The 57,671-nt window shown below is 61.9% G+C and carries 50 protein-coding genes (1 of these 50 running past the window's edge); 30 read left to right on the top strand and 20 right to left on the bottom strand.

Annotated elements, in window-relative coordinates; translation table 11 throughout:
* From H0Z09_RS10260 to H0Z09_RS10250, 3 genes are all read left to right on the top strand, one after another.
* Positions 1–220 carry the 3' end of a hypothetical protein gene (locus H0Z09_RS10260; protein ID WP_186690196.1) on the top strand. Its footprint begins 953 nt before the window's first position, so 220 of the gene's 1,173 nt are visible here — the last part of the coding sequence; its start codon lies off the left edge, out of view; the stop codon is at positions 218–220.
* A 197-nt stretch (positions 221–417) separates the two neighbouring features.
* Positions 418–1,914, top strand: coding sequence for a helix-turn-helix transcriptional regulator (locus H0Z09_RS10255; protein ID WP_186690194.1), 1,497 nt, complete (start codon positions 418–420; stop codon positions 1,912–1,914).
* 103 nt (positions 1,915–2,017) lie between these two features.
* Positions 2,018–2,290, top strand: a complete 273-nt coding sequence (locus H0Z09_RS10250; protein ID WP_186690192.1) for a DUF1652 domain-containing protein — start codon at positions 2,018–2,020, stop codon at positions 2,288–2,290.
* Here the strand turns inward: H0Z09_RS10250 and H0Z09_RS10245 are convergent.
* On the bottom strand, positions 2,253–3,446 hold the full coding sequence (locus tag H0Z09_RS10245; RefSeq protein ID WP_186690190.1) for an MFS transporter: 1,194 nt from the start codon (positions 3,444–3,446) through the stop codon (positions 2,253–2,255). The two genes, H0Z09_RS10250 and H0Z09_RS10245, sit on opposite strands and share 38 nt — an antisense overlap.
* A gap of 78 nt (positions 3,447–3,524) precedes the next feature.
* Positions 3,525–3,833, bottom strand: coding sequence for an RcnB family protein (locus H0Z09_RS10240; RefSeq protein ID WP_076954439.1), 309 nt, complete (start codon positions 3,831–3,833; stop codon positions 3,525–3,527).
* A gap of 132 nt (positions 3,834–3,965) precedes the next feature.
* Between H0Z09_RS10240 and H0Z09_RS10235 the strand changes: the two genes are divergently transcribed.
* The 4 genes from H0Z09_RS10235 to H0Z09_RS10220 all read left to right on the top strand — a co-directional run bounded on the left by H0Z09_RS10235 (position 3,966) and on the right by H0Z09_RS10220 (position 11,417).
* Positions 3,966–8,288, top strand: a complete 4,323-nt coding sequence (locus tag H0Z09_RS10235; RefSeq protein ID WP_186690188.1) for a DUF6543 domain-containing protein — start codon at positions 3,966–3,968, stop codon at positions 8,286–8,288.
* Between the two features lie 96 nt (positions 8,289–8,384).
* Positions 8,385–8,942, top strand: coding sequence for a cupin domain-containing protein (locus tag H0Z09_RS10230; protein WP_186690187.1), 558 nt, complete (start codon positions 8,385–8,387; stop codon positions 8,940–8,942).
* Between the two features lie 11 nt (positions 8,943–8,953).
* Positions 8,954–10,300, top strand: coding sequence for a glutamine synthetase (locus H0Z09_RS10225; protein WP_186690185.1), 1,347 nt, complete (start codon positions 8,954–8,956; stop codon positions 10,298–10,300).
* A gap of 19 nt (positions 10,301–10,319) precedes the next feature.
* Entirely contained in the window at positions 10,320–11,417 is a 1,098-nt protein-coding gene (locus tag H0Z09_RS10220) for a DNA alkylation repair protein (protein ID WP_186690183.1), read from the top strand.
* A gap of 355 nt (positions 11,418–11,772) precedes the next feature.
* Here the strand turns inward: H0Z09_RS10220 and H0Z09_RS10215 are convergent, their stop codons facing one another.
* Complete coding sequence (locus H0Z09_RS10215) at positions 11,773–12,666, bottom strand: LysR family transcriptional regulator (protein ID WP_186690181.1); 894 nt, start codon at positions 12,664–12,666, stop codon at positions 11,773–11,775.
* A 129-nt stretch (positions 12,667–12,795) separates the two neighbouring features.
* Here H0Z09_RS10215 and H0Z09_RS10210 point away from each other — a divergent pair, with 129 nt between their 5' ends.
* The 6 genes from H0Z09_RS10210 (at position 12,796) to H0Z09_RS10185 (ending at position 20,658) form a co-directional block, all read left to right on the top strand.
* Complete coding sequence (locus H0Z09_RS10210) at positions 12,796–14,463, top strand: GMC family oxidoreductase N-terminal domain-containing protein (RefSeq protein ID WP_186690179.1); 1,668 nt, start codon at positions 12,796–12,798, stop codon at positions 14,461–14,463.
* A 116-nt stretch (positions 14,464–14,579) separates the two neighbouring features.
* The gene (locus H0Z09_RS10205) at positions 14,580–16,205 is read left to right on the top strand and encodes an MFS transporter (RefSeq protein ID WP_238340220.1); all 1,626 of its coding nucleotides are present in this window, start codon (positions 14,580–14,582) and stop codon (positions 16,203–16,205) included.
* Between the two features lie 229 nt (positions 16,206–16,434).
* Positions 16,435–18,384: a DNA topoisomerase III gene (locus H0Z09_RS10200; protein WP_186690177.1), complete on the top strand. Its 1,950-nt coding sequence runs from the start codon at positions 16,435–16,437 to the stop codon at positions 18,382–18,384.
* A 131-nt stretch (positions 18,385–18,515) separates the two neighbouring features.
* Complete coding sequence (locus tag H0Z09_RS10195) at positions 18,516–18,956, top strand: CBS domain-containing protein (RefSeq protein ID WP_076955121.1); 441 nt, start codon at positions 18,516–18,518, stop codon at positions 18,954–18,956.
* 8 nt (positions 18,957–18,964) lie between these two features.
* The gene (locus H0Z09_RS10190) at positions 18,965–19,810 is read left to right on the top strand and encodes an NAD-dependent protein deacetylase (RefSeq protein ID WP_186690175.1); all 846 of its coding nucleotides are present in this window, start codon (positions 18,965–18,967) and stop codon (positions 19,808–19,810) included.
* A gap of 518 nt (positions 19,811–20,328) precedes the next feature.
* Positions 20,329–20,658, top strand: coding sequence for a hypothetical protein (locus tag H0Z09_RS10185; protein WP_186690173.1), 330 nt, complete (start codon positions 20,329–20,331; stop codon positions 20,656–20,658).
* Positions 20,659–20,717: 59 nt separating this feature from the next.
* Here the strand turns inward: H0Z09_RS10185 and H0Z09_RS10180 are convergent, their stop codons facing one another.
* Positions 20,718–21,620, bottom strand: coding sequence for a LysR family transcriptional regulator (locus H0Z09_RS10180; protein WP_076955118.1), 903 nt, complete (start codon positions 21,618–21,620; stop codon positions 20,718–20,720).
* A gap of 131 nt (positions 21,621–21,751) precedes the next feature.
* Between H0Z09_RS10180 and H0Z09_RS10175 the strand changes: the two genes are divergently transcribed.
* Genes H0Z09_RS10175 through H0Z09_RS10165 form a run of 3 tightly spaced genes read left to right on the top strand, consistent with a single transcriptional unit; the run spans position 21,752 to position 24,333 of the window.
* Complete coding sequence (locus H0Z09_RS10175; RefSeq protein ID WP_076955117.1) at positions 21,752–22,450, top strand: CoA transferase subunit A; 699 nt, start codon at positions 21,752–21,754, stop codon at positions 22,448–22,450.
* 30 nt (positions 22,451–22,480) lie between these two features.
* On the top strand, positions 22,481–23,140 hold the full coding sequence (locus H0Z09_RS10170) for a CoA transferase subunit B (RefSeq protein WP_186690171.1): 660 nt from the start codon (positions 22,481–22,483) through the stop codon (positions 23,138–23,140).
* An 11-nt stretch (positions 23,141–23,151) separates the two neighbouring features.
* Complete coding sequence (locus tag H0Z09_RS10165) at positions 23,152–24,333, top strand: acetyl-CoA C-acetyltransferase (RefSeq protein ID WP_186690169.1); 1,182 nt, start codon at positions 23,152–23,154, stop codon at positions 24,331–24,333.
* A 182-nt stretch (positions 24,334–24,515) separates the two neighbouring features.
* Here H0Z09_RS10165 and H0Z09_RS10160 read toward each other — a convergent pair whose 3' ends face one another.
* The 5 genes from H0Z09_RS10160 to H0Z09_RS10140 form a co-directional block, all read right to left on the bottom strand.
* Positions 24,516–24,932: a PaaI family thioesterase gene (locus tag H0Z09_RS10160; protein ID WP_186690167.1), complete on the bottom strand. Its 417-nt coding sequence runs from the start codon at positions 24,930–24,932 to the stop codon at positions 24,516–24,518.
* Positions 24,933–25,055: 123 nt separating this feature from the next.
* A complete protein-coding gene (locus tag H0Z09_RS10155; RefSeq protein WP_186690165.1) occupies positions 25,056–26,141 on the bottom strand; it encodes a DUF1615 domain-containing protein in 1,086 nt (361 codons plus the stop codon).
* A gap of 162 nt (positions 26,142–26,303) precedes the next feature.
* Positions 26,304–27,278 (bottom strand): porphobilinogen synthase, encoded by a 975-nt coding sequence (gene hemB / locus H0Z09_RS10150; RefSeq protein ID WP_076955112.1) that lies wholly within the window; start codon positions 27,276–27,278, stop codon positions 26,304–26,306.
* Positions 27,279–27,392: 114 nt separating this feature from the next.
* Positions 27,393–28,235: a PhzF family phenazine biosynthesis protein gene (locus tag H0Z09_RS10145; RefSeq protein ID WP_186690164.1), complete on the bottom strand. Its 843-nt coding sequence runs from the start codon at positions 28,233–28,235 to the stop codon at positions 27,393–27,395.
* Positions 28,236–28,238: 3 nt separating this feature from the next.
* On the bottom strand, positions 28,239–28,937 hold the full coding sequence (locus tag H0Z09_RS10140; protein ID WP_186690162.1) for a glutathione S-transferase N-terminal domain-containing protein: 699 nt from the start codon (positions 28,935–28,937) through the stop codon (positions 28,239–28,241).
* 249 nt (positions 28,938–29,186) lie between these two features.
* On the opposite strand from H0Z09_RS10140, the gene H0Z09_RS10135 reads away from it, so the two are divergent.
* Complete coding sequence (locus H0Z09_RS10135) at positions 29,187–29,888, top strand: histidine phosphatase family protein (RefSeq protein WP_076955109.1); 702 nt, start codon at positions 29,187–29,189, stop codon at positions 29,886–29,888.
* A 44-nt stretch (positions 29,889–29,932) separates the two neighbouring features.
* A complete protein-coding gene (locus H0Z09_RS10130) occupies positions 29,933–30,988 on the top strand; it encodes a permease (RefSeq protein ID WP_186690160.1) in 1,056 nt (351 codons plus the stop codon).
* A 122-nt stretch (positions 30,989–31,110) separates the two neighbouring features.
* Here the strand turns inward: H0Z09_RS10130 and mnmH are convergent, their stop codons facing one another.
* The 4 genes from mnmH to H0Z09_RS10110 form a co-directional block, all read right to left on the bottom strand.
* Positions 31,111–32,208, bottom strand: a complete 1,098-nt coding sequence (gene mnmH, locus H0Z09_RS10125) for a tRNA 2-selenouridine(34) synthase MnmH (protein ID WP_186690158.1) — start codon at positions 32,206–32,208, stop codon at positions 31,111–31,113.
* Positions 32,208–33,242 carry a selenide, water dikinase SelD gene (gene selD, locus H0Z09_RS10120; protein WP_186690156.1) on the bottom strand — a complete coding sequence of 345 codons (1,035 nt, stop codon included), beginning with the start codon at positions 33,240–33,242 and terminating at the stop codon, positions 32,208–32,210. The genes mnmH and selD overlap by 1 nt, the downstream gene beginning before the upstream one ends.
* A 94-nt stretch (positions 33,243–33,336) precedes the next feature.
* A complete protein-coding gene (locus H0Z09_RS10115) occupies positions 33,337–34,086 on the bottom strand; it encodes a TerC family protein (protein WP_064055477.1) in 750 nt (249 codons plus the stop codon).
* A gap of 27 nt (positions 34,087–34,113) precedes the next feature.
* On the bottom strand, positions 34,114–34,365 hold the full coding sequence (locus tag H0Z09_RS10110; RefSeq protein ID WP_186690154.1) for a hypothetical protein: 252 nt from the start codon (positions 34,363–34,365) through the stop codon (positions 34,114–34,116).
* A 135-nt stretch (positions 34,366–34,500) separates the two neighbouring features.
* On the opposite strand from H0Z09_RS10110, the gene nhaR reads away from it, so the two are divergent.
* The gene (gene nhaR, locus H0Z09_RS10105) at positions 34,501–35,403 is read left to right on the top strand and encodes a transcriptional activator NhaR (RefSeq protein WP_186690152.1); all 903 of its coding nucleotides are present in this window, start codon (positions 34,501–34,503) and stop codon (positions 35,401–35,403) included.
* Between the two features lie 157 nt (positions 35,404–35,560).
* On the top strand, positions 35,561–36,781 hold the full coding sequence (gene sstT, locus H0Z09_RS10100) for a serine/threonine transporter SstT (RefSeq protein ID WP_186690150.1): 1,221 nt from the start codon (positions 35,561–35,563) through the stop codon (positions 36,779–36,781).
* Between the two features lie 62 nt (positions 36,782–36,843).
* Here sstT and H0Z09_RS10095 read toward each other — a convergent pair whose 3' ends face one another.
* A complete protein-coding gene (locus H0Z09_RS10095; RefSeq protein ID WP_186690148.1) occupies positions 36,844–37,353 on the bottom strand; it encodes a DUF1993 domain-containing protein in 510 nt (169 codons plus the stop codon).
* A 116-nt stretch (positions 37,354–37,469) separates the two neighbouring features.
* Between H0Z09_RS10095 and H0Z09_RS10090 the strand changes: the two genes are divergently transcribed.
* Positions 37,470–38,117 carry a DUF480 domain-containing protein gene (locus H0Z09_RS10090; RefSeq protein ID WP_186690146.1) on the top strand — a complete coding sequence of 216 codons (648 nt, stop codon included), beginning with the start codon at positions 37,470–37,472 and terminating at the stop codon, positions 38,115–38,117.
* A gap of 99 nt (positions 38,118–38,216) precedes the next feature.
* On the opposite strand, the gene H0Z09_RS10085 is transcribed toward H0Z09_RS10090, so the two are convergent.
* Positions 38,217–39,023 carry a sulfite exporter TauE/SafE family protein gene (locus H0Z09_RS10085; RefSeq protein WP_186690144.1) on the bottom strand — a complete coding sequence of 269 codons (807 nt, stop codon included), beginning with the start codon at positions 39,021–39,023 and terminating at the stop codon, positions 38,217–38,219.
* Complete coding sequence (locus H0Z09_RS10080) at positions 39,024–40,268, bottom strand: FAD/NAD(P)-binding oxidoreductase (protein ID WP_186690142.1); 1,245 nt, start codon at positions 40,266–40,268, stop codon at positions 39,024–39,026.
* Positions 40,269–40,436: 168 nt separating this feature from the next.
* On the opposite strand from H0Z09_RS10080, the gene H0Z09_RS10075 reads away from it, so the two are divergent.
* Positions 40,437–41,300, top strand: coding sequence for an MBL fold metallo-hydrolase (locus H0Z09_RS10075; RefSeq protein ID WP_186690140.1), 864 nt, complete (start codon positions 40,437–40,439; stop codon positions 41,298–41,300).
* A 342-nt stretch (positions 41,301–41,642) separates the two neighbouring features.
* On the opposite strand, the gene bkdR is transcribed toward H0Z09_RS10075, so the two are convergent.
* Positions 41,643–42,131, bottom strand: coding sequence for a Bkd operon transcriptional regulator BkdR (gene bkdR / locus H0Z09_RS10070; RefSeq protein WP_076955126.1), 489 nt, complete (start codon positions 42,129–42,131; stop codon positions 41,643–41,645).
* A gap of 195 nt (positions 42,132–42,326) precedes the next feature.
* On the opposite strand from bkdR, the gene H0Z09_RS10065 reads away from it, so the two are divergent.
* The 5 genes from H0Z09_RS10065 to H0Z09_RS10045 all read left to right on the top strand — a co-directional run bounded on the left by H0Z09_RS10065 (position 42,327) and on the right by H0Z09_RS10045 (position 48,482).
* A complete protein-coding gene (locus H0Z09_RS10065) occupies positions 42,327–43,562 on the top strand; it encodes a 3-methyl-2-oxobutanoate dehydrogenase (2-methylpropanoyl-transferring) subunit alpha (RefSeq protein WP_186690138.1) in 1,236 nt (411 codons plus the stop codon).
* Between the two features lies 1 nt (position 43,563).
* Complete coding sequence (locus H0Z09_RS10060) at positions 43,564–44,622, top strand: alpha-ketoacid dehydrogenase subunit beta (RefSeq protein WP_135292363.1); 1,059 nt, start codon at positions 43,564–43,566, stop codon at positions 44,620–44,622.
* Positions 44,623–45,876: a dihydrolipoamide acetyltransferase family protein gene (locus tag H0Z09_RS10055; RefSeq protein WP_186690136.1), complete on the top strand. Its 1,254-nt coding sequence runs from the start codon at positions 44,623–44,625 to the stop codon at positions 45,874–45,876.
* Between the two features lie 4 nt (positions 45,877–45,880).
* Positions 45,881–47,260, top strand: a complete 1,380-nt coding sequence (gene lpdA / locus H0Z09_RS10050; RefSeq protein ID WP_186690135.1) for a dihydrolipoyl dehydrogenase — start codon at positions 45,881–45,883, stop codon at positions 47,258–47,260.
* A 202-nt stretch (positions 47,261–47,462) separates the two neighbouring features.
* Positions 47,463–48,482 (top strand): branched-chain amino acid aminotransferase, encoded by a 1,020-nt coding sequence (locus H0Z09_RS10045; RefSeq protein WP_186690133.1) that lies wholly within the window; start codon positions 47,463–47,465, stop codon positions 48,480–48,482.
* A gap of 72 nt (positions 48,483–48,554) precedes the next feature.
* Here H0Z09_RS10045 and H0Z09_RS10040 read toward each other — a convergent pair whose 3' ends face one another.
* The 3 genes from H0Z09_RS10040 to H0Z09_RS10030 form a co-directional block, all read right to left on the bottom strand.
* Positions 48,555–49,448, bottom strand: a complete 894-nt coding sequence (locus H0Z09_RS10040; RefSeq protein ID WP_186690131.1) for a GNAT family acetyltransferase — start codon at positions 49,446–49,448, stop codon at positions 48,555–48,557.
* Between the two features lie 74 nt (positions 49,449–49,522).
* On the bottom strand, positions 49,523–50,806 hold the full coding sequence (locus H0Z09_RS10035) for a Zn-dependent hydrolase (protein WP_186690129.1): 1,284 nt from the start codon (positions 50,804–50,806) through the stop codon (positions 49,523–49,525).
* A gap of 176 nt (positions 50,807–50,982) precedes the next feature.
* Positions 50,983–52,470, bottom strand: coding sequence for an NCS1 family nucleobase:cation symporter-1 (locus H0Z09_RS10030; RefSeq protein WP_186690127.1), 1,488 nt, complete (start codon positions 52,468–52,470; stop codon positions 50,983–50,985).
* A 590-nt stretch (positions 52,471–53,060) separates the two neighbouring features.
* Here H0Z09_RS10030 and hydA point away from each other — a divergent pair.
* From hydA to preA, 3 genes are all read left to right on the top strand, one after another.
* On the top strand, positions 53,061–54,500 hold the full coding sequence (gene hydA / locus H0Z09_RS10025; protein WP_186690126.1) for a dihydropyrimidinase: 1,440 nt from the start codon (positions 53,061–53,063) through the stop codon (positions 54,498–54,500).
* A 157-nt stretch (positions 54,501–54,657) separates the two neighbouring features.
* Entirely contained in the window at positions 54,658–56,025 is a 1,368-nt protein-coding gene (locus H0Z09_RS10020) for an FAD-dependent oxidoreductase (protein ID WP_186690431.1), read from the top strand.
* Entirely contained in the window at positions 56,025–57,299 is a 1,275-nt protein-coding gene (gene preA / locus H0Z09_RS10015; protein ID WP_186690124.1) for an NAD-dependent dihydropyrimidine dehydrogenase subunit PreA, read from the top strand. The genes H0Z09_RS10020 and preA overlap by 1 nt, the downstream gene beginning before the upstream one ends.
* Positions 57,300–57,671: the final 372 nt, after the last annotated feature.

The raw sequence follows: 57,671 nt of genomic DNA, 5'->3' as shown, positions 1-57,671 counted from the left end.
GCTGGTGTCTGTAGTGCCTGCTACGGTATTAACGCACGGCGGTAGTTGGACGGTAATTGCCACAAGTGCACTGCTCGGCGCGCTAATCGCACCTCCACTGGCTTGTGGGATTGCGGGGCGCCTGCCTACACATTTTCATCCGTACATTGGCAATGTCACCTCAATGGCCCTGAGTACGCTCATGATAGTGCCGCTGGTGGGCTGGTTGGCGCAGTTGTAGGGCCCGTCCCACGCTGCGTTCAAGCAGCGTGGGAACCGCTTTCGGTCTCTTACAGGCGCTGGCTCTTGGCACCCCTCTCAAAATGCACCCCCCCACCCAGTGCATTCGCACCCCCACCCCGCGCAATTTCTCTGCACTATCCTGAAGCACAAATGTCGTAGCTTTCATGCGTATGCGCCCAACCCCCAGGAGAACTTATGACCCAGGATGTCCTCGCCAAGGAAACCAACCGCCGCCAACTGCAGCAGATCATCTCCGGGCTGTCCGACGGCGTGATTCTGGCCGAGGTCGATCAAACCATCCTGTGGGCCAACGAGGCCGCACTGGCCATGCACGGAGTGGGCGATGTGATGGGGCTGGGCGCCGATGGGCAGCAGTATGCCGAGCGTTTCACCCTGCGCTACCGTAACAATCACCCTCTACAGCCGGACAGTTACCCCCTTGCCCGGGCGGCGGCGGGGGATGAATTCAGCGATGTGGTGGTGGAAGTCACCCCCACTGCCGACGAAGAGAGAACCTGGGTGCACCGCCTGCGCAGCCTGGTCATCACCGACGCCAAGGGCGAGCCGGAGTTGCTGGTACTGATCCTTAGCGACGCCACCGAGTGGGCCAGTGCCGAGCAGCGTTTCGAAAAAACCTTCAACGCCAACCCGGCGCCCGCGGTGATCTGCCGCTTGAGCGACTTGCGCTACATCAAGGTCAACCAGGGCTTCCTGGAAATGACCGGCTACAACCGCGACCAAGTCATCGGTAAATCCGTCTATGAACTGGATGTGCTGGAGCAAGCCGAACGCAAGGACCTGGCCATCCAGCGCCTGAGCGAAGGCGCGACCATCCCCCAGATGCAGGCCGAGCTGCGGCTTCCCAGGGGCGGCACCAAGCTGGTGATTGTCGCCGGCCAGCCGTTGGACATGAACGAAGAGGACTGCATGCTGTTTTCCTTCATGGACCTGGAGCCACGGCGCAAAGCGGAAATTGCCCTGCGCCAGAGTGAGGAACGCTTTGCCAAGGCGTTCCGCCTGACGCCGGTGCCGACCCTGGTGTGCAGCGCCGGTAACCGGCAGGTGGTGGACGTCAACGAGGCCTTCATGAGCATCACCGGCTATATCAGCGAAGAGCTGATCGGCAAATCCATCGAAGACATCGACTTTATCGACAGCAAGTCTGCCTGCGACCAATTGTTCGCCACCCTGGAAAAGTCCGGCAACCTCGACGGCCAGGACCTCAAGGTGCGCAAGAAAGGTAACGAGGTGATCGATTGCGTGGTGTCCGCCGACACCGTGATCATCCAGGACGCGCCGTGCTACTTGCTGGTGATGATGAACATCACCGAACGCAAACGCTCGGAGCTGGAACTGGTGGCCGCCATTGAGGAAGTGATGCAGGACGCCTCGTGGTTCAGCCAGACACTCATCGAAAAACTGGCCAACGCCAAAAGCGTCAACAGCCCTAACCAGCCGAATATTGCCTTCACCGACCTCACGGCCCGCGAACGCGATGTGTTGGGTCTGATCTGTGAAGGCCTGGCCGACAAGGAAATCGCCTCGCGCCTGAAACTGGCGCCCAACACCGTGCGTAACCATGTGGCCACGGTCTACTCCAAGCTGGGGGTGCACAGCCGTAGCGCCGCCATGGTCTGGGCCCGGGAACGCGGACTGTTTGCCGGTGAAGTGCGCCTCAAAAAGCGCTCATGAAAAGTGCAAATGCACTAGTGCGGCTAGTGCGAATTCGCCTTATTGGCGCCAGAGGCAAGCAATAACCTTCAAGGGTCGAACATTCGTCCCCGAAGGAACCCACATGTTTACCCTCGCCCAACTGCGAAATTGCATCGAAGAAGGCCTGTCGCCGCTGACGTGTGAATTTACCCTGTGCCGGGACGCGTCCCTCACCCTAAAGGTCTACGATGCCGAAACCGGCCGTGTCGACCTGGTGGTGACCGGGATCAGCACCAACCGGCTGCAGACCCCGCAAGAAGTCGAAAAAATGGTGGAAGAGCTGCGTTACGAATTGCAAAGCAACACCGTGGGCAAGCTCACGCTGGATGACTGGCCTTCAGCGACGCCCCGATGAAATAGAACACCCCGCCCCCAATGATGAACGCCCCCAGCATGTAGAACATGGCCTGCGCCGGCAGGCTGGCCAGTACCAGCCCGCACAGCACCGGCCCCAGGGCGGCGCCCAGGTTGGACAGGTTCTGCGCGCCGTAGTACATGCCGCGCAGGTGGTCCGGGGCGATACGGTCGATAAACATGTACTCGGCGGGAAACACAATGATCTCCCCCACCGTGAACACCGCCATTGCCAGCACCCACCACAGCACGCTGTCGGCCAGCGCGAAACCGATGATCCCCAACATGAACATGCCCAGGCCGGCGATCAGCCACTGGCCCAGGTAGCGGTGCGAAATGCGCCGGCCAATCACGTATTGCAAGGCAATCACCAGCACCGCGTTGGTGGTAAGCACGGTGCTGATCACGGTGTAGGTGTATTCAGCCGTAGTTGTAATCACCAGGTACTGCGACAGCCAGGCGACGAACTGGCCGAACACCACGGCGCTGAGCACGCCGCCGAGGGTGAAGCAGACCAGGCGGCGGTCGCGCAGCAACACGCGGCCGACGGCGAGGAAAGGCACCGGCTTTTGCGCCGCATCGACAGTCGCCAGCATGCGGTCGCCCCACCGCCAATACAGCAGGAAAAACCCTCCCCCCAACAGCGCCGAAAGAATAAACGGCAAGCTGATATCCAGCTTGGCAATCATCGCTCCGAAAAAGGGCCCTACGGCATACCCAATGTTGGTCAGGGTGTATTTGATGGAGAACACTTCGCTGCGCGCCTCGAGGGGCAACAGGCTGGCAAACCCGGCCTTGACCGCGATGTCGATCACCGCGTAAGCCAGGTTGATCATGATCAGGCAGCCGTAGAACGCCCAGATATTCTGCGCGAGCACCGTGCCGATAAAGCCCAGCATAAACAGCACACTCAGGCCGAGCAGCAGGCGATAGCTGTTGATGCGGTCGACCAGGAATCCGCCGTACACGCTCAGTAGCGAGCCGACGATCAGCGAGCTGCCGATCACCAGGCCGACCTGGGTGATGTCGAGGGCGAAGTGGCTGGTGAGGTAGATCACCAGGTACGGAAACGTGATTGCCTTGGCCAGCGTGAGCATCAACGTGGCGCACAGCAACAGGTTAACGGTGCGGGGGTAATTTCTTATTGTGGCAAGCATCCTGCTCTCTTTTCTTTGAAGGTAACGCGGCGTTTATAAGCCGGTTACCTTACCCCAGAGCAGGCGCAACGGGCACCGTCATTTTTTGACGGGTGTGATCTCGAGAATGGTGCCGTTGGTGGTCTTGAGCAGCACGTACTTATCGCCTACCCGCGTCCATTGGCTCTCTTCCTCAGGCTGTTTGAGCCCGCGCTTTTTCCAGTCGCCGAGTGCCGATTCCTTGCGCATCAGCATGTCCGGCGCGCGGTCGCCTTCTTTCAAATCACGGGCATTGATATTCGAAGGCTGCACGGTTTCTTGAGGGGTATCGCCAGCGTGCACGATAAAGCTTGCGGTGGACAGGCCGGTGGCGACCAGCAGGCAGGCAACTAGGGATCTGGATTTCATGGGTGCTCCTTGAATGAATGGCGCGTACCCAGGTTCGGACCGCTGCCGCGCGAAATCATTCAGCCCAAGCAACAGGCGCAGTAAACGACGCACTACCTGTGTAGTGCATGGCTTGATCAAACGCGCGGCAACATGGCCATTCACTTCGCTTTCCAGGCCATCTTCATGCGCTACAGCACCTTGCTCCCCCCTGACCCCCTGATCACTGCGCTGAACGCTCGCGACACCTCGCTGGCGAGCCGCCTGACAGAAAAAATCCACAGGCTGAACACCCAGATACTGGAGGTTCTGGAACAACAACCGACCTTTACTCAGTGCGTACAGGACGCCTTCAATCAAACCTTCGCGGCGTTACCCACGCCGCTAACCATGACCAAGACCTACCTGCGTATCGACGCGGCGAGCCCGGTCGATCCGTCGGACAAACCTGCCCAGGCTTCATCGGACGACACCGAGGATACGGTCCTGGATGTACAGCCTTTGCTGCCGACCCTGATGGATGCTGTGGTTAGACGCATTGTCACCCAGACGCCGGCCAACTATGCCGGCCGCACCACCACGTTTCACCTCAGTTCCAGCGGCGAAGACAGCGCCCCTGACCTGGGCTTGACCCCAGCGGCGCTCGACGCCTTTCTCAATACTCTGGCCGGCGACCTGGCGACCCGCTTCAAGGCACACCAGGCCGCGTTCTGGAACGGCCCCGCCGAGGATGCCGATATCCGCACGTGCCAGCAGTGGCTGGGCGAAAAACGTCTTGAGCTGATGAAGGCCGAGATTGAACTGCTCAAGGTCGACGGCGTCGTCGAGGGCGCAGGCGAGCTGTTGCTGATGCAGGTCGCGCGCACGCCGGATGCGCTTTCCCGCCAGGCACTCAAAGGCGACAAGCCCTGCGCCTACGCAATCGCGGTCAGGGACAATTTGTCCAGTGATATCCCGCTGTACGGCGCCTTCGTGATCACGTCCCGCGATCACGAAACGCCACAGGTGCGCCCACAAGGCGAGGTACAAGCCCCAGCGGCCCGAGACGTGACACCCCAGGCCAATGTCGGCCCGGTGCTTTTATTCCTGCCGGCCAGCGGGTTTGAAGGGTTTGACTCGATGGCCAGCCTGGACCTGGAACTGCACCGACGCTTGAACAGCCCCCTCGAATTTTCAGACCTCCTGGCGCTGATGAACGAGAACGACCGTGCCTCCGGCTTGGCGTTTCACCAGCAGCAGAACCTCAGCGGGCAATTTCGCTATACCGAACGGCTGACGTCGATTTTCAGCGACGCCATCGATTCGCTACGCACCCGGGTCGATGAGAACTTCAGCTGGACGGTCGCCCATTACCAGCGGCACGCGAGTGACGTGGACATCACTCAATTGCCCGAGAGCCTTGACCGAACCACCACTATCACGCCCGCGTTCGACGCCGCCGGCTGGCTGGCCGCCCGGCAACGGAAAAAGGCCCGCCGGCAGCTCCAGCACTTTCTCAAGGCCGCGACCCCGGACGACAAACTGCAATGGGAGCAGGCTGTACAGGCTTACGCCGAGCACTTGCTGAGGCTGTCCGGACCAGAGGCCCTGCCATCGCTGTCGCAGTACAGCGACCCGGCGACCTTATTGGCGTACAGCAATGAACAACTGCGCCGGGTGCTTGAGGCCGAGCACGGCCTGACGGTTGACCCGGATGACATCCTCATCCACACCAAAACCTATGCCCCCCGGCTGATCGGCGGCTACGTGGCCGGTGGCAAACCTCACCCTTCGACCCCGGGCACGCCGCTGTTCACTACCCGCCAACTGACGCTGACTGAACTGGCCCTGGAAAATATCGAGTGGCTGGACCTTAACTTCACTAACTTTTCACGGTTGACCGATAAAGCACAGGCGCCCTTTACCGCGTTGACGGTCGCGCAAGTCAAAGACCTGGTGCGCACCCTCAATATCGGCGACAGCTACGAGCAATTCCTCAAGGCACGCCTGATCACCTCGCCATCGGCCCAGGCTGAGCAGCAACGCTACATGGAGGTCATGGCGCTGCAACTGCGGGTTGATGCCGTGGAGGCGAAAATCGCCGGCGACTTCCTGGCGGACCGACTGGACCGCGGGTTCAATTGGGTGATGAGTGTGCTCGCCGGGCCGACGGATGATGACAAACGTGCTCGCGTCGAAGGGCACCGGGTCGTGGTCAGTGCATTGAAGCTGCGCGGTGAACGCGTGCGCGGCGTGCTGGTGTTTTCAACCGCATCGCAGGCGGTCGCCTCGCGGGTGGTCTACACCCCCAAAAGCCCGAACGGGCGCCTGTTCCACGAGTATCCCGACGCCTCGGCCATGCACCGCAACTTCATCAACCACAGCGCCTGGCAGGACTATCTGGCAGGCCGCGTGACATTGACTGCGCAACGCAGAATTCGCGGTCTGCTCAAAGACGGCGCCAACGATCCGGTCATCGCCCTGACCCGCATCGCCGACAACATCCTTGAAGAGGCCTACCAGACCGAAGCGTCGGCGGTAATCAACGATGCGAATGCGCAGTCAACCAGCACCCATGAAGCGGACTACGAAAGCGCCACCACGCTGATAACCGCAGGCCTGGACCTTGCCACGGCGTTTTTCCCGGTGAAGGTCATGCTGCCCATCGGCCTGGCCAGGAGCAGCCTGTCGGTGATCAATGCGGTGGAAGCGGCCCAGCTCGGCGACCGTGCAAGCGCGGCGCACTACATCGTGCGCGCGTTGGGCGAGTTGGTGGGGGCGGTGCTGGATGGCGCCGTGGCCGGCGCAGGGTCGGCTCGCCCGCGTACCCCGATAAGCGCGCGCCCACGCCTTGACCCCAAGATGGCACTGAAAAAACCGCCCACAGACGTCAAGCGCCTGCAAGGTTGGGAGGCGCAGGACATTTACGTGCGGGACGTGGTGGACGCGGGCATCTACCAGGCGCCCCAGCACTTTCTCGAGGAACACGGCCGCTGGTATTCAATCGCCCGCGACAGCGACGTCCAGGTGTGGCGACTCAAGGACCCCAGGCGTGCACCCAGCGCCTATAAAGGCCAGCCACTCTATCGCAACCCGCAAGGCCTGTGGGAGATCCGCTCCCCGCACCTGGGCTTGCGCGGCGGCGCGCCCTTTGCGACCGAGCCGCAAAGAGCGCTGATGGACCTCTACCCTTACCTGGATGTGGAGCAGGCCAGGCGGGTATTGGATTCGTTCGTGTTTCCCCGGCACCGTGAGCTGGAACTGCAAACGGCGCTGGTCCAGCATCTGCGGAGGTCGCCAACCCGGCTCGATGAATTTTCACAGTACCTCATGGTGACACCGCAGCGTTTCAGGTTACGGCTGGAGGGGCGGGACCTGCCCGGTTCGCAGCCATCGGCCATAGAGCCTGTTCCGGGGCCCAGCCGCGCGCCGACCGAACCCGACCTATTGCCTGCCCCGCGACCTCCACGCCCGCCCGAGGAGCGTTTTGTCGATTGGGGGCAAAGCTTCGACGCCGCTGTGATGGAAGCCGTGGCGGGACGCCCGGGAATCTGGCGCAGGCGTGACGCGCCGCCGGGCCAGGCGTCGGTCGAATACATCCAGATGGAGGGCCGCTATTATGCGACGCTGCCGGGGAGCGAGTCCTCGGCCGTAGCCGGAGCCAGAGCCGTTATCGTACCGAACGACCGCCCCTGCTCGACGTTTGTGCAGTTCGAAGACCTCCTGCACCGCTATTTCCACGATCAACCCAGGATCGTGGAATACAACGTTTCATTGGAACGCTGGCTCATCGGCGCGCAGCTGCCGTTCCGCGCCCCCGTTGCACGCCAGCTGAGTCACATATTCCCCAGCTTTACCCCACACTCGCTGACTCGCCTCGCCGCCGTGCTGTTCAACCGCAGCAACCCCACAGGGCTCAATGCGGGCGGCTATGCCAGGCTGCTTCGCACGCTGCACGACTGGACAAGTTGGTCGGGCCGCGCAGCCGCGGCACCGGGAGGCTCGCCCTTGACCTTGGCGGCCGATCCGCTGGCGCTGCTCTCCCGCCTGCCGCAAACGCCAGACCAACGTGCCTGGCCACTGGAGCCATCGGCACAGTTCAACCTCTTAAGGTTCCGTACGGACCGTATGCCCATAACCTTGACGGCCAACGCCGCGGTGATGCCCAACGCCGCGACTGCCCGAAACCTGATGCGAGCATTGCTGGGCGACAGCCACTATCACGTGGTGGACACACGTTACCCCAGCGAGCTGCTGGTTCGACGCGAAGGGCGCCCAACCGTGTATTGGCTGACAATCATCCGAACGAATTCCGACCATGTGCTTACCCGTCACTACAACCCGCACTCCCCGACAGCTTTCAATCTGCAGCGACAGTCGGCTAACGTGCGGGCGCTGGCCCATCACGCCCGCCGGGACGGCCAATTGGTACCCTTGATAGGCGGTCTGCAACACGGCGAAGGCGCGACGGTCATCCCGTTTATCTTCCGCCCTTGACGTGCCGGTGAGCGGCGAGCGGCCTTCGTGGCCCGATTGATTGCAGGCGTGAAATTAATGCTGTATTTTTTCATGAAATTTTTAGATATTAATTTCATGACACCTACAGAAGAACTCGCCGCCCTCGCCACGCTGATCCACGACCTGCGCAAACACAAGAAACTCACCCTCGCTCAACTCGCGCAAAAAATCGAGCGTTCGGTGGGTTTTTTGTCCCAGGTGGAGCGCGGCCTGTCGCAGCCAACCGTGGCCGACCTGACCGCCATCAGCCACGCCCTCGACGTGCCCACCACTTATTTCTACAGTTTGCCCAAACCCAAGGCAGTGGACTGGGTCACCCGCCCCGACGAGCGACGCACGGTGTATTACGCCAATGGCATCACCGACATTCTCGTCTCGCCGAGCATGAACGGTGCCTTTTCGATGCTCGACAGCCTGTTGGCCCCCGGAGCCAACAGCGGCGAGCACACCATGAGCGACCGCGCCGAGCAGGCGGGTTTCGTGCTGGAGGGCGAGTTGACGCTGTGGGTGGAGGGTGAAACCGACGCCGTCACCCTCGGCCCTGGCGACAGCTTCCACCTGGCCAGCTTCGCCCATTGCCGCTACGCCAACCTGACTGACCTGCCCACCCGCGTGCTGTGGGTCTACAACTAGGAGCAACCCCCGTGAAAAACCCTTGTGCCTCGCTACTGGCCGAAGTCCGCACCTTCCGCCAGCTCCATCCCGAGGTGCGCTATGTCGACCTGATCGCCCTGGACATTCCCGGGCATTTCTACGGCAAGCGCTATCCGATCGACATGCTGGAAAAGGTCGCCGCCGGCAGCCCGTTGAAACTGCCGCAAAACGCCGTGCTACTGGGCGCCCAGGGTGGTTTGTTCAAGATTGGCGACTATTGCTTCAACGACGGTGACCCGGACGCCAACCGTCGGCTGGTGCCGGGCACGCTCAAGCCGGTGAGCTGGGAATCCCAGCCATTGGGGCAGATGCTGATCACCTCGGATGGAACCGAAACCCCCATCGAATTCGAGCCCCGCGAAGTGCTGGCCAAGGTGCTGGAACGCTTGCAGCACAAGGGCATCCACCCGGTGGTGGCGTTCGAGCTGGAGTTCTATCTGTTCGACAAAAAACTCGATAACGGCCAGCCGCAATTCGCCCGCGACCCACTGAGCGGTGATGCGGACGATCAACCCAACCTGCATATCGAACGGCTGTCACGCTTCAGCGAAGTGCTCGATGACATGGCCCGTACCGCCAAGGACCAAGGCATCGATATCACGGTGATCACCGCCGAAATCGGCCCCGGCCAGTTCGAGATCAACTTCGGCCACGACAGCGATGGCCTGCGCGCCGCCGACTGGGCAGCGCTGTTCTGTCGCAGCACTCGCGGCGTGGCGCTCAAACATGGCTACCGCGCCAGTTTCATGGCCAAGCCCTACCTGCAACACCCCGGCAGCGGCATGCATGTGCATGTGAGCCTGTACGACGGCGCGGGCAACAACCTGCTGGCGGCCCACCAGCAACAGGCGCTGCGCCATGCGGTGGCCGGTTGCCTGGAATTGCTGCCCCATTGCATGCCGATCTTCTCGCCCAACCACAACGCTTTCCGCCGCCTGGGCGCTACAGTGAATGCGGCGACCCGCGCCAGCTGGGGCTTTGAAGACCGCGACGCCTGCGTGCGCATCCCCGAGTCCGACCCGCGCAACCTGCGCATCGAACACCGCCTGGCCAGTGCCGACGCCAATCCGTACCTGGTGCTGGCCGCCATCCTGGTTGGCCTGGAACATGGCCTGCAAGCCAAGCGCGACCCCATCGCGCCGCTGAATGAAGACAGCACCAGCGGCACCGACTTCCCCTTGGAAATGCTCGACGCCGTACGCGCCATGCAGCATCAGCCGGTGTTGCGCGATAAGCTGGGCGCTGAATTTGTCGACGTGTACTGCGAGAACAAACGCCAGGACCACCTGGCCTTCCAGCAAGAGATCCATGCGCGGGAATATCGCTGGTTTCTCTGACACCCCCTATGGAATCACGATGACTGACCAAAGCGCTCCGGCCCTCAAGGAAATCTTCAACGTCGAACGCCTGCACCATATCGCCGACGAGATGACGGCGGTGTACCCGGCGTTCGACGCCAAGGGTTTCCTGCAGCACGCCAAGGCCGGGCTGGCCGAGCTGTCGGTAATGCAGCGCATGGCACGGGTCAGCGAGAGCCTGCATGCGGTGATACCGCTGGATTACGCGCAAACCCTCAAGCTGCTTTATGCGCTGGCACCCCGCCTGAACAGCGCGTTTGTCAGCCTGTTCCTGCCGCACTTCGTCGCGAGTTACGGGCGCGACGATTTCGAGCGATCCATGGCCGCGCTCAAATACTTCACCCCTTTCGGCTCCGCCGAATTTGCCATCCGCCCGTTTTTGCTGCTGGACTTGCAGCGCACCCTGGCGGTGATGCAGGCATGGTCGCTGGACGCTAACGAACACGTGCGCCGCCTCGCCAGCGAAGGCTCGCGACCGCGCTTGCCCTGGTCGTTCCGCCTGGCTCAGGTGCAGGCCAACCCTGAGCTGTGCGCCGCGATCCTGGACAATCTCAAGGCCGACCACAGCCTGTATGTGCGCAAGTCCGTGGCCAACCACCTCAACGACATCACCAAGGACCACCCGGACTGGGTGCTCAGCCTGATCGAGAGCTGGAACCTGGAGCACCCTCACACGGCCTGGATCGCCCGCCATGCACTGCGTAGCCTGATCAAGCAAGGCAACAGCCGCGCGCTGACGATCATGGGCGCCGGGGCCAGGGCCGAGGTGACGCTTCATCAGCTAAGCGTGACACCGGCGGTGATCAGCCTGGGGGAACGGATAAACCTGTCGTTCTCGCTCGAGTCCACCGCCGCCGCCCCACAGAAACTGGTGGTGGATTATGCGATCCACTATGTAAAAAGCGCCGGCCATAGCGCCGCCAAAGTCTTCAAGCTCAAGGCGTTCACGCTCGGCGCGGGCGAGCATCACAGCCTCCGGCGCGAGCAGCATATCCGCGAATTGACGACGCGCCGGCATTATCCGGGCAGGCATGTGGTAGAGGTGTTGGTGAACGGGGAGTGTTTGGGCAGCGCCGAATTCGAACTGCGAGCCTGACTCGATGCAAGCAACGCCACAATCCCAATGTGGGAGCTGGCTTGCCTGCGATAGGCATAGGTATCTACACAATTTTCGTAGGCTGGCGAATCTCCCTGTAGTGAGCGGGCTTGCCCCGCGCTGGGCTGCGAAGCGGCCCCAATGATGACACCGCCGAGTTCCAGAGGGAACCGAGCCGCCTGGTTTGGGGCCGCTTCGCAGCCCAGCGCGGGCGGTGCGACGATTCGCCAAGCCCGCTCACTACAAAGATGTGTAGATACCTATGCTGCGATAGGGGTGGGTCAGCTTTCCTGTTCGGTTCTGACCCACCGCTATCGCAGGCAAGCCAGCTCCCACAATTTTGATTCGGTTTCAGTCAGCTCGATTCGCCTAGCAACAACCCCTGCTCCCGCGCACACAGTTCCACCACGTAATCCCACAACACCCGCAACCGCACCGACTTGTGCAGCTCCCGGCGCGAGCTGATCCAGTAGCTGCGCTCAATCCCTTCCTCCGGCAACAACGGCACCAGGGCGGGATCGCCTGCCGCCATAAAGCATGGCAGCACCGCAATGCCCAACCCGGAGCGTGCCGCCTGGTGCTGGGCGATCACGCTGGTGCTGTGGAACACCACCTTGGGGTTGCGGCAAAAGCTGCTGAGGAATTTGAGCTCCTGGCTGAACAGCAGGTCGTCCACGTAATCGATCCATGCGTGCGCGGCGAGGTCTTCGCGTTTTTCAATCGGTGGGTGGCGATCCAGGTAAGCCCGGCTGGCATAGAGGGCCAGGCGGTAGTCGGTGAGCTTGCGCGTGACCAATTGATCGACGCTTGGCCGTTCGAGGTGGATGCTGATTTCCGCTTCGCGGTTGAGGATGCTGACAAAGCGCGGCACGGCCACCAGTTCCACTTCCAGCCCGGGGTAGCGTTCGAACAGCCCGCCCATGCGCCCGGCCAGGAACATCACGCCCAACCCTTCGGCCACGCCCAGGCGAATCTTGCCCAAGGGTGCGGCGCTGTGGGTCAGTTCGTCTTCGGCCAGCAAAGCGACGTTTTCCATGGCTTCGGCGTGCTTGAGCAGGGCTTCGCCGGCAGGGGTCAGTTCATAGCCCTGGGCATGCTGGACGAACAGTGCGGTGCCGAGGCTTTTCTCGATGGCCTCGATATGCCGGGCCACGGTGGCGTGGGTGGTTTTCAGGCGTTGCGCGGCGGTGAGCAGGCGGCCACTGCGCTGCAACTCGAGAAAATACCGCAGGTCGTTCCAGTCGAACATGGTGCCTCCATTGCATGGCCTGGGCCGCGCTGTCTAAAAACGCACAGCAGCTGGGTAAAAACTAACATTTTTAAGACGAAAACTAACAACTAGGATGGAGCCAATAAGAAAAACAAGCGAGCCCCTCAGATGCCCATTGCAACTGCTGAATACGATTACATCGTTGTAGGCGCCGGCCCCGCGGGCTGCCTGCTGGCCAATCGACTGTCCGCCAACCCCGCTCATCGCGTGCTGCTGCTCGAAGCCGGCGGCCGCGACAATTACCCCTGGATCCATATCCCCGTCGGCTACCTGTTCTGCATCGGAAACCCGCGCACCGACTGGTGCTTCAAGACCGAAGCCCAGGAAGGCCTGCAAGGCCGTGCGCTGAGTTATCCGCGAGGCAAGGTGCTGGGCGGCTGCTCGTCCATCAACGGCATGATCTACATGCGCGGCCAGGCCCAGGACTACGACGGCTGGGCGGCCGAAGGCAACCCCGGCTGGGCGTGGAAAGACGTGCTACCCCTGTTCAAGCACAGCGAAAACCATTTTGCCGGCGGCTCTGAATTCCATAGCGACGGCGGCGAATGGCGGGTCGAGCAACAACGCCTGCACTGGCCGATCCTCGATGCGTTCCGCGATGCCGCAGCGCAGAGCGGCATCGCCTCCATCAACGATTTCAACCGGGGCGACAACGAAGGTTGCGGCTACTTTCAGGTCAACCAGAAGGCCGGCGTGCGCTGGAATGCGGCCAAGGCGTTTCTCAAACCGGTGCGTCAGCGTGCCAATCTCACGGTGCTGACCGAAGTCGAAGTGGACCGCGTGCTGCTGGAAAACGGCCGCGCCTCGCAAGTGATCGGGCACCAGCATGGCCAGCAACTGAGCTGGAAGGCTCGCAAGGAAATCGTGCTGTGCGCCGGCGCCGTGGGTTCGCCGGGCATTTTGCAGCGCTCGGGCATCGGCCCTTCCAGCGTGCTCAAACCCTTGGGCATCGACGTACTGCATGAACTGCCAGGCGTCGGCGGCAACCTGCAGGACCACCTGCAATTGCGCCTGATCTACAAGCTGGAAAACGCGCGCACCCTCAACCAGATCGCCGGCACCCTGTGGGGCAAGATGGGCATGGGCCTGCGCTACCTGTATGACCGCAGCGGCCCGCTGTCGATGGCGCCCAGCCAGCTCGGCGCGTTTGCCCGATCGGGTCCGGAACAGACTTCGGCCAACCTTGAATACCATGTACAGCCGCTGTCGCTTGAGCGTTTTGGCGAACCGCTGCACGCGTTCCCGGCGTTTACCGCCTCGGTCTGCGACCTGCGCCCGCAAAGCCGCGGGCGTATCGACATTCGCTCGGCCAACCCGGCGGATGCGCCACTGATCCGCCCGAACTACCTCAGCCATCCGGAAGATCTGCGGGTGGCCGCCGATGCGATCCGCCTGACGCGCCGCATCGTCGCCGCGCCGGCCCTGAGCCAGTTCAAACCCGTTGAGTATCTGCCGGGCGATTCGCTGCAGACCGAAGACGAGCTGCATGAAGCCGCCGCACGCATCGGTACGACGATCTTCCATCCAGTCGGCACCTGCCGCATGGGCAGTGACAAAGACGCGGTGGTCGACGCCCAACTGCGCGTGCATGGCGTGCCTGGATTGCGTATTGCCGATGCGTCGATCATGCCGCGCATCACCTCCGGCAATACCTGTTCACCGACGCTGATGATCGCGGAAAAGGCCGCGCAGCTGATCCTTTCGCCGCCTACTGTAGGAGCGAGCTTGCTCGCGAAAAACGCAAAGGCAGCGCATTCACTCAGGTTTCCCGCGTAATCGTTGATGATTTTCGCGAGCAAGCTCGCTCCTACAGAGGGCGATGTAGAAATAGCGGCGCCACGGTTGGCGCCGACAGTGGAACAACAATAAATAATCACTGTGAGGGCTACCCGATGTCAGAACATGCTCAACCCTTGGGCTCGGCGGTCAACACCGCCAGCATCCGCAACGACTCGAAAAAAGTCATCTTCGCCTCGTCCCTCGGGACGGTGTTCGAGTGGTATGACTTTTTTCTCTACGGCGCGCTGGCGGCGGTGATCAGCAAGCAGTTCTTTGCCGGCGTCAACGACACCACGGCGTTCATCTTCGCGCTGATGGCCTTTGCGGCCGGCTTTGTGGTGCGGCCATTCGGGGCGTTGGTGTTTGGCCGATTGGGCGACATGATCGGGCGTAAATACACCTTCCTGGTCACCATCATTCTGATGGGCGTTGCGACCTTCTGCGTCGGGCTGTTGCCGACCTATGCCAGTATCGGCATTGCGGCGCCGATCATCCTGATCGTGCTGCGCATGCTGCAAGGCCTCGCCTTGGGCGGCGAATATGGCGGCGCGGCAACCTATGTGGCCGAGCATGCGCCGGCCGGCAAGCGCGGCTTGCATACAAGCTGGATTCAATCCACCGCGACCCTCGGCCTGCTGTTGTCGTTGCTGGTGGTGCTGGCCTGCCGTTACTTCACCGGTGATCAGTTCGAGGTGTGGGGCTGGCGCATTCCGTTCCTGTTTTCCATCGTGTTGCTGGGCATTTCCACCTGGATACGTCTGAGCCTGCACGAGTCGCCGGCATTCCTGAAGATGAAAGAGGAAGGCAAAGCGAGCAAAGCACCGATCCGCGATTCCTTTGGTAAATGGGAAAACCTCAAGGTGGTGCTGATCGCGCTGTTCAGCATCAACGGCGGGCAAGCGGTGACGTTCTATGCGGCGCAGTTCTATGTGCTGTTCTTCCTCACCCAGTTCCTGAAGATGGACCCGGCCCTGGCCAACGTGTTGCTGATCATCAGCGTAGTGATTGGCGCGCCGTTCTTCATTTTCTTTGGCTGGCTGTCGGACAAGGTGGGACGCAAGCCGGTGTTGATGTTCGGCCTGCTGCTGGCGACCGTGCTGTACTTCCCGATCTTCAAGAGCCTGGCGCACTACACCAACCCGGCCATGGACCAGGCCAGCCGCCAGGCACCGATTACGGTACTCGCCGACCCGGCTACCTGCACCTTCCAGTTCGACCCGGTGGGCAAGGCGCGTTTTGACAGCCCCTGCGACAAGGTCAAGACCTTCCTGGTCAAGCAAGGCCTGCCCTACAGCAGCGCCGCGGCACCTGCCGGCAGCCCGGTGCAGGTCAGCGTGGGTGGAGTGCGTATCGACGGATTCGACGAAGCGGCCCTGCGCGGCGCAGTGACCCTGGCCGGTTACCCTTCTTCGGCGGATGCGGCCCAGGTCAACAAGGTCATGGTGGTGGTACTGATCGTGGCGCTGATCCTGATTGCCGCCATGTGCTACGGCCCGCTGGCCGCGCTGATGGTGGAGCTGTTCCCGACGCGTATCCGCTACACCTCGATGTCCCTGCCCTACCACATCGGTAACGGCTGGTTCGGCGGGTTCCTGCCGACCGTGTCCTTTGCTTTGGTGGTGTACACCGGCGATATCTTCTACGGCCTGTGGTATCCGGTGATGGTGACTGGGGTCAGCCTGGTGGTGGGGATGATTTGCCTCAAAGAAACGCGGCATGTGGATATCGATAACAACTGATCCTTCCTGGATTATTGGAGATCCCCTGTGGGAGCGGGCTTGCCCGCGATAGCGATGGGTCAGTCATTACAACATCGACTGAACCACCGCTATCGCGGGCAAGCCCGCTCCCACATTTTGTTTTTGCGGTGCTCACACAAATTGCTGTACATCCATACAGATAATAGTTGCCCAAACGTCTCTTACTAAGCATTCTGCACAGCATCAACCCCGATCTGATGTGACGACCATGCGGCTGTACCTCTGTGAAAAACCCTCCCAGGCCAAGGATATCGCGGCCGTGCTCGGCGCCAGCCGCCGGGGCGATGGCTGCTGGCTGGGCAATGGCGTCACAGTCACCTGGTGCATCGGCCACCTGCTGGAAACCGCTCCGCCGGATGCCTACGACGCCAAGTACAAACGCTGGGTGCTGGCCGACCTGCCGATCGTCCCGGACAAATGGAAGATGCTGGTCAAGCCCAAGACCGCCAGCCAGTTCAAGGCGGTCAAGCGACTGCTGGGGGAAGCCCAGGAGCTGGTGATCGCCACCGACGCCGACCGTGAAGGCGAGATGATCGCGCGCGAGCTGGTGGAGCATTGCCGCTACCGAGGGCCGATCCAGCGGCTGTGGCTGTCGGCACTGGACGATGCCTCCATCCGTAAGGCCTTGGCGGCGCTCAAGCCAGGGGCCGAGACCTTCAGCCTGTATCATTCGGCGTTGGGCCGCTCCCGCGCCGACTGGCTGATCGGCATGAACATGAGCCGCCTGTTTACCCTGCTCGGGCGTCAATCCGGCTATCAAGGTGTGCTGCCGGTGGGCCGCGTCCAAACGCCGACCTTGCGGCTGGTGGTGGACCGCGACCGCAGCATCGCCGATTTTGTGCCGGTGGCTTACTGGGCCATCGATGTCGACCTGCGCCATGAGCGCATGACTTTTACCGCTCAATGGCGTGCGGCAGAAGACGCCTGTGATGACCAGGGTCGTTGTCTCAACCCGCAAATGGCGCGGGACGCCGCTATGGCCATGGAAAACGCTGCTACCGCGCAGCTGGTGAAGTTGCGAACCGAGCGCATGCGCGAAGTGGCGCCCCTGCCCTTCGACCTGGGCACGCTGCAGGAAATCTGCTCCAGGAAACTCGGCCTCGGGGCCCAGGAAACCCTCGACATTGCCCAATCCCTCTACGAAACCCACAAGGTCATCACCTACCCGCGCAGTGACTGCGGCTACTTGCCCGTGAGCCAGCACACCGAGGCGCCGAAGATTCTCGCCGCGCTGGGCCGCGCAGATACGGCGGTTGCCGACCTGATGCCGTATATCGATCCCCAGCGCCGCTCCCGGGCCTGGAACGACGCCAAGGTCAGCGCTCACCACGGCATCATCCCCACCGGGGCCGGCAAAGACGTCGGCCAACTCACCGGCAAACACCGCGCGGTCTATACATTGATTCGCGCACGCTACCTGGCGCAGTTCCTGCCCAACCATGAATACGATCGCACCCAGGCGGATTTCGATTGCGCGGGCCAAGCCTTGCGCGCGGTCGGTAAAGTGGTTATCGAACCGGGCTGGAAGCGCGCCTTGCCCGAGGCTCTGGCGCCCATCAAGGGCCGTGAAGCACCGGCACCGCAGGCCCTGCCGATGCTGGTGCAGGGCCAGGGTTATGCGGTGGCCAAGGTCAACCTTAAGGACCTGTGGACCCAACCGCCAAAGCCCTTTACCGAAGGCGACCTGATCAAGGCGATGAAAAACGTCGCCAAGCTGGTGCAAGACCCGCTGCTCAAACAGAAACTCAAGGACACCACTGGCATCGGCACCGAGGCCACCCGCGCCGGAATCATCCAGGGCCTGCTCGACCGTGGTTACCTGGTGAAAAACGGCAAGGCGCTGTCGGCCACGCCGGCAGCGTTCAGCCTGATCGATGCGGTGCCACGGGCCATTGCAGACCCTGGCACCACCGCCATTTGGGAACAGGCGCTGGACATGGTGCAAAGCGGTGAGATGAGCCTGGAAGAGTTCGTCGCCAAGCAGGCTGCCTGGATGAGCAAGCAAGTGGCCCGCTGCAATGGCATGCGCATGACCATCACCGGTCCGGCCAGCCCGGCGGGTCGAGGCGCCACACCGTGGAAAAAGAAGCGCAAGAGTGCGCCACGCAAGACCGCAGCCAGCCCCAAGCGCGCGAAAAAACCGTCAAATGCCGGGTAAACACCGAAAAAATACGGCGAATGACGTTTTTCGACGGGTTTAACGCCGCTTTGGACCTTGCCGCGGCGTGGGCCGTCTAGGATTCTGTAGGGACCCGCTGAGCTTCTAACAACAACACCGGAGTGGCCGACATGAAAACCGTTGCACAAGTACTCAAAGCCAAGGACCAGAAAAACCAGGACGTCCACACCATCCAATGGGACCACACCGTGTTTGAAGCGCTGGTCCGGATGTCGGAGAAAAACGTCGGGGCCTTGCCGGTCGTCAAGGACGGCGTGGTGGTCGGGATCATCAGCGAACGTGATTACGCACGTAAACTCATCCTCAAGGGGTTGTCGTCGGTGACCACGCGGGTCGATGACGTGATGAGTTCTCCGGTGATCACTGTCGATACCCGTAAAACTGTCGATGAATGCATGAACATCATGACCGACAGTCACTTGCGCCACCTGCCGGTGGTCGAAGACGGCAAGCTGCTTGGCCTGCTGTCCATCGGTGACCTGGTCAAGGAGGCCATTGCCGAACAGGCTGACCTGATCAAACAGCTGGAGCAGTACATTCGCGGCGAATAGGGGAAACCATGCTCGACACGCTGGAACATCAGGAGCAACACCTCGACACCCTGCACCGGGCCATGGCCGAACGGCGCTTTCTGGTGCTGACCGGCGCGGGGATCAGCACGTCGTCGGGGATTCCCGATTACCGTGACAGCGAAGGCGTGCGTCGTGGCAAGGCGCCGATGATGTATCAGGAGTTCCTTGCCACTGCGCAGGCGCGGCGCCGTTATTGGGCGCGGGCGATGCTGGGGTGGCCGAGGGTCCGCGTTGCGCAGCCGAACCAGGCACACCTGGCGCTGGCGACGTTGCAGCAACGCGAGCGTATCAGCGCTTTGATCACGCAGAACGTCGACACCCTGCATGATCAAGCCGGTAGCCATGACGTGATCGAACTGCACGGCAGCCTGCACCGCGTGCTGTGCCTGGATTGCCAGTCGCGCAGCGCGCGCGATGCAGTCCAGCGACAGCTGGAAATCGACAACCCTCACATGGTGAAAGTCCAGGCGGTGCAGGCGCCGGACGGCGACACCTTGCTCGACCCCGCCTTTGAAGAACACTTCCGGGTCCCCCGCTGCCCCCATTGCGATGGCGAGCGCCTGAAGCCGGATGTGGTGTTTTTTGGTGAGAACGTAGCGCCCGCGACAGCGGCCCGGGCGATGGCGGCGGTGGAAAATGCGCAGGGCTTGCTGGTGGTGGGCTCGTCGCTGATGGCCTATTCGGCGTTTCGCTTGTGCAAGGCGATGGCCGAGCAAGGCAAGCCGGTGATGGCCATCAACCTGGGCAAGACCCGCGGGGATGAGTTGTTGCAGGTGAAGATCGAGGCCTCCTGCGAGCAGCTGTTGCCGCTGCTTGCTGCCCGGCTCGTATAGCGCAACAACACACATCCAATGTGGGGTTTTGTGCCGAATGGGCTACCCCGGCGCTACGACCGAGCACTCCAAAAAATGACGCCCAAGTCACCTTTTTACGCACCCTCCCGTCCCCACGCCAAATTATGTAGTGACCGAAAATAATCACTACATACTTGTTGACGTAACCTTTTAGTCCTTGCATGATCTAGACGTCTCCCGGATCGGGAGCGTTGGCAACAAGCGTTTTGAAAGAGCTCGTCTGACCGCCGAGCTGTTTTATCCGGATGTGCACTGCCCACAAGGCGGATTGATGAAGCTGACCGTCCTGAAAGGATCGGTACAAGGAGCTCGAATGCTGCTTGTCTTCGTTATGAAAGCATTGCGTAGCAGTTCATCAGCAAGACTACATGCATCAGGTTCAAGACCCTGCCCGTATTCGGCAGACCGTCGCTGACGCCCGGTTTTCGGAACCGGAGACAACTAAGCAGTTTTAACGAATCAATTGATAGATCGCCAACTGGTCAAGGGGCTTACACATGAATCTGAACAACCAACCAACTATCGATGAATTGGCTGAGATGTTCGCAGCGCAGAAAGACACACTCGACGACCATATCCTGTGGGTTGGCAAATCGGGCGAAGTCCAACTTGACTGCCTGGCGCCCCACACCGAAGAAGCCGAGTTTGACCGTAATAACCGTGAGCTGGCGGCGCGTCTGAAGATGTACCGCCGAGGCCAGGGTTATGTCGGCAAGAAGGCGGCTGCCGATCGTAACTTCATAGAGCACGTCTTCGACACACTTAACAACGCCTGGGCATCTTTTAAGGACAGCTCGCAAGTTAAAGTGATCGACCGCTACTACTAAGCAACGCACGACAGTAAATGTGGGAGCTGGCTTGCCAGCTCCCACACTTTTTGGCGAGCTTAAAAAGTTGGAAACCGGCCCTGTGCCGCTTCATCCTGGAAGATATCAAACAACGCCTGCGCTGCCGCCGACAATTCGTGCCCCGGCTTGGTCAGCACACCAATCGGCCGCTGGATCACCGGACCGTTCAAGGTGATGCAATGAGCACCCGCCTCTTCCATCTGTCGCGCGCACAACGCAGGTACGGCGCTGACACCAAGGCCGCAGGCAACCATCTTGCCTACCGTTGCCAGTTGATGGCTTTCCAGGGCCACCGGCAGCTTCATCTGCAAGGCACCCAAGTGTTCCTCCAGCATGACCCGCACCGTGGACGGCCGCTGCAAGGTGATGAATGGTTGTTCCAGCAAGGTTTTCCAATCGACCTCGGCACAGTGCGCCAGGGGCGAGTCCCCCGGCACGACCGCAATAAAGCGGTCCAGGTACAGCGGCGTAAACGCCAGCGATGAACCTTCAGAGGGCTCGAACGCCACGCCCAGTTCCACCTGCCGATCGCGCACCATCTCCAGCACTTGCTCGTTGATCAAGTCGTGCACGGTGACATTCACCTGCGGGTAACGCGCACGGAATATCTTCAGGATCGGCGGCAGCAAGTTGCCCGCAAACGACGGCATCGCCGCGACGGTGACGCGCCCGCGTTGCAGGGTGAAGCGCTGGCGCAACTCGTCTTCGGCGTTGTCCCAGTCGGCAATCAGGCGGCGTGCCAGGGGCAGCAGGGATTCTCCTTCAGGGGTCAGCGCTACGTTTCGCGTGTTACGGCTGAACAGGCGCCCGCCCAGCCCTTCTTCCAGGCCCTTGATCGTCAGGCTCAGCGCAGATTGGGAAAGGTGCAGGCGCTCGCATGCGGCGGCAAAACTCAGGCTCTGGGCCACGGCGAGAAAAGCGCGCATTTGTTTCACAGTCATGGCGGTGCTCCGGCGACGGGCTAACTATGCTGTTTTTTAAATCAATCAACCTTAAAAAACAACTTAACAAATCAATCCGTCGGAGCAACACTCGGTTCATTGCTGGCCGACAAACAATAAAAGAGGTGCATATGGCAGGTTTCGATAAACGCGTGGCGTCCTATGAAGAAGCCCTGGCAGGCCTGGAAGATGGCATGACCGTGCTCGCGGGCGGTTTTGGTCTGTGCGGCATTCCAGAAAACCTGATCAACGAGATCAAGCGCAAAGGCACCCGCGACCTGACAGTGGTTTCCAACAACTGCGGCGTTGATGGTTTCGGCCTGGGCGTGCTGCTGGAAGAAAAGCAGATCCGCAAGGTCATCGCTTCCTACGTGGGTGAGAATGCCCTGTTCGAGAAGCAATTGCTCAGCGGCGAGATCGAAGTGGTGCTGACGCCCCAAGGCACCCTGGCCGAAAAAATGCGCGCAGGCGGCGCCGGCATCCCGGCGTTCTTTACCGCCACCGGCGTCGGCACTCCGGTTGCCGAAGGCAAGGAAACCCGCGAATTCAACGGTCGCCCCTATTTGATGGAAGAGTCCATCACCGGCGACTTCGCCATCGTCAAAGGCTGGAAAGCCGATCACTTCGGCAACGTCATCTACCGTCACACCGCCCAGAACTTCAACCCGCTGGCCGCCACTGCCGGCAAGATCACCGTGGTCGAAGTCGAGGAAATCGTCGAACCGGGCGAGCTCGACCCGGCGCAGATCCACACCCCTGGCATCTACGTCGACCGGATCATCTGCGGCACCTTCGAGAAGCGCATCGAACAGCGCACCGTCCGCAAATAATCCAGCGCACATAATAAGAGGAACAGCACAATGGCTCTTACCCGCGAACAAATGGCACAGCGCGTCGCCCGCGAAATGCAGGACGGTTTCTACGTCAATCTCGGCATCGGCATTCCGACCCTGGTGGCCAACTACATTCCCGACGGCATGGAAGTCATGCTGCAATCGGAAAACGGCCTGCTCGGCATGGGACCTTTTCCGACCGAAGACACCATCGATGCCGACATGATCAACGCCGGCAAGCAAACCGTCACCGCACGGATCGGCGCCTCGATCTTCTCTTCCGCCGAGTCCTTCGCGATGATTCGCGGCGGCCACGTCGACCTTACCGTGCTGGGCGCGTTTGAAGTGGACGTGCACGGCAACATCGCCTCGTGGATGATCCCCGGCAAGCTGGTGAAGGGCATGGGCGGCGCCATGGACCTGGTGGCTGGTGCGGAAAACATCATCGTGATCATGACCCATGCGTCCAAGGACGGTCAGTCCAAGCTGCTCAGCCACTGCAGCCTGCCGTTGACCGGTGCGAACTGCATCAAGCGTGTGCTGACGGACTTGGCGTACCTGGAAATCGAAAATGGCGCTTTTGTCCTCAAGGAGCGCGCACCTGGCGTCAGCGTTGAAGAGATTGTGAGCAAGACCGCCGGTAAACTGATCGTCCCGGACCACGTTCCAGAAATGCATTTCGAGTGAGGACAGAATTCATGCAAGACGTCGTGATTGTCGCTGCCACCCGCACCGCCGTGGGCAGCTTCCAGGGTTCGCTGGCGAATATTCCGGCGCCGGAACTGGGCGCCGCGGTGATCCGTCGCCTCTTGGAACAGACCGGCCTGGACCCGGCCCAGGTCGATGAAGTGATCCTCGGCCAGGTCCTTACCGCCGGCAGCGGCCAGAACCCGGCGCGCCAGGCCTCCATCCTGGCCGGCCTGCCCCACGCCGTGCCCAGCCTGACCTTGAACAAGGTCTGCGGCTCGGGCCTCAAGGCGCTGCACCTGGGCGCCCAGGCCATTCGTTGCGGCGATGCCGAGGTAGTCATCGCCGGCGGCATGGAAAACATGAGCCTGGCCCCCTACGTATTACCCGCCGCGCGCACCGGTTTGCGCATGGGCCACGCCAAGATGGTCGACAGCATGATCACCGACGGCCTGTGGGACGCGTTCAACGATTACCACATGGGGATCACCGCCGAGAACCTGGTGGACAAGTACGGCATCAGCCGTGAAGCGCAGGACGCATTCGCCGCGGCCTCCCAGCAGAAAGCGATCACCGCTATCGAGGCGGGCCGTTTCGTTGACGAGATTACGCCGATCCTGATTCCCCAGCGCAAAGGCGACCCGGTGGCCTTCGTCGTGGATGAGCAGCCACGCGCCGGCACCACCGCCGAATCCCTGGCCAAGCTCAAACCGGCGTTCAAGAAAGACGGCAGCGTGACCGCGGGCAACGCCTCAAGCCTCAACGACGGCGCTGCGGCGGTGCTATTGATGAGCGCCGACAAAGCCAAGGCCCTGGGCCTGCCTGTTCTGGCACGCATCGCCAGCTACGCCAATGCCGGCGTCGACCCAGCCATCATGGGCATCGGCCCGGTCTCGGCCACCCGCCGCTGCCTGGACAAAGCCGGTTGGAGCCTGGGTGACCTGGACCTGATCGAAGCCAACGAAGCCTTCGCCGCGCAATCCCTGGCGGTGGGCAAAGAGCTGGAATGGGACGCCGAGAAGGTCAACGTCAACGGCGGCGCCATCGCCATCGGCCACCCCATCGGCGCTTCAGGCTGCCGCGTGCTGGTGACCCTGCTGCATGAAATGATCAGGCGCGACGCCAAGAAAGGCCTGGCCACACTGTGCATCGGCGGTGGCCAAGGCGTAGCCCTCGCCCTCGAACGCAGTTGATTCAAAGAGCAACAGGGAGGAGGCTCGTTCCACGAAAAACGGGCCTTTTCTTTTCGCGGTATTCCTGGAAAAACGCAGATCACATGTGGGAGCGGGCTTGCTCGCGAATGCGGTGTATCAGTCAGAGCATCTGTTACTGACAGACCGCATTCGCGAGCAAGCCCCACATATGATCTCTATCGCTAGCTACTGCGCGGCACGGCAAACACCGCACTCGCCCGCACCACTACCTTATCCCCCACTTGCACACTCACCGTGGCAAACGCCATCTGCCGCCCGCGCTTGTGATGTTCCAGCCGCACTACAATCCATTCCCCGACCTGCACTGCCCCCAGGTAATCCAAGGTCATGCTTGCGGTAATCAACGGTAACGGCGGCTCACTGGAAAACGCCATCGCGTAGCCCATGCCGACATCCGCCAGGGTCGCCAATACGCCGCCGTGCACCGTACCGCGGCCGTTGGCATGGCGATTGTCGGCGCGCAGGCCAATTTCCAGATGCAGGCCTTCGCCCCGGCAATACGCCGGGCCCAGCAGATCAAGCAGGGGACTGCTGCGGGGCAATGAGACAAAACCTTCGGGAACGGCGTGGGCGATCATGGCGAGTTCTTCCTTGGAATCGGAATCGAGGTGTACTCCAGCCCCCAGGCTGCAGCCATCACCATCAACCACGCAAATCCCTCGCAATGCCCTGCAGTAATCCTCTAGAACCGCTTTACCCACTCAGCGCTTCATACAGCGCTGATACCGTTCATCCACGCGCTTGGCAAACCACGCCGTGGTGAGGTTGCGGGTGATCTTGGGGCTCTTGAGCACGATGCCCGGCAGGATCGCCCGCGGCATCGGCTTGCCGGCAGCTTTGTCGGCGAGTGCAAATACACGCTTGTAGAGGGTGGTCTCTTCAAAATCCGGTTGCTCGCCCTGTTCCAATTGGCTGCGGATACTCGGGTTGCGCATATCCAGCTTGGGGCCGAGGGAACGCACCGCCAGTTCAGTGGTGCCGGGCAGCAATGAACCGTAGCGGATCAAATCCCCATCCAGCGCCAGCTCGGTGCCCGATGCGCGGCTGACGGCGGCCTGGAACGCGGCATTGCGGCTGGCGTACCACCCGGCATTGAAGTCGGCGAAGCGATACAGCGGTTGGTCGTAGTTCACCGGGTAGCCGAGCAAATGCGCGATACCGAAGTACATGCCGCCACGGCGGGTGAACACTTCGCGGCGAATAGTGCCGTCTACCGTGTAGGGATAACCCCGTGCCTGTTTCTGCGCAAAGTCGATGCTGACCTGCATCGGGCCGGCGGTATGCACCGGGTTGAAACCGCCAAACAGGGTGTTGCCCAACGGCACCATGCTGATGAAGTCATCGAAGATGCCGCTCAGGTCCCTTTCCGTGCGTGCTGCACTCAAGCGGTCGGCGTACGTCTTGCCGGTGGGCGAGCGCAACTGAAGTGCGCTACGCACAACAAACGCCGGCACGTGGATTTTGCCGGCACGGCGCAGGATCTCGTCCTGGGCAATCTTGCCCATGTTCGGCACGGGCGGGTCCACCTGGAAAGTGGACTCCTGCTCGGTCACCGCCAGCACGGCGCAGATATTCTCGGTGCTGGGGTAGATTTTCTGAGTGTCGAAGGCGGTGTAGATGTCCTGGGCCCAACCATTGCGGTCCGGCACCTTGGCGGGCAGCAGGCGCACGATCTGGGCCTTCACCTCGGCCTCGCTGCGCTCCGGCTGCTGCGGATTGCGCGTTGTGGAGCAACCGGCCAGGACCAATAACGAGAAAAGTAAAAGGGATAGATGGGACGAAGACATGCAAAGCTTCCTGGGCAGCGGAGCTGGAATACTACCTCACAAACGATGCAGGTAAATGTGGGAGCTGGCTTGCCTGCGATACAGGCACCTCGGTCTTTTCAGTGATACCGAGGTGATGCTATCGCAGGCAAGCCTGCTCCCACAGTTGATTTGCGGTGCGCGTCAGATCCCGGCCAGCGCCAAGTCCATCGCAAAGTAGGTGAAGATCAGGTCCGCACCCGCACGCTTGATCGAGCCCAACGTTTCGCGCACCACACGGTCTTCATCAATCGCCCCGGCCTGGGCGCCGAACTTGATCATCGCGTACTCACCGCTGACCTGATACGCCGCCACCGGCAGGCGCGAGGCTTCGCGAATATCGCGGATGATGTCGAGGTAGGCCCCCGCCGGCTTGACCATCAGCGCGTCCGCGCCTTCCTGTTCGTCCAGCAGCGATTCGCGCACGGCTTCGCGGCGGTTCATCGGGTTCATCTGGTAGCTTTTGCGGTCGCCCTTGAGCGCGCTGCCGCCGGCTTCGCGGAACGGGCCGTAGAGCGCCGAGGCGAATTTGGTGGAGTACGCCATGATCGGGATATGGGTGAACCCCGCCTCATCCAGGGCGCGGCGGATCGCCTGGACCTGGCCGTCCATCGCCGCCGAAGGGGCGATCACGTCGGCACCGGCGCGGGCGGCGGCCACGGCTTGCCTGCCGAGGTTGACCAAGGTCGCATCGTTATCGACATGGGCACCGTGCATCACACCGCAGTGGCCATGATCGGTGTATTCACAGAAGCAGGTATCGGACATCACGATCATTTCCGGCACGGCGTCCTTGATGGTCGAGGACATGCGCGAGACCAGGCCGCGCTCTTTCCAGGTGTCGCTGCCGCTGGCGTCCAGGTGGTGGGACACACCAAAGGTCATCACCGACTTGATGCCGGCACGCGCATAACGCTCGATCTCGGCGGCCAGCTTCTTTTCCGGGATGCGCTGCACGCCTGGCATGCTGGTGATCGGCACGAAGTCGTCGATTTCTTCTTCGACAAAAATCGGCAACACCAGGTCGTTAAGGGTGAACTCGCTTTCCTGGAACAGGCCACGCAGCTCCGGGGAGCGGCGCAGGCGGCGTGGACGGGCTTGGGGGAACTGGCTGGTCATGGCTTTCCTGGATAAAGGTCAAAACTTTGGGACGAAGCTTATGCCCCCAGGCACCGGCAACACAAACCCGGAGGGCCCAACAGTGTATTGCGCGGCCCGTAACAATTCATTGATCTAGAGCCGTAGACGCCCCTCGATGCACACCGCCACCGCGCCGCCCACCCAGATGTCTTCGCCCTGGCGTTCGACCCGGATGCGCCCTGCCCGGCCCAGAGCCGTGCCCTGGCTGACCACATAGCACTCCGGCGCCAGGCCTTCGGCCAGCAGCCATTGCGCCACACCAGCGTTCAGGCTACCGGTGGCCGGGTCCTCCTGGGCGCCGTCGCCGGCGATGAAGGCACGAACTTCAAATTGCGCATCCACGTGGTCCCGAGCGGGGTCGCATGGCGCGATCACACCTACCGCCAATCCCGCCAGTTGCGAGTAATCGGGTTGTAAAGACAGGACCTGGCGACGATCGGCCAACATCACGGCCAGCCAGCCCGCGCCATTATCGACCCATTGGCTGCGCAGAATCTCTTCGGGAGCCAGGCCCAAGGCCAGGCGCACGCGTTCCAGCACAGGCGCTTCGACCGGGCCTGAGCGCAACAACGGCGGCGCGATAAACGCCAGCTCATCGCCCTGGCGCCGGATACGCACCAAGCCAATCTCGCACTCCTGGATGATTTCCTCGCCTTTGGCGATGCCGCCTGCCTGCAGCCAGGCGTGGCAACTGCCCAGCGTCGGATGCCCGGCAAACGGCAGTTCCGTCTGGGTGGTGAAAATGCGCACCCTGTAGTCAGCCCTGGGATCACGCGGTGTCAGCAAAAACGTGGTTTCACTGAGGTTGGTCCAGTTGGCGAAGTCCGCCATCTGCTGGTCGGTCAGGCTGTCGGCGCCGAACACCACCGCCAACGGATTGCCCTTGAGCGGTACGCTGCTGAATACGTCCAGCTGTTTGAAATCGAAAGTCGGCATGCTTCAGCTCGGAATCGTCAGGCCACGGATCACCGTCGGCCGTGCGGCGAAACCGTCCAGCGCACGCAGTACATTGGGGAAATCGGCGATGCCTACCAGGTCACCGGATTCGTAGAAACCGATCAGGTTGCGGATCCAAGGAAAGGTGGCGATGTCGGCGATGCTGTAATCGTCGCCCATGATCCAGGTGCGGCCCAGCAGGCGCTTTTCCAGCACGCCCAGCAGACGTCGGGATTCGGCGGCGTAGCGGTCACGGGGGCGTTTGTCTTCGTAGGCCTTGCCGGCAAATTTGTTGAAAAAACCCAGCTGGCCGAACATCGGCCCGATACCGCCCATCTGGAACATCAGCCATTGAAGCGTCTCATAGCGGCTCGCCGGGTCTTCGGACAGCAACTGGCTGGTTTTCTCCGCCAGGTAGATTAGGATCGCGCCGGACTCGAACAGCGCCAGCGGCTGGCCGCCGGGGCCATTGGGGTCGATGATCGCCGGGATCTTGTTGTTGGGGTTCAGCGACAGGAATTCGGTGGACAACTGGTCCTGGGTCTCGAAGCTGACCTTGTGTGCCTCGTAGGGCAGGCCCAGTTCTTCGAGCATGATCGATACTTTTACCCCGTTGGGGGTCGGCAGCGAGTACAGTTGCAACCGCTCGGGATACCGGGCGGGCCATTTGCTGTGGATCGGGAACGCGGCAAGTGGGTTCATCGCAGGGACCTCGGTGGAAAGTCCCCATGATAGTCATCTGCCGCGCGTCCTGCTTGGGTCATCAATACGCAACAAGTGCCGGCTAAAGTCCTGCGTGGGCGAACCAATAGGCCCTCGCGCACTCTTAAGTGCGCTCAATGGTGAATGGAGACGACGCGCTACATCGACAGGGAACACCGCAGGACGCCGGATGCGTCACTGGGGCCGGGCTTGTCCGCCTTAATCCGATGCACTGAAGACGCGATAACAATGACCCTCAAACCCCTGAGCCTTGCGCTGCGCCTGAAACGATATTCATACATCATGTTGCCGCTGCTACTGGCAGGCGGCGCTATCGGCCTGACCCTGGAGTCGCGCACCAGCCGCGCCGAACAAGTCGACGGCGTGCAAACCCTGATATTCCTGCGCCACGGTGAGAAACCCGCCGGCGGCCTGGGGCAGCTCAACTGCCAGGGCCTCAACCGCGCGATGAACCTGGCCACCCTGCTGCCGGAAAAATTCGGCAATGCCGATTTCGTATTTGCCGCCAACCCGACGCGTAATGTGGAAGAAGGCGAGCTGGACAATTCCTACAGCTACATTCGCCCACTGATGACCATCAGCCCCAGCGCCATCAAACTCGGCCTGCCGGTGAACATCAAGTTTTCCGCCAACGACACCAGCGCCCTCGCCGACGAGTTGGTGGAAGACAAGTACCACAACGCCACGATCTACACCGCCTGGTCCCACGGCTACCTGCCGGAATTGATCAACAAGGTGGCCAGCGAAGCGTCAGGCGAAAAGCACACCATCACCGACGATTGGTCCGGCAGCGACTACGACACCTTGTACGTGCTGACATTGACTTGGCACAACGGCAAGGCCTCACTGCTCAGCCGCAACTACAAGCAAGGCTTGAACGACGGCGACGAAAGCTGCCCGGAACCAACACAGGTGAGTGCCGATAGCTGACAGCGTATGATGCGCCGCTATCGACTCATCTGCGGATCATCACCATGCCCGACCTCATGTCCTCCCAGCCCAACCGGGGCTGGTCCTTCTGGTGGAAACCGGCACTGTTCCTGCTGGTCGCCTGCGTCGGCCTCTACTATGTGAAGTGGTCGCCCTACTACCTCAAGGCCTTTGTCGCCGCCGACAACCACAGCATCGGCGCCTCGATCCTCAATGATCAACAAAGCTCGCCCCTGACGGCGGCGCTGGCCTATGCGCAGGTGTATTTCCTGGCGATCTGGAAAGCCGCGGTGTTGGCGGTGATCCTCGGTTCGCTGCTGCAGGTGCTGATCCCCCGTGACTGGTTGCTGCGTCTGTTCGGGCGTGCCGGGCTGGGCTCGACCCTGCGCGGCGGGCTGTTCGCCTTGCCGGGAATGATGTGCAGTTGCTGCGCGGCCCCGGTGGCGGCGGGTATGCGGCGCCAGCAGGTGTCGGTGGGCGCGGCGCTGGCTTTCTGGATCGCCAACCCGGTATTGAACCCGGCCACCCTGGTGTTCATGGGCTTTGTGCTGGGCTGGGGCTTTACCGCGTTGCGGTTGGTGGCGGGTATCGTGCTGGTGGTGGGCGTGTCGCTGGTGGCACAACGCATCGCGCGCCCCGAGCAAGTGCCGGAAGCCGCACTGGAGGCCGTCACCGAGGCCAGCATCGTCGAGTCGCAACCGTTCCTGAGCCGCTGGCTGCGCACCCTGTGGCAACTGTTCTGGAGCACGATCCCGATTTACATCCTGGCGGTGCTGATCCTGGGCGCGGCGCGGGTCTGGCTGTTCCCCCATGTGGATGGCGCCATGGCCAACAGCCTGGTCTGGCTGGTGCCGCTGGCCATTGTCGGCACGCTGTTCGTGATTCCTACGGCGGCGGAGATCCCCATCGTACAAACCATGATGACCTTGGGCATGGGCGCCGGCCCGGCCGTGGCCCTGCTGATGACACTGCCGAGCGTGAGCCTGCCGTCGCTGTTGATGCTGCGCAAGGACTTTGATGCGCGGGTGCTGGTGACGGTGGCGGGGTTGACGATGTTGGTGGGGGTGGTGTGCGGGTTGATCGGGGCGGTGGTCCTTTAGCTGTTTTTTGGGGCAGATGGCGCCTTCGCGAGCAAGCCCGCTCCCACACTCGACCGCGTTTATCCTGTAGGAACACGGTCAAATTGTGGGAGCGGGCTTGCTCGCGAAGAGGCCCTTGAATATCACCCCTTATTCCTATCGCGCAAATACTCCACCACCGCACCCTGCTCCCCTGCAAACTCGATGCGCGCGCCTTTGCTTTCGCGCTGGAACGCATACATCGGGTCGTAATACTCGCGCAATAACCCTTCGATCCATACCCGGTGCAAATCCACCGCACCGCTGCGCGCCTGTTCGGCCAGGGCGTTCTGCATGACCGCCTGCAACCGCTGGAAACGCTCACCGCCCAGGCGCTTGTGGATGTTGGCCAGGCTCTGCGTGAGCCGTTCGGCAAACACGGCCTGGCCCTGCTCGCCAAACACCTGGACGAACTCCGCACACAGGTCCACAACGTAATCGCGCAGGATCCGCTCGACCCGCCCTTCGACGCTGTCTTCCAACCACACCATGGGGAACGACTGCATGCCCTTGTGCAGCGGCAATGGCAGCGCACAGCTGCCGATCATGCGGCTTTCGTCCTCGACCACGAACTGCTCGATACCCGCCGCGCGTTTTTTCAGCAGGTCCACCGACAGGCGGTTTTCGAAGTCGATGTTGGACGGCTGCGCCGTGGCACGCTTGCCGAAGCTGGAACCACGATGGTTGGCGTGGCCTTCCAGATCCAGCGCGTTGCGCAACTGGCCGAGCACTTCGGTCTTGCCGGTGCCGGTCATGCCGCCCAGCAGCACGAAATCACACTCGGTGGCGGCGCGCTCGACGGTGTCCAGCAAAAAGCCGCGCATGGCCTTGTAGCCGCCGCCGACACGCGGGTACTCAATGCCCGCCTCGGTCTTGAGCCATTGCTGCACGATCTGCGAACGCAAACCGCCGCGAAAGCAATACAGGTAGCCCTCGGGATGGGCCTGGGCGAACTGCGCCCACTGTTCGATGCGCTCGGCCTTGACCGCCCCGGACACCAGCTCATGGCCCAGCACGATTGCCGCCTGCTGCCCTTGCTGCTTGTAGCAGGTGCCGACGCGCTGGCGCTCGTCATCGGTCATCAGGGGCAGGTTGACCACGCCTGGGAAGGCGCCTTTGACGAATTCGACCGGCGCGCGGGTATCCATCATCGGCCGGTCATTGAGGAAGATGTCGCGATAGTCGGTGATGTCAGTTGCCATCAAAACACCTCTACCGCGTGGGTCTGTCGCTCAACCAGTTCGCCGATAGGCTCAAGCGTCAGCCCCAGTTCGGCGGCCACGGCGTGGAACTCGGCGTCGCCTTCGGGGGTGACCGCGATCAACAGCCCGCCGCTGGTCTGCGGGTCGCACAGCACGCGCTTGTGCAACTCCTGCAGGCGCCCGACCTTGCTCGCGTAACTGTCGAAGTTGCGCAGGGTCCCGCCCGGCATGCAGCCTTGGTCCAGGTAGTCCTCGATCCCCGGCAGACGTGGGACTTTTGCGTATTCGATACGTGCCGTCACACCGCTGCCGTCAGCCATTTCCACCAGATGGCCCAGCAGGCCGAAGCCGGTCACGTCGGTCATTGCCGTGACACCCGCCAGTTTGCCGAAACGGCTGCCCGGCTTGTTCAGGGTACACATCCAGTCGCGGGCCAGGCCGATGTCGGCCTCACGCAACTTGCCCTTCTTCTCGGCGGTGGTGAGGATGCCGATGCCGATCGGCTTGGTCAGGTACAGCCGGCAACCAGCGGTGGCCGTGTCGTTGCGCTTCATGTGACGCTTTTGCACGATGCCGGTCACGGCCAGCCCGAAGATCGGTTCCGGCGCGTCGATGGAATGGCCGCCCGCCAGGGGAATGCCGGCTTCGTCGCACACCGAACGTCCGCCACGGATCACTTCCCGGGCAATTTCCGGCGCCAGCACATTCACCGGCCAGCCGAGAATGGCGATGGCCATCAACGGGTCGCCGCCCATGGCGTAGATGTCGCTGATGGCGTTCGTGGCGGCAATGCGCCCGAAGTCGAAAGGGTCATCGACAATCGGCATGAAAAAGTCAGTGGTGGAGACTACGCCGCGCTCGTCGTCAATGGCGTAGACCGCCGCATCGTCGCGCGAGGCGTTGCCCACCCACAGGTTGGGGTCGAGGTTCTGCGCACCGCTGCCGGCGAGGATCACCTCCAATACCTGGGGCGAAATCTTGCAGCCACATCCCGCGCCGTGGCTGTATTGGGTAAGACGAATCGGCTCGTTCATGTAGGACCTCACGCTATCAAGTGCGCGAATTCTACCAGACAGCAAAAGGCCGGCTGTGCTCTTGTGAGCGCAGCCGGCCTTTTGCTGTCAGCGGTTACTGCCGAGCGGCAAGCAAACGCTTGTGGCGGTTGCGCCGGGCGATGTTCAGGCACTCGATCGCCGCCGAGAACGCCATGGCCGCATACACGTAGCCTTTAGGCACATGGGCGCCGAAGCCTTCGGCGATCAGCGTCATGCCGATCATGATCAGGAAGCCCAGGGCCAGCATCACCACGGTCGGGTTGTCGTTGATAAACTTGGCCAACGGCTCGGCCGCCACCAGCATCACGATCACCGAGGTCACCACAGCAATGATCATGATCGGCAAGTGCTCGGTCATGCCCACGGCGGTAATGATGCTGTCGATGGAGAACACGAGGTCGAGCAACAGGATCTGCCCGATGGCCGCCGCAAAGCCGATGGCAACCGTATTGCCGACGCTGGCTTTCTCTTCAGGCTCCGGGTCCATGCTGTGATGGATCTCGGTGGTCGCCTTCCACACCAGGAACAGGCCACCGGCGATCAGGATCATGTCCTTCCACGAGAAACCCTGGCCGAACACTTCGAACACCGGCGTGGTCAGTTGCACGATAAACGCGATGGTGCTCAACAGGCCCAGGCGCAGAATCAACGCCATGCTGATACCGATGCGTCGCGCCTTGGCCCGGTGCTTCTCGGGCAGCTTGTTGGTAAGGATCGAGATAAAGATCAGGTTATCGATGCCCAGCACGATTTCCATGACGATCAAGGTCGCCAGGGCAACCCAGGCGGTGGGGCTGGCGGCCAGTTGTAAAAGGTAGTCCATAGGTCAGTCCTGACGTTGTGCGGGAAATTAGGCTTCTTTACTGTTTGATTCTGAGGCTTCGTCTTCCTGATCATCCTTTTTTTGCGGGTTGATCAGGCCGTTTGTCGCTTCGCTCAATGCCTGTTCGGCGGCCTTCTGGGTGTCATCGATCGCTTGCTTGGCCGATTCGGTCGCCTTGCCCAGCACTTGCTGTGCGCTTTTTTCGACCTGATCGCAACCGCTGATCACCACCAATGAAAGCGCAAGCAGCGATGCCGCGCCCAGGGAATTGAGTTTCATGATGTATTTCCTCGTTAGAACCATTGGGTCCAAATAGTGGCCCCGCGATAGCGAGGCATTCTAGGCAGGCTGACAGTTCAGGAAAATTCGTATTTTTCTAGCGTATACTTCGATTTTTACGAAGTAATGACCGTTATGCTCAATTACCGACAACTGCACTACTTCTGGGTGGTAGCCAAGACCGGCAGCATCGTGCGCGCGTGCGAGCAGCTCAACCTCACGCCCCAGACCATCAGCGGGCAGATCAGCCTGCTGGAGCAGACCTTTGGTATCGCGCTGTTTCAACGCGTCGGTCGCCAGCTGGAACTGACCGAAGCCGGGCGCCAGGCCCTGCCCTATGCCGAGCAGATGTTCCAGACCGGCAATGAATTGGAAGCCATGCTGCGGGCGCAACCCGATGAGCAACAGATTCTGTTCCGCGTTGGGGTGGCAGATGTGGTGCCCAAGTCCATCGTCTACCGGCTGATCGCGCCGACCATGGAGCTGAGCGAGCCAATCCGCATCACTTGCCGCGAGGACAAACTGGAACGCCTGCTGGCCGACCTGGCGATCCAACGCCTGGACCTGGTGATCTCCGACAGCCCCATGCCGACGCACCTGGATATCAAGGGCTACAGCCAGAAGCTGGGCGAATGCGGCATCAGTTTTTTCGCCACCCAGGCCTTGGCCGACACCTACGGCGGTGAATTCCCCCAGTGCCTGCACGGCGCGCCCTTGTTGATTCCCGGCGCGGAAACCGTGGTGCGCAGCCGCCTGCAGCGCTGGTTTGCCGAGCAGCAGATTCAACCGAAGATCATCGGCGAATTCGATGACAGCGCCTTGATGCAGGCATTCGGCCAATCGGGCAGCGGGATCTTTATCGCCCCCAGCGTGATCGCCGATGAGGTGGTGCGCCAGTACGGCGTGGCGCTGATCGGCCAGACCGTTGCCGTGACCGAGTCGTTCTACGCGATCTCGGTAGAGCGCAAGGTCAAGCACCCCGGCATCGTCGCGATTACCGAAGGCGCGCGCCGTGAGTTGTTCACTACCTTGCCCTGAGGCCAGCAGGCACTTGGCGAAGCCTTACGGGCGCTGGCGACGGAATGCCGCACGAAATAGGAAGCGTCCTACAGCATGCTAGACTTCGCGTCTGCTTCCTACAGCGCTTTCTGCCTGCAATGCTGCGTCCTACTAAAAAAATCAGAGACAACTGTTTATGACTGCTGCCCCCTCCCTGTTCCAGCGCCTGACACGCGTCAGCCTGGTCACGCAAATCGTCATCGGCTTGATCGCCGGCATCCTCTTGGCTTTGCTGCTGCCCGAGGCGGCCAAGGCCACCGGGTTTATCGGCAAGTTATTTGTCGCGGCGCTCAAGGCGGTGGCACCGATCCTGGTGTTTGTGCTGGTGATGGCATCGATCGCCAACCACAGGCATGGCCAGGAAACCCATATCAAGCCGATCCTGTTCCTGTACCTGCTGGGCACCTTTGCCGCTGCCGTCGTGGCAGTGGTGGCCAGCATGTGGTTTCCCTCCTCGCTGGTACTGGCGACCCATGACACGGCGGTCAGTGCGCCGGGCGGCATCGGTGAAGTGCTACAAAGTCTGCTGCTGAGCGTGGTGGACAACCCGATCAGCGCGCTGATGAACGCCAATTTCATCGGCATCCTGGCCTGGGCCATCGGCATGGGGGTTGCCATTCGCCATGCGGGCGAAACCACCCGCACCGTGCTCGACGACCTGTCCAACGGCGTCACGCTGATCGTGCGTGTGGTGATCCGCTTCGCACCGCTGGGCATTTTCGGCCTGGTCGCGTCGACCCTGGCCACCTCCGGCTTCGGCGCCCTGCTCGGCTATGCTCACCTGCTGGTGGTGCTGATCGGCTGCATGCTGTTCGTGGCGCTGGTGGTCAACCCGGCCATCGTGTTCTGGAAGCTGCGCCGCAACCCCTATCCGCTGGTGCTGCTGTGCCTGCGAGAAAGCGGGATCACCGCATTCTTTACCCGCAGCTCGGCGGCGAACATTCCGGTCAACCTGGCGTTGAGCAAACGCCTGGGCCTGCATGAAGACACCTACTCGGTGTCGATCCCGCTGGGTGCCACCATCAACATGGCCGGCGCCGCCATCACCATCACCGTACTGACCCTGGCTGCCGTGCACACCCTGGGCATCGCCGTCGACCTGCCGACCGCCGTGCTGCTCAGCGTGGTCGCGGCCGTCTGCGCCTGCGGTGCGTCGGGCGTCGCGGGGGGTTCGCTGCTGCTGATTCCATTGGCGTGCAGCCTGTTTGGCATTCCGAGTGAAATCGCCATGCAGGTGGTGGCCGTAGGCTTCATCATCGGCGTGTTGCAGGATTCGGCGGAAACCGCGCTCAATTCGTCCACGGATGTGCTGTTCACCGCGGCCGCTTGCCTGGGCAAGGAAGAACAGCCGGCTTAAACGTCGCGCATAAAAAAACCGGGGCGGTTCTTGAACGAACCGCCCCGGTTTTTTATGGGGGGTTAGAACGCGCCCATGTAATCGCGCTTGCCCACTTCCACACCGTTGTGACGCAGCAAGGCGTAAGCGGTGGTGACGTGGAAGAAGAACTGCGGCAGGCCGTAGGTCAGCAGGTAGGACTGGCCGCTGAAGCGCTTCTCTTTTGGCGTGCCTGGGCGAGTGATGATCTCGATGCCTTCCTTGCCGTCGATCTGCTCAGGCGCGATGGTGTCGACGAACGCCAGGACCTTGGCGATCAGCGCTTGCAGGTCGGCAAAGGTGACTTCGGTGTCTTCATATTTCGGCACTTCGATCTCGGCCAGGCGCGCGGACACGCCCTTGGCGAAGTCGACGGCGATCTGCACCTGGCGCACCAGTTGGAACATGTCGGGGAACAGGCGCGCCTGCAGCAAGGCGTTCGGCTCGATGTTCTTGGCGGTGGCGTGGGCTTCGGCCTTGGTCAACACACCGCTCAGGGCGGTGAGCATTTGCTTGAAGACCGGGATGGAGGCGGCGTACAGGGAAATAGTCATGGCAGTCTCATGGTTTATGGCACGGTTTGAACCAGCGACGATTATAGGCATGCCGGGCGCTTGTCTTTTATTTTTTCCGGCTTAGGCTAAGCAGCTCACTGCATAGGGAAAGCGCGATGACCGCCGAGCACGACACCGACACCCCTGAGCCGCGCCTGAACAGCACGGAAATTCGCGTCCTGGGCTGCCTGATCGAAAAACAGGCGACCAATCCGGAAACCTACCCCTTGACCCTCAATGCCCTGGTGCTGGCCTGCAACCAGAAGACCAGTCGCGAGCCGGTGATGAACCTGAGCCAGGGCCAGGTGGGCCAGAGCCTGCGCGCGCTGGAGGGCCAAGGCTTTACCCGCCTGGTGATGGGCAGCCGTGCCGACCGCTGGGAGCATCGCGTGGACAAGGCACTGGAGTTGGTGCCGGCCCAGGTGATCCTCACCGGGCTGCTGTTTTTGCGCGGCCCACAGACCGTCAATGAACTGTTGACACGCAGCGGGCGCATGCACGACTTCGAGGATGCCGAACAGGTGGTGCATCAACTGGAGCGCCTGATTGCGCGGGGGCTGGCGTTGCTGGTGCCACGTCAGGCGGGGCAGCGCGAAGATCGTTATACCCATGCGCTGGGGGATCCGGCCGATATCGAAGCGATCCTGTCGGCGCGGGGCAGCCCCGTCGAGCGCGGGGCCGGGGTTTCGGCAGACCGCATCGAAGAACTGGAAGCGCGGATTGCAGCGCTTGAAGAACGGCTGGCCCAGCTGGAGCAGGCCTGACGGCCTCTGTGGGAGCGGGCTTGCTCGCGAAAGCGGTGTTTCAGTGACAATTAAGCTGACTGATCCACCGCTTTCGCGAGCAAGCCCGCTCCCACAGGTTCAGCGCAAGGCGTTAAATAACATTCCTATCGCTACTACCACACACAAACTGGCAAACCCCACCTGCAAGGCGCGCGCGGGGATAACCGAACACAGGCGTCGCCCGGCCAGCATGCCGACGACGCTTGCGCCGATAAACACCCAGCCCAGCGGCTCGATGCGCACGCCGGCATGGAACGCGCCGGCCACGCCGATGAGCGAAAGCAGGCTGATCACCATCAGGGACGTGGCGACAATGCCGCGCATCTGCACATCGGTGAGTTGCTTGAACGCCGGCACAATCAGGAAACCACCGCCCACGCCGAGCAAACCCGACACCGCACCCGTCACCGCGCCGAGGGCCGCCAGGGTCGCGCTGCATTTGGCGGTCCAGGCGAAGCGCCCGGTCTGCTGGTCGAGCATGCAGTTCTTTTGGGCCCAGGATGCGGTGCCATGGTCACTCGGCCCGGCTTCACGTTTTTCCCGCCGCAACATGCGCAACGCCACCAGCACCATCAACGCGCTGAACAGGCCCATCAGCACGGCTTCCGGCAATTGGTGGGCGAAAAACACCCCCACCGGCGAAAACAGGGCGCCGAGCAACGCGATCAACAACGCGGCGCGGTAGCGCACCAGGCCATGGCGCAAACCATCAAGCGCGCCCACCGCTGCCGCCGCGCCAACGGCGAGCAGCGACACCGGCGCGGCCTGGGTCATGCTCAGGCCCAGACCCAGCACCAGCGCCGGCACCCCAAGGATGCCGCCGCCCGCGCCGGTCAGGCCCATGACCAAGCCCATCAATAATCCCAACACACCGGCCAGCAGCATTCAGTCCACCTTGCTCAGACGGGTCAGCCACTCGCGGCCCTTGAGCATGCCGTTCCAGTAGAACCACGGCAGCAAGGTGGCCTTGAGGAACCACATCGACCGCCGTGCCTGGGTCGGGTCCAGGGGAAAGGTCGGCAGCAGCTTGCCGCCGTAGCCGAACTCGGCCAACACCACCTTGCCCTTCTCCACCGTCAACGGGCAGGAGCCGTAGCCGTCGTACTTGAGCGGCAGCGGCGCCTGCTTGCGCAGCGCCAGCAGGTTTTCGGCAACCACCACGATCTGCTTGCGCACGGCGGCGGCGGTCTTGGCATTGGTGGTGCCGCATACGTCCCCCAGGCCGAAGACGTGCGGGTAGCGCAAATGTTGCAGGCTGTGGGGGTTTACTTCGCACCAGCCGGCCGCGTCGCCCAAGGGGCTTTGGCGGATGAAATCCGGGGATACCTGCGGTGGGACCACGTGCAGCAGGTCGAAGGACTTTTCTTCGACGCGGACATTGCCCTCGGCGTCCTTCACCTCGAACCAGGCCTTGCGGGCCGGGCCGTCGACTTTCACCAGATTGGCATTGAACGCCAGGCGCGCGTTGTATTTCTCCACGTATTTCATCAACGGCGGCACGAAGGTCGCCACGCCGAACAGCGCGGCGCCGGCCAGGTTGAATTCAACGTCGATATTTTTAAGAACACCCTGCCTGAGCCAGTGATCGCAGGACAGGTACAGGGCTTTTTGCGGCGCGCCGGCGCATTTGATCGGCATGGCCGGCTGCGTGAAGATCGCCTTGCCGGCCTTGAGCTGCTGCACCAACTGCCAGGTGTAGGCGGCGTGCTGGTAGCTGTAGTTGGAGGTGACACCATTTTGGCCAAGGGTGTCTTGCAGCCCTTCAACCTTTTCCCAGGCCAGGCGCAGGCCTGGGCAAACGATGAGGTTTTGCCAACTGACGCGCTGGCCGCTGTCGAGAACCAGGGTGTGCTCGTCCGGCAGCACCTCGGTGACGGCGGCCTGCACCCAGGTGACGCCATTGGGCAGCACGTCAGCCAGCGGACGGCGGGTCTTTTTCACGTCGTAGGCGCCGCCGCCCACCAACGTCCAGGCGGGTTGATAATAGTGGTGTTCGTTGGGTTCGATCAGGGTGATATTCAGTCCGGGGTCGCGCTTGAGCAGGCTGGCCAGCAGGCCGATGCCCGCCGAGCCGCCGCCGATGACGACGATATCGCCACTGATGGTTGGGCCCCAGTGTTGTTCGGTCATGGTCTATCGCCTTTTATCGTCAATGCACACAAGGGGCGTTGCCGTGTGGCGTCACGTCCCGTTACAGGTCGATCCTTTGCCTCGGACCGTTTTTTTCCCTTAAGCTCGCAAGCCTATGTGGAAAACATCTCGAATGTAAGCCGCAATCCACCACCAAGGACCGCCGCCATGCCCGCGTTGATTCAAGCCTTTCTGGACGAGGCATCGTCGACCTACACCTACGTGCTGCACGAGGCCGATGATGGCCCCTGTGCCATCGTCGACTCGGTGCTCAATTACGACCCGGCGTCGGGCCGCACCGACACGCGCCAGGCCGACAAGGTGATCGCCTATGTGCGCGAACATCGGCTGCAGGTGCAATGGCTGCTGGAAACCCACGCCCATGCCGATCACCTGTCCGCCGCGCCTTACCTGCGGCGCACGCTGGGCGGCAAGATCGCCATTGGCCAGTCCATCAGCAAAGTGCAGGACGTGTTCAAGAACCTGTTCAACCTGGAGCCGGAGTTTCGCGTGGACGGCTCGCAGTTCGATCACTTGTTTGCGCCGGATGAGGTGTTTCATATCGGCAACATCAAGGCCCAGGCGCTGCACGTGCCGGGGCATACGCCGGCGGACATGGCCTATTTGATCGACGACCGCTTGATCCTGGTGGGCGACACGCTATTCATGCCGGACGTGGGCACGGCGCGCTGTGATTTTCCGGGTGGGGATGCGCAGCAGCTGTATGCGTCGATGCGCAAGTTGCTGGCTTATCCTTTGGAAACTGAGCTGTATGTATGCCATGACTACCCGCCAGAGGGGCGCGAGGCCAAGTGCCGGACCACCGTAAAGGAGCAGCGGGCGGGGAATATCCATGTGCATGACGGCATCGATGAAGCGGCGTTTGTGCAGATGCGTACGACCCGCGATGCAGGGCTGGGGATGCCGACGTTATTGTTGCCGGCGATTCAGGTGAATGTACGGGCGGGGAATATGCCGCCGGCAGAGAGCAATGGGGTGACATACTTGAAGATCCCACTCAATCAACTTTGAAATGCTTAACCCTGTGGGAGCTGGCTTGCCTGCGATAGCCATAGGTATCTACACAACTCTCAACGACTGAAAAGTATCCCTGTAGTGAGCGGGCTTGTCCCGCGCTGGGTGGCGAAGCCGCCCCAATAAAGGCATCGCCGAGCTTCAGGTAGAATCTGGTCGCCTGGTTTGGGGCGGCTTCGCAGCCCAGCGCGGGACAAGCCCGCTCACTACAAAGATGTGTAGATACCTATGCTGCGATAGCGGTGCATCAGGTCAACATGTGCCAACTGGCCCACCGTCATCGCAGGCAAGCCAGCTCCCACATTTTGAGCGGTGTTGGGTTAGTGAGGGCGGTGTAAATCAGGCGCCCAGGCTGATGCCATTGGCCGGCAGCGGCAACGCAGTCTTGTAGCGCACCTGCTTGAGCGCAAAGCTCGACCGGATATTGGCAACGCCCGGCACCTTGGTCAAAAAGTCCATCATGAAGCGCTCCAGCGCCTGGATCGTCGGTACCAGCACGCGAATCAGGTAGTCCGGGTCGCCGGCCATCAGGTAGCACTCCATCACTTCCGGGCGGTCGGAGATCGCGCTTTCGAACTGCTGCAACGCCAGTTCGTTCTGCTTTTCAAGGCTCACATGGATGAATACGTTGACGTGCAGCCCCAGCAGGTCGGCGTCCAGCAGCGTGACCTGCTCGCGAATCAGCCCCAACTCCTCCATCGCCTTGACCCGGTTGAAGCACGGCGTGGGCGACAGGTTGACCGAACGGGCCAGGTCGGCGTTGGTGATGCGGGCGTTCTCCTGCAGGGCGTTGAGAATGCCGATATCGGTACGGTCCAGTTTGCGCATGAGACAAAATCACCTGTTTATTATGTTTATGCAGTTTTTTTATCCGCAAATGGTCGCCAGCGCAACGAAACACAGATAAATATTCTTCTACGCCCCGCCTATGATTGTTGTAGGACAAGATTTCTCCTATCCGGAGCCTGACTGTCAGCTAGCGCGCCCACTACAAGAAATTCACAAGATAGAGCGTAGAAAGCCATGAACCAGCCATACGAACCGCTGCGCCTGCACGTCCCTGAACCCTCGGGCCGCCCAGGCTGCAAGACCGACTTTACCTACCTGCGCCTGACCGACGCCGGCCTGGTGCGCAAACCCGCCATTGACGTAGAACCCGCCGACACCGCCGACCTGGCCAAGGGCCTGATCCGTGTGCTCGACGATCAGGGCCAGGCGCTCGGCCCCTGGGCCGAAGGGGTGCCGGTCGAGATCCTGCGCAAAGGCATGCGTGCCATGCTCAAGACGCGGATCTTCGACAACCGCATGGTGGTCGCCCAGCGTCAAAAGAAAATGTCGTTCTACATGCAGAGCCTCGGCGAAGAAGCCATCGGCAGCGCCCAGGCGCTGGCGTTGAACATCGATGACATGTGCTTCCCCACCTACCGCCAGCAAAGCATCCTGATGGCCCGCGAAGTGCCGCTGGTGGACCTGATCTGCCAACTGCTGTCCAACGAGCGTGACCCGCTCAAGGGCCGCCAGCTGCCGATCATGTACTCGGTGAAAGACGCCGGTTTCTTCACCATTTCCGGCAACCTCGCCACCCAGTTCGTACAAGGCGTGGGCTGGGGCATGGCCTCGGCGATCAAGGGCGACACCAAGATAGCGTCCGCCTGGATCGGCGACGGCGCCACCGCCGAATCGGACTTCCACACCGCCCTCACCTTCGCCCACGTGTACCGCGCCCCGGTGATTCTCAACGTGGTCAACAACCAGTGGGCCATCTCCACCTTCCAGGCGATTGCCGGCGGTGAAGCCACGACCTTTGCCGGACGCGGCGTGGGATGCGGCATCGCCTCGCTGCGCGTGGACGGCAACGATTTCATCGCCGTCTACGCCGCCTCCGCCTGGGCCGCCGAACGTGCGCGCCGCAACCTGGGGCCAACGCTGATCGAGTGGGTCACCTACCGCGCCGGTCCGCACTCCACCTCGGACGATCCGTCCAAATACCGCCCCGCCGACGACTGGAGCCATTTCCCGCTCGGCGACCCGATTGCACGTCTCAAGCAGCACCTGATCAAGATTGGCCAGTGGTCCGACGAGGAACACGCGGCGGTCAGTGCCGAACTTGAAGCCGAAGTCATCGCAGCGCAAAAAGAAGCCGAACAGTACGGCACCCTGGCCGGCGGCCAGATCCCGAGCGCCGCAACCATGTTCGAAGACGTTTACAAAGAGATGCCGGAGCACTTGAAGCGCCAGCGTCAAGAGCTGGGGGTCTGACATGAACGATCACAACAACAGCATTGAAGTGGAAACCGCCATGACCACCACCACCATGACCATGATCCAGGCCCTGCGCTCGGCCATGGATGTGATGCTCGAACGCGACGACAACGTGGTGGTGTTCGGCCAGGACGTCGGTTACTTCGGCGGTGTGTTCCGGTGCACCGAGGGCCTGCAGACCAAATACGGCAGCTCGCGGGTGTTTGATGCACCGATTTCCGAAAGCGGCATTATCGGCGTCGCGGTGGGCATGGGCGCCTACGGCCTGCGCCCGGTGGCCGAGATCCAGTTCGCCGACTACGTCTACCCCGCCACCGACCAGATCATCTCCGAAGCGGCGCGCCTGCGCTATCGTTCGGCCGGCCAGTTCACCGCACCGCTGACCATGCGCATGCCGTGCGGAGGCGGTATCTATGGTGGCCAGACCCACAGCCAGAGCATCGAAGCGGTGTTTACCCAGGTCTGCGGCCTACGCACGGTCATGCCGTCCAACCCCTATGACGCCAAGGGTTTGTTGATCGCCTCAATCGAAAACGATGACCCGGTGATCTTCCTCGAGCCCAAACGCCTGTACAACGGCCCGTTCGACGGCCATCACGACCGCCCGGTAACCCCGTGGTCCAAACATCCGCAAGCGCAAGTACCGGACGGCTATTACACCGTGCCGCTGGACGTGGCCGCCATCGTGCGCCCCGGTTCGGCCGTCACCGTGCTGACCTACGGCACCACCGTGTATGTCTCCCAAGTGGCCGCCGAGGAAACCGGCATCGACGCCGAAGTCATCGACCTGCGCAGCCTGTGGCCGCTGGACCTGGACACCATCGTCAAGTCGGTGAAAAAAACCGGGCGCTGCGTGGTGGTGCATGAAGCCACGCGCACCTGCGGCTTTGGCGCCGAGTTGGTGTCGCTGGTGCAGGAGCATTGCTTCCATCACCTGGAAGCGCCGATCGAACGCGTCACCGGTTGGGACACTCCCTACCCGCACGCGCAGGAGTGGGCGTATTTCCCAGGGCCGTCCCGCGTGGGCGCGGCGTTGAAACGGGTCATGGAGGTCTGAATGGGCACGCACGTTATCAAGATGCCGGACATTGGCGAAGGCATCGCCGAAGTGGAACTGTCGCAGTGGCATGTAAAGGTCGGCGACCTGGTTGTCGAAGACCAGGTGCTGGCGGATGTGATGACCGACAAGGCGATGGTGGACATCCCCTCGCCGGTGCACGGCAAGGTAATTTCCCTTGGCGGCGAGCCCGGTGAAGTCATGGCCGTGGGCAGCATCCTGATCAGCATCGAAGTGGAGGGCGCGGGTAACGCCAAGGACGCGCCTGCCGTCGCGCAGCCGGTAAAAACTGCGCCCGTGGTGCAAAGCAAGCCAGCGCCGGTTGAAAGCAAACCCACGCCCGTCGCCGCAGCCCAGGCGCCCGTGGCCCGTGAAGCCGGCGAGCGCCCGTTGGCCTCGCCTGCCGTGCGCAAGCACGCCATGGACGCCGGAATTCAACTGCGCCTGGTCCAGGGCACGGGCCCGGCCGGGCGGATTCTGCATGAAGACCTGGAGGCGTTCCTGCGCCAGGGCCTGGCAAATGTGTCCGCGGCGGCCAACCCCTACGCCGAACGCAACGATGAAGAACAGATCCCGGTGATCGGCATGCGCCGCAAGATCGCCCAGCGCATGCAGGACGCCACCCGCCGCGCCGCGCACTTCAGCTATGTGGAAGAGATCGATGTCACCGCCCTCGACGATCTGCGCGTGCACCTCAACGAGAAACACGGCGCGACGCGCGGCAAGCTGACGTTGCTGCCATTCATCGTGCGCGCCATGGTGGTGGCGCTGCGTGAGTTCCCGCAGATCAATGCGCGGTACGACGACGAAGCCCAGGTTATCACCCGCCTTGGCGCGGTGCATGTGGGTGTCGCCACCCAGAGCGACGTGGGCCTGATGGTGCCGGTGGTGCGTCACGCCGAAGCCCGCAGCCTGTGGGGCAATGCCGAGGAAATCGCGCGCCTGGCCAGCGCCGCGCGCAACGGCAAGGCCAGCCGCGATGAGCTGTCGGGCTCGACCATTACCCTGACCAGCCTGGGCGCCTTGGGCGGCATCGTCAGCACGCCGGTACTGAACCTGCCGGAAGTGGCCATCGTTGGCGTCAACCGCATCGTCGAACGGCCGATGGTGGTCAAGGGCCAGATCGTGGTGCGCAAGATGATGAACCTCTCCAGCTCCTTCGATCACCGCGTGGTCGATGGCATGGACGCGGCGCAATTCATCCAGGCCATTCGCGGCCTGCTCGAACAACCCGCCAGCCTGTTCCTGGAGTAAGGACATGACTCAGACATTGCAAACGACGCTGCTGATTATCGGCGGCGGACCTGGCGGCTATGTGGCGGCAATTCGCGCCGGTCAACTGGGCATTCCGACCGTTCTGGTCGAAGGCCAGGCGCTGGGCGGAACCTGCCTGAACATTGGCTGCATTCCGTCCAAGGCCTTGATCCATGTGGCCGAGCAATTCCAGCAGACCATACACCACAGCCAGGGCTCGCAACTGGGCATCGAAGTGGACGTGCCAACCCTGGACATCCGCAAAAGCGTGGAGTGGAAAGACGGCATCGTCGACCGCCTGACCACCGGCGTGGCCGCACTGCTCAAGAAGCACAAAGTGCAGGTGATCCACGGCTGGGCCAAGGTGGTCGACGGCAAGACCGTCGACGTCGGCGACCAGCGCATCCAGTGCGAACACCTGCTGCTGGCCACCGGCTCGAAGAGCGTCAGCCTACCGATGCTGCCGATTGGCGGGCCGATCATTTCGTCCACCGAAGCCCTGGCGCCGACTCGGGTGCCCAAGCGCCTGATCGTGGTCGGCGGTGGCTATATCGGTTTGGAGCTGGGCATTGCTTACCGCAAGCTCGGCGCCGAAGTCAGTGTGGTGGAAGCGCAGGATCGCATCCTGCCGGCCTACGATGCCGAGCTGACGCAACCAGTGAATGAATCCCTCAAGCAACTGGGGGTGAAGCTGTACCTCCAGCACAGCGTCACCGGGTTTGCCGACAACTGCCTGCAGGTGCGCGCTCCGAGTGGCGACACCCTGTCCCTGGAAACCGACCAGGTGCTGGTGGCCGTGGGGCGCAAACCCAATACCCAGGGCTGGAACCTCGAAGCGCTGAACCTAGACATGAACGGCGCGGCGATCAAGATCGACAGCCGCTGCCAGACCAGCATGCGCAACGTGTGGGCGATCGGCGACCTGAGCGGCGAGCCGATGCTGGCCCACCGCGCCATGGCCCAGGGCGAGATGGTGGCCGAACTGATCAGCGGTCAATCCCGCGAATTCAACCCGGCAGCCATCCCGGCGGTGTGCTTCACCGACCCGGAACTGGTGGTGGTCGGCAAGACGCCCGATGAGGCCAAGGCCGCCGGCCTGGACTGTATCGTGTCGAGCTTCCCGTTCGCCGCCAATGGCCGCGCCATGACCCTGGAGTCGAAAACCGGCTTCGTACGGGTGGTGGCGCGCCGTGACAACCACCTGATCGTCGGCTGGCAAGCCGTGGGGGCCGGTGTTTCGGAGCTGTCCACCGCCTTTGGCCTGAGCCTGGAAATGGGCTCGCGCCTGGAAGATGTGGCCGGCACCATCCACGCCCATCCGACCCTCGGCGAAGCGGTGCAAGAGGCCGCATTGCGGGCATTGGGCCACGCGTTGCACCTGTAAAACCGCGGCGGGGCCATCGCAGGCAAGCCAGCTCCCACAGGGGAATGCATTCCAAATGTGGGAGCTGGCTTGCCTGCGATGACGGTGGATCACTCGACACAAGTACTCAATGGTCCGCCCACCTGCTCCCACACGGGCCAAGAATGCAGTATTGTTGCGCCCATTCAGTAAAAAACCGACTTGACCAGAGATAGAGGGTGTCATGGGTAACGAAAGCATCAATTGGGACAAGCTGGGTTTTGACTACATCAAGACCGACAAGCGGTTTCTCCAGGTCTGGAAAGATGGCGAATGGCAAGCTGGCACCCTGACCGACGACAACGTGCTGCACATCAGCGAGGGCTCCACCGCCCTGCACTATGGCCAGCAATGCTTTGAAGGCCTCAAGGCCTATCGCTGCAAGGACGGCTCGATCAACCTGTTCCGTCCGGACCAGAACGCCGCCCGCATGCAACGCAGCTGCGCCCGCCTGCTGATGCCGCACGTGTCGACCGAAGACTTCATCGACGCCTGCAAACAAGTGGTCAAGGCCAACGAGCGCTTCATCCCGCCGTATGGCAGTGGTGGCGCGCTGTATCTGCGCCCATTCGTGATCGGCACCGGTGACAACATCGGCGTGCGCACAGCACCGGAGTTCATCTTCTCGGTGTTCTGCATCCCGGTCGGCGCCTACTTCAAAGGCGGCCTGGTGCCCCACAACTTCCAGATCTCCACCTTCGACCGCGCCGCGCCACAGGGCACCGGCGCCGCCAAGGTCGGTGGCAACTACGCCGCCAGCCTGATGCCCGGCTCGGAAGCGAAGAAATCCGGTTTCGCCGACGCGATCTACCTGGACCCGATGACCCACTCCAAAATCGAAGAAGTCGGTTCGGCCAACTTCTTCGGAATCACCCACGACAACCAGTTCATCACGCCGAAGTCGCCGTCGGTACTGCCAGGCATCACCCGCCTGTCGCTGATCGAGCTGGCCAAGACCCGCCTGGGCCTGGACGTGGTCGAGGGCGAAGTGTTCATCGACAAGCTGGACCAGTTCAAGGAAGCCGGCGCCTGCGGTACCGCGGCCGTGATTTCGCCGATCGGCGGCATCCAGTACAACGGCAAGCTGCATGTGTTCCACAGCGAGACCGAAGTCGGCCCGATCACCCAGAAGCTCTACAAAGAGTTGACCGGTGTGCAGACCGGTGATGTGGAAGCGCCAGCGGGTTGGATCGTCAAGGTCTGATCACACACCAGCCACACCACAAAACCCTGTGGGAGCAGGCAAGCCAGCTCCCACATTTGATTTTTGGTGTTTTTAGGATTGAGCAGGAATATTCACCGCAATCTTCTTGCCCATACTGACCCTGGGCTCCACCCCATACCCCAACGCCTCATAGAACCCCACCACCGCCTCATTGCCGCCGGTGATCTGCAGGTTGATCTTCATGCAGCCCAGCGCGGTCAATGCCTGTTCCGCATGCCGCACCAGCGACGAGCCCAGGCCATGGCGCCGATAGCCTGCGTGCACCGCTACCGAATACAGCCAGCCCCGATGCCCGTCGTACCCGGCGAGAATAGTGCCGACTACGGTCTTTTTATCCGTCGCGACAAAGAACAACCCGTCATTGACCGCCAGCTTCTTATCGATCGCCAGGCTCGGCAGGTTATGCGTGGTGTCGTAGCCGAACGCCTCCTGCCACAGTTCAATCACTTGCGCCCGATGCTGACGGTCGCGATAGAGCCCGATAGGGTGCCGGGACAGCAGTGCCTTCTCCATGACCAGGGTACGCTCGTTGCCATGGTAGACATCGCGCACGGTATGAAACCCCAGCCTGGTATAGAACGGCTCGGCGGTCAGCGACGACGGCACGCTCAGCACCGTCACCCCGGCTTCACGGGCGCGCAATTCGATCTCGATCATCAACACGCGGCCGATGCCCTGCCCTTGCAACGCGGGATTGACGAACACCGAGCGCACCACATTCGCGTCGAGGGCGGCAGTGGCGACGATCACCTGATCCTGAACCGCCACCAGCACCACGCGGCGCTTGAGCAGATCCAGCACCGCGTCCGGCGAAAAGCTACGCGCGACCCGAGCAATCACATCCGCCGGATAATCCCGTGCATTGCTGCTGTGCAAGGCCGCCAGGATGACCTGGCTGATCCCCTCGGCATCGGCGGGTTGGGCAAGACGAACGACGGTGGACATGATTGCTCCTGGCTGACGGCAGTTTGGCAAACGTCACAATACCAAGGTGGAAGCTGGCTTGCCTGCTCCCACCTTCAGGCAGCCAGTTTACCGCTGGCAATCGCCGCCGAAGCGGCCACCATCGCCCTTAACAACACCGCACAGCCCGCCGCCAGGTCGTCCGGTGCGGCGTTCTCGATTTCGTTATGGCTGATGCCGCCCTCACAGGGCACGAAAATCATGCCGGCCGGGCCCAGCTCGGCGACGAATATGGCGTCGTGGCCTGCGCCGCTGACGATGTCCATGTTCGACAAGCCCAACCCATTGGCGGCATCGCGCACGGCGTCCACGCAGCCTTTGTCGAAGTACAGCGGTGGAAAGTCCGCCGTGGGCTGCATCTCGAAACTCAAGCCGTGCTTGGCGCAGGTCGCGTCAATCACCGTGCGCACCTGGGCAATCATCGCGTCCAGCCGCGCCGGTTCCAAGTGACGAAAGTCCAGGGTCATGCGCACTTCACCCGGAATGACGTTGCGCGAACCGGGGTAAGCCTGCAGGCAACCGACGGTGCCGCACGCATGGGGTTGATGCCCGAGCGCCGCCGCGTTGACCGCCGCCACCACGCCGGCGGCGCCGACCAGGGCGTCCTTGCGCAAGTGCATCGGCGTTGGCCCCGCATGCGCTTCAACGCCGCGCAGTGTCAGGTCGAACCACTTCTGCCCCAGGGCGCCGAGCACCACGCCGATGGTTTTTTTCTCGTCTTCCAGAATCGGCCCCTGTTCGATATGCGCCTCGAAATAGGCGCCCACCTTGTGCCCACTGACCGGGCGTGAACCCGCGTAGCCGATTGCATTCAGCGCATCGCCCACGCTGACGCCGTCCACATCCACCTTGGCCAGGGTATCGGCCAGGGTGAACTTCTCGGCGAACACGCCCGAGCCCATCATGCACGGAGGAAAGCGCGAGCCCTCTTCATTGGTCCACACCACCACTTCCAGCGGCGCCTCGGTTTCCAGCTTGAGGTCATTGAGGGTGCGCAGTACTTCCACGCCGGCCAGCACGCCGAAGCAACCGTCGAATTTGCCGCCGGTAGGCTGGGTGTCGATATGGCTGCCTGTCATCACCGGCGGCAGGTCGGGGTTGCGCCCCGGGCGACGGGCGAAGATGTTGCCGATGCCATCGATGGTCACGGTGCAACCGGCCTCTTCGCACCACTGCACAAACAGGTCGCGGGCCTGGCGGTCCAGGTCGGTGAGGGCCAGGCGACACACGCCGCCCTTGGGCGTGGCGCCGAGTTTGGCCAGGTCCATCAGCGACTGCCACAGGCGGTCGCGGTTGATGTGCGGGTGGGTGGATTGCAGAACGTCGAGGGCAGCGTTCATGGGGGACCTCCTCAGGCTGGTTTCTTATGGATGACCCCGTTCCAACTGTGGAAAGAAGTCAGAAATGTGGGAGCGGGCTTGCTCGCGAAGGCGATTGCTCAGGCGATATCGACGGTGACTGATACACCGCTTTCGCGAGCAAGCCCGCTCCCACATTTTGATGGCATTCCAAATTTCTATACGGGTGATTTGGCAACAAGCGTGCTCATCCCACGCTTGGCATTCAGCCCGTAATACAACACACCGCCCAACGCCGAACCGGTAAACCAGCCGTAGCTGTAGAACCAGCTGAACGCATCACTGCCCAGGGACAGCAAGGTCAGCACCACCGGCACGCCAAAGGCGATAAAACCACTCCAGTTCCACGCCGGGTATACGTCGTCGCGGTACAGGCCGGCGAGGTCAAGTTGCTGTTTGCGGGTGATGAAATAGTCCACCACCATGATCCCGGCGATCGGGCCGAGCAGGCTTGAATAGCCGAGCAACCAATTGGAATAGACGGTTTCCAGGCTCACATCGGAAACGATCAGGCCGAGTTTTTTCAGCAGCTCATGGCCCATCAACAGCAGCCCGACCAGGCCGGTCAGGATCACCGCCGTGGTGCGATTGATCAGCTTGGGCGCGATGTTCTGGAAGTCATTGGTGGGCGAGACAATGTTCGCCGCGGTGTTGGTGGACAAGGTTGCGACGATGATCAGCGCCATCGCCACGGCCACCCACACCGGGCTTTGGATATGGCCGATCAGCGTCACCGGGTCGGACACGCTCACACCCACCAGCTTCACCGAAGCGGCGGTCATGATCACGCCCAGCGAGGCGAACAGGAACATGGTCAGCGGCAGGCCGAAAATCTGCCCCAGAATCTGGTCCTTCTGGCTTTTGGCGTAGCGGCTGAAGTCGGGAATGTTCAGCGACAGTGTGGCCCAGAACCCCACCATCGCCGTCAGGCCGGCCATGAAGTAACCGGTGAGGCTCGCGCCTTCGGGGCGCTTGGGCGGGATCGCCATCAGCTCGCTGAGGGACACATTCGGCATCGCCCACACCAGCAGGCCGATGCCCACCGCCACCAGCAACGGCGCCGACAAGGTTTCCAGGCGCTTGATCGACTCGGCGCCGCGCAGCACCACCCATAAATTCAGGCACCAGAACACCATGAAGCCAATCACTTCGCCGGTGCCGCCGAGGGACTTCCAGCCCTCGAAAATCGAGCCCAGGAACAGGTGAATCGCCAACCCGCCGAACAGGGTCTGGATACCAAACCAGCCGCACGCCACCAGCGCCCGGATCAGGCACGGCACGTTGGAACCGAGAATGCCGAACGAGGAGCGCAACAGCACCGGAAACGGTATGCCGTACTTGGTGCCGGGGAAGGCGTTGAGGGTCAGCGGGATCAGCACCACGATGTTGGCCAATAGGATCGCCATCAGCGCTTCACCCACCGACAGGCCGAAATACGCGGTGAGCACCCCGCCCAAGGTATAGGTGGGCACGCAGATCGACATGCCGACCCACAACGCGGTGATATGCCATTTGTTCCAGGTACGTTCGTGCACTTTGGTCGGTGCCATATCGTGGTTGTAGCGAGGACTGTCGAGGACGTCGGGGCCGGCGTCGAGTTCGTACAGGCCGTTGCGTTCAATGACTTGCGATCTGTTCTGTTGCATGGCCGCTCCACGGTTTTTCGAATTATTTTTTGCTCATCCAACGCTGTGCGCCGGATGGCCGGAGTACCTCGTAAACAACATGACATCACGGGCCCGGCCAGTCGCCACTGCACTCAATTTCCGTGCCGATCAGCTGCCTCGAACCCGCACCGCTTATATAACTCGCTGATGTTTATCAGCTTTCCGACTGGCCCTTGGGTACTTGTCGCACGCCTCAGGCTGAAGAATGCGGAAGTTGCCGGACGTTCAGGACTCAATCTGGTGCAACACAATTATTTTTATTTAACGGCGCCGTCAAGGGGCATGTCCCAACCGTCTGATTTGCAATAAGAAATATTGCTCAATTGAAGAACCTGTCAAGTGCGTCAAAATGGTGAGCAGGCGCGACATTTTGGTGATTTATAATTTTTATCGTTTTAAATCAAATAGTTAACTTGAATATAAGCATATAAAAAATAGGCTTGCCCAATTGAAAAACTCGGGCTAGTTTCTATTCCTGTCACCGATGACAGGAATCAACCGACCATCGGCAAACAGCATTACAACACTTAGAACTGGCACAAGCCGGTCAAGCCTGTGAGGAACTCGACATGTCGCTGTTGATCCGTGGCGCCACCGTTATTACCCATGATGAAAGTTACCGCGCCGATGTTTTATGCGCAGGCGGTCTCATTCAAGCTATTGGCACGAACCTGGATATGCCCGCCGGCACTGAACTGCTCGATGGCAGCGGCCAGTACTTGATGCCCGGCGGTATCGACCCCCATACGCATATGCAACTGCCCTTCATGGGCACGGTGGCCAGCGAGGATTTTTTCAGTGGCACGGCGGCAGGCCTGGCAGGGGGCACCACATCGATCATCGACTTTGTGATTCCCAACCCCCAGCAATCCTTGATGGAAGCCTTTCATCAGTGGCGCGGCTGGGCGCAGAAGTCCGCCGCCGACTACGGCTTTCACGTGGCGATCACCTGGTGGAGCGAGCAGGTGCGCGAGGAAATGGCCGAGCTGGTCAGCCACCACGGCATCAACAGCTTCAAGCACTTCATGGCCTACAAGAACGCGATCATGGCGGCGGACGACACCCTGGTCGCCAGCTTCGAGCGCTGCCTGGAGCTGGGCGCGGTGCCCACCGTGCATGCGGAGAACGGCGAGCTGGTGTATCACCTGCAACGCAAGCTGATGGCCCAGGGCATCACCGGGCCGGAAGCGCACCCGCTGTCGCGGCCGTCCCAGGTCGAAGGTGAAGCGGCCAGCCGCGCCATCCGTATCGCCGAGACCATCGGTACGCCGCTGTACCTGGTGCATGTGTCCACCCAGGAAGCGCTGGATGAAATCACCTACGCGCGCAGCAAGGGCCAGCCGGTGTATGGCGAAGTCCTCGCCGGCCATTTGCTGCTGGACGACAGCGTCTATCAGCACCCGGACTGGCAGACCGCCGCCGGTTACGTGATGAGCCCGCCGTTCCGCCCACGCGGGCATCAGCAAGCGCTGTGGCGTGGCTTGCAATCGGGCAACCTGCATACCACCGCGACCGATCATTGCTGCTTCTGTGCGGAACAAAAGGCCGCCGGCCGCGACGACTTCAGCAAGATCCCCAATGGCACCGCCGGTATCGAAGACCGCATGGCGCTGCTGTGGGATGAAGGGGTCAACAGCGGGCGCCTGTCGATGCAGGAGTTCGTTGCGCTGACCTCCACCAACACCGCGAAAATCTTCAACCTCTACCCGCGCAAAGGCGCGATCCGCGTGGGCGCCGATGCCGACCTGGTGTTGTGGGACCCGCAGGGCACACGGACGATTTCCGCCAAGACTCACCATCAGCAGGTCGACTTCAACATCTTCGAAGGCAAGACCGTGCGCGGCGTGCCGAGCCACACCATCAGCCAGGGCAAGCTGGTCTGGGCCGATGGCGACCTGCGCGCGGAGCGGGGTGCCGGGCGGTATGTGGAGCGGCCGGCGTATCCGGCGGTGTTTGAGCTGTTGAGCAAGCGGGCGGAGCGTTCCAGACCGGTTGCTGTGAAACGCTGAAAGCGGCCTTCGGCCTATCGCGGGCAAGCCCGGCTCCCACATTTGAACTGTGTGAACCCCATCAAATGTGGGAGCTGGCTTGCCTGCGATAAGGCCGGTCCAGGCGCCCAAAAAACCCAATGCCCGCCAGAGGCAAAAACACCGTGAGGCCAATACCGTGATCCAGACCCTGACCCACCTCCCTCATCCCGTCGAGGACGGCGCAACGCTCGCCAGCCATTTCACCGACCTGGCGCCACCGCTCAATGCCCGGCAGGCCCAGTTGGAAGCCTCGCGCTGCCTGTATTGTTACGACGCGCCGTGCGTGAATGCGTGCCCCAGCGAGATCGACATCCCGTCGTTCATCCGCAGCATCCACACCGAAAACGTCCAAGGCGCGGCACACAAGATTCTCTCGGCCAACATCCTCGGCGGCAGTTGCGCGCGGGTCTGCCCCACCGAGATCCTGTGCCAGCAAGCCTGCGTGCGTAACAACGCCGAAGAATGCGCGCCAGTGCTGATTGGGCTGCTGCAACGCTACGCCATCGACAACGCGCACTTTCGCGACCACCCCTTCCAGCGCGCCGCGCCCACCGGCAAGCGCATCGCCGTGGTCGGCGCCGGACCGGCCGGTTTGGCCTGCGCCCATCGCAGCGCCCTGCACGGCCATGACGTGGTGATGTTCGAAGCCCGCGAAAAAGCCGGCGGCCTGAATGAATACGGGATCGCCAAGTACAAGCTGGTGGATGATTTCGCGCAGAAGGAACTGGATTTCCTCTTGCAGATCGGCGGCATCGAGATCCGCCACGGCCAGCGCCTGGGCGACAACTTGACCCTGAGCGAACTGCACCAGCAATTCGACGCAGTCTTTCTCGGCCTCGGGCTTGCCGCGAGCAAGCAGCTCGGCCTGGCCCACGAGGACGCCCCCGGCCTGCTCGCCGCCACCGATTACATCCGCGAATTGCGCCAGGCCGATGACCTGACCCAACTGCCCCTGGCCGACCGTTGCATCGTGCTCGGTGCCGGCAATACGGCCATCGACATGGCCGTGCAAATGGCCCGTCTCGGTGCCCGCGACGTGAACTTGGTGTACCGCCGGGGTCTGGCGGACATGGGCGCCACTCACCATGAGCAGGCTATCGCCAAGGCCAACCAGGTACGCCTGCTGACCTGGGCCCAGCCGGAAGAAGTCCTGCTGGACGGCCAGGGCCATGTACGCGGCATGCGCTTTGCCCGCACCCGCCTGGAAGCCGGCCGCCTGCGCCCCACCGGCAAAACCTTCGAACTGGCCGCCGATGCGATCTTCAAGGCCATCGGCCAAGGGTTCGACGGCGAAGCGCTGCACGACCCGCTGGCCCAGCAACTGCACCGCGTCGGCGAACGGATCTTCGTTGACGAGCATCTGCGCACCAGTGTCCCAGGCGTGTATGCAGGCGGCGATTGCGTCAGCCTCGGCCAGGACCTCACCGTGCAAGCGGTGCAACATGGCAAGCTGGCGGCAGAAGCCATGCACGCCCAACTCATGCTGAATGTGGAGGCTGCGTAATGGCCGATCTCTCGATTGTATTCGCCGGTATCAAGGCCCCCAACCCGTTCTGGCTGGCGTCCGCGCCGCCCACCGACAAGGCCTACAACGTGGTCCGCGCCTTCGAAGCGGGCTGGGGCGGCGTGGTGTGGAAAACCCTGGGTGAAGACCCGGCGGCGGTCAATGTGTCGTCACGCTATTCGGCGCACTACGGCGCCAACCGTGAAGTGCTGGGCATCAACAATATCGAGTTGATCACCGACCGATCCCTGGAGATCAACCTGCGGGAAATCACCCAGGTGAAAAAGGACTGGCCGGACCGCGCCTTGATCGTGTCGCTGATGGTGCCGTGCGTCGAAGAATCCTGGAAAAACATCCTGCCGCTGGTGGAAGCCACCGGTTGCGATGGCATCGAGCTGAACTTCGGCTGCCCCCACGGCATGCCGGAGCGCGGCATGGGGGCGGCGGTCGGCCAAGTGCCGGAATACGTGGAACAGGTGACGCGCTGGTGCAAGACCTATTGCTCGCTGCCGGTGATTGTCAAGCTCACGCCGAACATCACCGACATCCGCGTGGCGGCACGGGCGGCCTACCGTGGCGGCGCGGATGCGGTGTCGCTGATCAACACCATCAACTCCATCACCAGCGTCGATCTGGAGCGCATGGTCGCGCTGCCGATGGTCGGCACCCAGAGCACCCACGGGGGCTATTGCGGTTCGGCGGTGAAACCGATTGCGCTGAACATGGTCGCCGAAATCGCACGCGACCCGCAGACCCAGGGCCTGCCGATCTGCGGCATCGGCGGCATCGGCAACTGGCGCGATACAGCGGAATTCGTCGCCCTCGGTTGCGGTGCGGTGCAGGTGTGCACCGCAGCGATGCTGCACGGGTTCCGGATTGTCGAAGAAATGAAGGATGGGCTGTCGCGCTGGATGGACAGCCAAGGCTACGCGAACTTGCAGGCATTTTCCGGGCGGGCGGTGGGCAACACCACCGACTGGAAATACCTGGACATCAACTATCAGGTGATTGCGAAGATCGACCAGGCGGCCTGCATTGGTTGCGGGCGCTGCCATATCGCCTGTGAGGACACGTCGCACCAGGCGATTGCCAGCGTGAAACGGGCGGATGGCACGCACCTGTATGAGGTGATCGATGATGAATGCGTGGGCTGCAATCTGTGCCAGATCACCTGCCCGGTGGCGGACTGTATCGAGATGGTGCCGATGGACACGGGCAAGCCGTTTTTGAATTGGACGCAGGATCCGAGGAATCCTTATCGGGAGGCGGTGTAGGGCTTTGGATCGCTATTGCAGCCAACTTTGGGAGGGAGCTTGGTCCCGTGGCGGCCTCTGGGCCGACCATGTCGTTGGGGGGTGAGCGTGTACATATCCGTTGCTGCGGTCACGGCGGCTATTGGTTCCGCCCTTACGGCGGGTCACTTTTGGAAAGAGAAAGAGCCCAAAAGTAACCAAAAGGCTCTTGCCCCACCACTCGGCACCTCGCTTAGGCTCGGTGTGCCCGAACGAAGGCTTGAATCCGTGGGCCGCCGTCATGGGCCATCCTTGGCCCAGGACGGCTAACCCGGCGTCCTGCCGGGTTACCCACGGATTCAAGCCTGCGTTCGGCCAGCGTGGTTGACGGGGCGCCTGAGATCAAGATCAAAA

The sequence above is a fragment of the Pseudomonas sp. SWRI18 genome (genome assembly GCF_014268345.1).
Taxonomy (GTDB): domain Bacteria; phylum Pseudomonadota; class Gammaproteobacteria; order Pseudomonadales; family Pseudomonadaceae; genus Aquipseudomonas; species Aquipseudomonas cedrina.
This window is presented reverse-complemented; position numbering and strand designations above follow the sequence as displayed.

Coding starts and splice junctions, on each gene's coding strand:
- H0Z09_RS10255 (WP_186690194.1), top strand. CDS start 418: ATGACCCAGGATGTCCTCGCCAAGGAAACCAACCGCCGCCAACTGCAG.
- H0Z09_RS10250 (WP_186690192.1), top strand. CDS start 2,018: ATGTTTACCCTCGCCCAACTGCGAAATTGCATCGAAGAAGGCCTGTCG.
- H0Z09_RS10245 (WP_186690190.1), bottom strand. CDS start 3,446: ATGCTTGCCACAATAAGAAATTACCCCCGCACCGTTAACCTGTTGCTG.
- H0Z09_RS10240 (WP_076954439.1), bottom strand. CDS start 3,833: ATGAAATCCAGATCCCTAGTTGCCTGCCTGCTGGTCGCCACCGGCCTG.
- H0Z09_RS10235 (WP_186690188.1), top strand. CDS start 3,966: ATGGCCATTCACTTCGCTTTCCAGGCCATCTTCATGCGCTACAGCACC.
- H0Z09_RS10230 (WP_186690187.1), top strand. CDS start 8,385: ATGACACCTACAGAAGAACTCGCCGCCCTCGCCACGCTGATCCACGAC.
- H0Z09_RS10220 (WP_186690183.1), top strand. CDS start 10,320: ATGACTGACCAAAGCGCTCCGGCCCTCAAGGAAATCTTCAACGTCGAA.
- H0Z09_RS10215 (WP_186690181.1), bottom strand. CDS start 12,666: ATGTTCGACTGGAACGACCTGCGGTATTTTCTCGAGTTGCAGCGCAGT.
- H0Z09_RS10210 (WP_186690179.1), top strand. CDS start 12,796: ATGCCCATTGCAACTGCTGAATACGATTACATCGTTGTAGGCGCCGGC.
- H0Z09_RS10205 (WP_238340220.1), top strand. CDS start 14,580: ATGTCAGAACATGCTCAACCCTTGGGCTCGGCGGTCAACACCGCCAGC.
- H0Z09_RS10200 (WP_186690177.1), top strand. CDS start 16,435: ATGCGGCTGTACCTCTGTGAAAAACCCTCCCAGGCCAAGGATATCGCG.
- H0Z09_RS10195 (WP_076955121.1), top strand. CDS start 18,516: ATGAAAACCGTTGCACAAGTACTCAAAGCCAAGGACCAGAAAAACCAG.
- H0Z09_RS10190 (WP_186690175.1), top strand. CDS start 18,965: ATGCTCGACACGCTGGAACATCAGGAGCAACACCTCGACACCCTGCAC.
- H0Z09_RS10185 (WP_186690173.1), top strand. CDS start 20,329: ATGAATCTGAACAACCAACCAACTATCGATGAATTGGCTGAGATGTTC.
- H0Z09_RS10180 (WP_076955118.1), bottom strand. CDS start 21,620: ATGACTGTGAAACAAATGCGCGCTTTTCTCGCCGTGGCCCAGAGCCTG.
- H0Z09_RS10175 (WP_076955117.1), top strand. CDS start 21,752: ATGGCAGGTTTCGATAAACGCGTGGCGTCCTATGAAGAAGCCCTGGCA.
- H0Z09_RS10170 (WP_186690171.1), top strand. CDS start 22,481: ATGGCTCTTACCCGCGAACAAATGGCACAGCGCGTCGCCCGCGAAATG.
- H0Z09_RS10165 (WP_186690169.1), top strand. CDS start 23,152: ATGCAAGACGTCGTGATTGTCGCTGCCACCCGCACCGCCGTGGGCAGC.
- H0Z09_RS10160 (WP_186690167.1), bottom strand. CDS start 24,932: ATGATCGCCCACGCCGTTCCCGAAGGTTTTGTCTCATTGCCCCGCAGC.
- H0Z09_RS10155 (WP_186690165.1), bottom strand. CDS start 26,141: ATGTCTTCGTCCCATCTATCCCTTTTACTTTTCTCGTTATTGGTCCTG.
- hemB (WP_076955112.1), bottom strand. CDS start 27,278: ATGACCAGCCAGTTCCCCCAAGCCCGTCCACGCCGCCTGCGCCGCTCC.
- H0Z09_RS10145 (WP_186690164.1), bottom strand. CDS start 28,235: ATGCCGACTTTCGATTTCAAACAGCTGGACGTATTCAGCAGCGTACCG.
- H0Z09_RS10140 (WP_186690162.1), bottom strand. CDS start 28,937: ATGAACCCACTTGCCGCGTTCCCGATCCACAGCAAATGGCCCGCCCGG.
- H0Z09_RS10135 (WP_076955109.1), top strand. CDS start 29,187: ATGACCCTCAAACCCCTGAGCCTTGCGCTGCGCCTGAAACGATATTCA.
- H0Z09_RS10130 (WP_186690160.1), top strand. CDS start 29,933: ATGCCCGACCTCATGTCCTCCCAGCCCAACCGGGGCTGGTCCTTCTGG.
- mnmH (WP_186690158.1), bottom strand. CDS start 32,208: ATGGCAACTGACATCACCGACTATCGCGACATCTTCCTCAATGACCGG.
- selD (WP_186690156.1), bottom strand. CDS start 33,242: ATGAACGAGCCGATTCGTCTTACCCAATACAGCCACGGCGCGGGATGT.
- H0Z09_RS10115 (WP_064055477.1), bottom strand. CDS start 34,086: ATGGACTACCTTTTACAACTGGCCGCCAGCCCCACCGCCTGGGTTGCC.
- H0Z09_RS10110 (WP_186690154.1), bottom strand. CDS start 34,365: ATGAAACTCAATTCCCTGGGCGCGGCATCGCTGCTTGCGCTTTCATTG.
- nhaR (WP_186690152.1), top strand. CDS start 34,501: ATGCTCAATTACCGACAACTGCACTACTTCTGGGTGGTAGCCAAGACC.
- sstT (WP_186690150.1), top strand. CDS start 35,561: ATGACTGCTGCCCCCTCCCTGTTCCAGCGCCTGACACGCGTCAGCCTG.
- H0Z09_RS10095 (WP_186690148.1), bottom strand. CDS start 37,353: ATGACTATTTCCCTGTACGCCGCCTCCATCCCGGTCTTCAAGCAAATG.
- H0Z09_RS10090 (WP_186690146.1), top strand. CDS start 37,470: ATGACCGCCGAGCACGACACCGACACCCCTGAGCCGCGCCTGAACAGC.
- H0Z09_RS10085 (WP_186690144.1), bottom strand. CDS start 39,023: ATGCTGCTGGCCGGTGTGTTGGGATTATTGATGGGCTTGGTCATGGGC.
- H0Z09_RS10080 (WP_186690142.1), bottom strand. CDS start 40,268: ATGACCGAACAACACTGGGGCCCAACCATCAGTGGCGATATCGTCGTC.
- H0Z09_RS10075 (WP_186690140.1), top strand. CDS start 40,437: ATGCCCGCGTTGATTCAAGCCTTTCTGGACGAGGCATCGTCGACCTAC.
- bkdR (WP_076955126.1), bottom strand. CDS start 42,131: ATGCGCAAACTGGACCGTACCGATATCGGCATTCTCAACGCCCTGCAG.
- H0Z09_RS10065 (WP_186690138.1), top strand. CDS start 42,327: ATGAACCAGCCATACGAACCGCTGCGCCTGCACGTCCCTGAACCCTCG.
- H0Z09_RS10060 (WP_135292363.1), top strand. CDS start 43,564: ATGAACGATCACAACAACAGCATTGAAGTGGAAACCGCCATGACCACC.
- H0Z09_RS10055 (WP_186690136.1), top strand. CDS start 44,623: ATGGGCACGCACGTTATCAAGATGCCGGACATTGGCGAAGGCATCGCC.
- lpdA (WP_186690135.1), top strand. CDS start 45,881: ATGACTCAGACATTGCAAACGACGCTGCTGATTATCGGCGGCGGACCT.
- H0Z09_RS10045 (WP_186690133.1), top strand. CDS start 47,463: ATGGGTAACGAAAGCATCAATTGGGACAAGCTGGGTTTTGACTACATC.
- H0Z09_RS10040 (WP_186690131.1), bottom strand. CDS start 49,448: ATGTCCACCGTCGTTCGTCTTGCCCAACCCGCCGATGCCGAGGGGATC.
- H0Z09_RS10035 (WP_186690129.1), bottom strand. CDS start 50,806: ATGAACGCTGCCCTCGACGTTCTGCAATCCACCCACCCGCACATCAAC.
- H0Z09_RS10030 (WP_186690127.1), bottom strand. CDS start 52,470: ATGCAACAGAACAGATCGCAAGTCATTGAACGCAACGGCCTGTACGAA.
- hydA (WP_186690126.1), top strand. CDS start 53,061: ATGTCGCTGTTGATCCGTGGCGCCACCGTTATTACCCATGATGAAAGT.
- preA (WP_186690124.1), top strand. CDS start 56,025: ATGGCCGATCTCTCGATTGTATTCGCCGGTATCAAGGCCCCCAACCCG.